Annotated in this window: 52 protein-coding genes (2 of these 52 cut by a window edge); 35 read left to right on the plus strand and 17 right to left on the minus strand. The window is 66.0% G+C overall.

Annotation, left to right across the window (positions count from 1 at the left end):
• On the minus strand, nt 1-1,583 hold the 5' portion of the coding sequence (locus tag ACFC4D_RS32275) for a hypothetical protein (RefSeq protein ID WP_376068820.1). Its footprint begins 715 nt before the window's first position; 1,583 of the gene's 2,298 nt are visible here — the first part of the coding sequence; its start codon is at nt 1,581-1,583; its stop codon lies beyond the left edge, outside the window.
• Nucleotides 1,580-2,686 carry an ABC transporter substrate-binding protein gene (locus ACFC4D_RS32280; RefSeq protein ID WP_376068822.1) on the minus strand — a complete coding sequence of 369 codons (1,107 nt, stop codon included), beginning with the start codon at nt 2,684-2,686 and terminating at the stop codon, nt 1,580-1,582. The genes ACFC4D_RS32275 and ACFC4D_RS32280 overlap by 4 nt, the downstream gene beginning before the upstream one ends.
• A gap of 51 nt (nt 2,687-2,737) precedes the next feature.
• Here ACFC4D_RS32280 and ACFC4D_RS32285 point away from each other — a divergent pair, with 51 nt between their 5' ends.
• Nucleotides 2,738-3,640 (plus strand): LysR family transcriptional regulator, encoded by a 903-nt coding sequence (locus tag ACFC4D_RS32285; RefSeq protein ID WP_376068824.1) that lies wholly within the window; start codon nt 2,738-2,740, stop codon nt 3,638-3,640.
• A gap of 228 nt (nt 3,641-3,868) precedes the next feature.
• On the plus strand, nt 3,869-4,747 hold the full coding sequence (locus ACFC4D_RS32290; RefSeq protein ID WP_376068826.1) for a DMT family transporter: 879 nt from the start codon (nt 3,869-3,871) through the stop codon (nt 4,745-4,747).
• Nucleotides 4,748-4,799: 52 nt separating this feature from the next.
• Here the strand turns inward: ACFC4D_RS32290 and ACFC4D_RS32295 are convergent, their stop codons facing one another.
• Complete coding sequence (locus tag ACFC4D_RS32295) at nt 4,800-5,024, minus strand: hypothetical protein (protein WP_364631935.1); 225 nt, start codon at nt 5,022-5,024, stop codon at nt 4,800-4,802.
• Between the two features lie 332 nt (nt 5,025-5,356).
• Between ACFC4D_RS32295 and ACFC4D_RS32300 the strand changes: the two genes are divergently transcribed.
• From ACFC4D_RS32300 to ACFC4D_RS32310, 3 genes are all read left to right on the plus strand, one after another.
• Nucleotides 5,357-6,286: a hypothetical protein gene (locus ACFC4D_RS32300; protein ID WP_376068828.1), complete on the plus strand. Its 930-nt coding sequence runs from the start codon at nt 5,357-5,359 to the stop codon at nt 6,284-6,286.
• Entirely contained in the window at nt 6,283-6,909 is a 627-nt protein-coding gene (locus tag ACFC4D_RS32305; RefSeq protein WP_376068830.1) for a class F sortase, read from the plus strand. Before ACFC4D_RS32300 ends, ACFC4D_RS32305 begins: the two co-directional genes overlap by 4 nt.
• 248 nt (nt 6,910-7,157) lie before the next feature.
• Nucleotides 7,158-7,430, plus strand: a complete 273-nt coding sequence (locus ACFC4D_RS32310) for a three-helix bundle dimerization domain-containing protein (protein ID WP_364631943.1) — start codon at nt 7,158-7,160, stop codon at nt 7,428-7,430.
• Between the two features lie 89 nt (nt 7,431-7,519).
• Here ACFC4D_RS32310 and ACFC4D_RS32315 read toward each other — a convergent pair whose 3' ends face one another.
• A complete protein-coding gene (locus tag ACFC4D_RS32315; RefSeq protein ID WP_364631945.1) occupies nt 7,520-7,840 on the minus strand; it encodes a hypothetical protein in 321 nt (106 codons plus the stop codon).
• Between the two features lie 68 nt (nt 7,841-7,908).
• Between ACFC4D_RS32315 and ACFC4D_RS32320 the strand changes: the two genes are divergently transcribed.
• A complete protein-coding gene (locus ACFC4D_RS32320; RefSeq protein WP_376068832.1) occupies nt 7,909-8,721 on the plus strand; it encodes an alpha/beta fold hydrolase in 813 nt (270 codons plus the stop codon).
• 73 nt (nt 8,722-8,794) lie between these two features.
• Here ACFC4D_RS32320 and ACFC4D_RS32325 read toward each other — a convergent pair whose 3' ends face one another.
• Entirely contained in the window at nt 8,795-9,178 is a 384-nt protein-coding gene (locus ACFC4D_RS32325) for a hypothetical protein (RefSeq protein ID WP_376068834.1), read from the minus strand.
• 258 nt (nt 9,179-9,436) lie between these two features.
• Between ACFC4D_RS32325 and ACFC4D_RS32330 the strand changes: the two genes are divergently transcribed.
• A complete protein-coding gene (locus ACFC4D_RS32330; RefSeq protein WP_375953856.1) occupies nt 9,437-10,990 on the plus strand; it encodes an acyl-CoA carboxylase subunit beta in 1,554 nt (517 codons plus the stop codon).
• An 8-nt stretch (nt 10,991-10,998) separates the two neighbouring features.
• Nucleotides 10,999-11,781 (plus strand): DUF5984 family protein, encoded by a 783-nt coding sequence (locus ACFC4D_RS32335; protein WP_376068836.1) that lies wholly within the window; start codon nt 10,999-11,001, stop codon nt 11,779-11,781.
• Here the strand turns inward: ACFC4D_RS32335 and ACFC4D_RS32340 are convergent.
• On the minus strand, nt 11,772-12,488 hold the full coding sequence (locus ACFC4D_RS32340; protein ID WP_376068838.1) for a hypothetical protein: 717 nt from the start codon (nt 12,486-12,488) through the stop codon (nt 11,772-11,774). The two genes, ACFC4D_RS32335 and ACFC4D_RS32340, sit on opposite strands and share 10 nt — an antisense overlap.
• Before the next feature lie 263 nt (nt 12,489-12,751).
• Here ACFC4D_RS32340 and ACFC4D_RS32345 point away from each other — a divergent pair, with 263 nt between their 5' ends.
• Both ACFC4D_RS32345 and ACFC4D_RS32350 read left to right on the plus strand, forming a co-directional pair.
• Nucleotides 12,752-15,853, plus strand: a complete 3,102-nt coding sequence (locus ACFC4D_RS32345; protein ID WP_376068840.1) for an amino acid adenylation domain-containing protein — start codon at nt 12,752-12,754, stop codon at nt 15,851-15,853.
• Complete coding sequence (locus ACFC4D_RS32350; protein WP_376068842.1) at nt 15,850-16,530, plus strand: formyltransferase family protein; 681 nt, start codon at nt 15,850-15,852, stop codon at nt 16,528-16,530. The genes ACFC4D_RS32345 and ACFC4D_RS32350 overlap by 4 nt, the downstream gene beginning before the upstream one ends.
• 1 nt (nt 16,531) lies before the next feature.
• Here ACFC4D_RS32350 and ACFC4D_RS32355 read toward each other — a convergent pair whose 3' ends face one another.
• Nucleotides 16,532-17,563 (minus strand): AraC family transcriptional regulator, encoded by a 1,032-nt coding sequence (locus tag ACFC4D_RS32355; protein WP_376068844.1) that lies wholly within the window; start codon nt 17,561-17,563, stop codon nt 16,532-16,534.
• 147 nt (nt 17,564-17,710) lie between these two features.
• On the opposite strand from ACFC4D_RS32355, the gene ACFC4D_RS32360 reads away from it, so the two are divergent.
• The 3 genes from ACFC4D_RS32360 to ACFC4D_RS32370 are packed head-to-tail and all read left to right on the plus strand — an operon-like array spanning nt 17,711 to nt 22,493.
• A complete protein-coding gene (locus tag ACFC4D_RS32360) occupies nt 17,711-19,306 on the plus strand; it encodes a GMC family oxidoreductase (protein WP_376068846.1) in 1,596 nt (531 codons plus the stop codon).
• Nucleotides 19,303-20,808 carry an aldehyde dehydrogenase family protein gene (locus tag ACFC4D_RS32365; RefSeq protein WP_376068848.1) on the plus strand — a complete coding sequence of 502 codons (1,506 nt, stop codon included), beginning with the start codon at nt 19,303-19,305 and terminating at the stop codon, nt 20,806-20,808. The genes ACFC4D_RS32360 and ACFC4D_RS32365 overlap by 4 nt, the downstream gene beginning before the upstream one ends.
• 47 nt (nt 20,809-20,855) lie before the next feature.
• On the plus strand, nt 20,856-22,493 hold the full coding sequence (locus ACFC4D_RS32370) for a long-chain fatty acid--CoA ligase (RefSeq protein ID WP_376068849.1): 1,638 nt from the start codon (nt 20,856-20,858) through the stop codon (nt 22,491-22,493).
• Nucleotides 22,494-22,516: 23 nt separating this feature from the next.
• On the opposite strand, the gene ACFC4D_RS32375 is transcribed toward ACFC4D_RS32370, so the two are convergent.
• Genes ACFC4D_RS32375 through ACFC4D_RS32385 form a run of 3 tightly spaced genes read right to left on the minus strand, consistent with a single transcriptional unit; the run spans nt 22,517 to nt 26,389 of the window.
• Complete coding sequence (locus ACFC4D_RS32375; RefSeq protein WP_376068851.1) at nt 22,517-24,154, minus strand: AMP-binding protein; 1,638 nt, start codon at nt 24,152-24,154, stop codon at nt 22,517-22,519.
• The gene (locus ACFC4D_RS32380) at nt 24,144-25,085 is read right to left on the minus strand and encodes an SDR family NAD(P)-dependent oxidoreductase (protein WP_376068853.1); all 942 of its coding nucleotides are present in this window, start codon (nt 25,083-25,085) and stop codon (nt 24,144-24,146) included. The genes ACFC4D_RS32375 and ACFC4D_RS32380 overlap by 11 nt, the downstream gene beginning before the upstream one ends.
• Entirely contained in the window at nt 25,082-26,389 is a 1,308-nt protein-coding gene (locus ACFC4D_RS32385; RefSeq protein WP_376068854.1) for a TetR/AcrR family transcriptional regulator, read from the minus strand. The genes ACFC4D_RS32380 and ACFC4D_RS32385 overlap by 4 nt, the downstream gene beginning before the upstream one ends.
• A 203-nt stretch (nt 26,390-26,592) precedes the next feature.
• Between ACFC4D_RS32385 and ACFC4D_RS32390 the strand changes: the two genes are divergently transcribed.
• From ACFC4D_RS32390 to ACFC4D_RS32400, 3 genes are all read left to right on the plus strand, one after another.
• Nucleotides 26,593-28,653, plus strand: coding sequence for an AMP-binding protein (locus tag ACFC4D_RS32390; RefSeq protein WP_375953835.1), 2,061 nt, complete (start codon nt 26,593-26,595; stop codon nt 28,651-28,653).
• Between the two features lie 97 nt (nt 28,654-28,750).
• Nucleotides 28,751-29,761 carry an SDR family NAD(P)-dependent oxidoreductase gene (locus ACFC4D_RS32395; RefSeq protein ID WP_375953833.1) on the plus strand — a complete coding sequence of 337 codons (1,011 nt, stop codon included), beginning with the start codon at nt 28,751-28,753 and terminating at the stop codon, nt 29,759-29,761.
• A gap of 323 nt (nt 29,762-30,084) precedes the next feature.
• Complete coding sequence (locus ACFC4D_RS32400) at nt 30,085-31,023, plus strand: DUF1254 domain-containing protein (RefSeq protein WP_376069126.1); 939 nt, start codon at nt 30,085-30,087, stop codon at nt 31,021-31,023.
• Nucleotides 31,024-31,032: 9 nt separating this feature from the next.
• Here the strand turns inward: ACFC4D_RS32400 and ACFC4D_RS32405 are convergent, their stop codons facing one another.
• From ACFC4D_RS32405 to ACFC4D_RS32420, 4 genes are all read right to left on the minus strand, one after another.
• Nucleotides 31,033-31,221 (minus strand): DUF397 domain-containing protein, encoded by a 189-nt coding sequence (locus ACFC4D_RS32405; protein WP_376068856.1) that lies wholly within the window; start codon nt 31,219-31,221, stop codon nt 31,033-31,035.
• Nucleotides 31,218-32,096 (minus strand): DUF5753 domain-containing protein, encoded by an 879-nt coding sequence (locus ACFC4D_RS32410; RefSeq protein WP_376068858.1) that lies wholly within the window; start codon nt 32,094-32,096, stop codon nt 31,218-31,220. Before ACFC4D_RS32410 ends, ACFC4D_RS32405 begins: the two co-directional genes overlap by 4 nt.
• 435 nt (nt 32,097-32,531) lie before the next feature.
• Nucleotides 32,532-34,436 carry a CocE/NonD family hydrolase gene (locus ACFC4D_RS32415; protein ID WP_376068859.1) on the minus strand — a complete coding sequence of 635 codons (1,905 nt, stop codon included), beginning with the start codon at nt 34,434-34,436 and terminating at the stop codon, nt 32,532-32,534.
• Nucleotides 34,437-34,555: 119 nt separating this feature from the next.
• Complete coding sequence (locus ACFC4D_RS32420) at nt 34,556-35,230, minus strand: TetR/AcrR family transcriptional regulator (protein ID WP_376068861.1); 675 nt, start codon at nt 35,228-35,230, stop codon at nt 34,556-34,558.
• Nucleotides 35,231-35,399: 169 nt separating this feature from the next.
• Here ACFC4D_RS32420 and ACFC4D_RS32425 point away from each other — a divergent pair, with 169 nt between their 5' ends.
• The 12 genes from ACFC4D_RS32425 to ACFC4D_RS32480 are packed head-to-tail and all read left to right on the plus strand — an operon-like array spanning nt 35,400 to nt 46,478.
• On the plus strand, nt 35,400-36,497 hold the full coding sequence (locus ACFC4D_RS32425; RefSeq protein WP_376068863.1) for an oxygenase MpaB family protein: 1,098 nt from the start codon (nt 35,400-35,402) through the stop codon (nt 36,495-36,497).
• A 13-nt stretch (nt 36,498-36,510) separates the two neighbouring features.
• Nucleotides 36,511-36,726: a hypothetical protein gene (locus ACFC4D_RS32430; protein WP_376068865.1), complete on the plus strand. Its 216-nt coding sequence runs from the start codon at nt 36,511-36,513 to the stop codon at nt 36,724-36,726.
• Entirely contained in the window at nt 36,723-37,568 is an 846-nt protein-coding gene (locus tag ACFC4D_RS32435; RefSeq protein WP_376068867.1) for an MlaE family ABC transporter permease, read from the plus strand. Before ACFC4D_RS32430 ends, ACFC4D_RS32435 begins: the two co-directional genes overlap by 4 nt.
• A 1-nt stretch (nt 37,569) precedes the next feature.
• The gene (locus ACFC4D_RS32440; protein WP_375953821.1) at nt 37,570-38,430 is read left to right on the plus strand and encodes an ABC transporter permease; all 861 of its coding nucleotides are present in this window, start codon (nt 37,570-37,572) and stop codon (nt 38,428-38,430) included.
• 8 nt (nt 38,431-38,438) lie between these two features.
• Entirely contained in the window at nt 38,439-39,698 is a 1,260-nt protein-coding gene (locus ACFC4D_RS32445) for an MlaD family protein (RefSeq protein WP_376068869.1), read from the plus strand.
• A 2-nt stretch (nt 39,699-39,700) separates the two neighbouring features.
• Nucleotides 39,701-40,726 (plus strand): MlaD family protein, encoded by a 1,026-nt coding sequence (locus ACFC4D_RS32450; RefSeq protein ID WP_375953817.1) that lies wholly within the window; start codon nt 39,701-39,703, stop codon nt 40,724-40,726.
• Nucleotides 40,726-41,769 (plus strand): MCE family protein, encoded by a 1,044-nt coding sequence (locus ACFC4D_RS32455; protein ID WP_376068871.1) that lies wholly within the window; start codon nt 40,726-40,728, stop codon nt 41,767-41,769. The genes ACFC4D_RS32450 and ACFC4D_RS32455 overlap by 1 nt, the downstream gene beginning before the upstream one ends.
• A complete protein-coding gene (locus ACFC4D_RS32460; protein WP_376068872.1) occupies nt 41,769-42,863 on the plus strand; it encodes an MCE family protein in 1,095 nt (364 codons plus the stop codon). Before ACFC4D_RS32455 ends, ACFC4D_RS32460 begins: the two co-directional genes overlap by 1 nt.
• Nucleotides 42,860-43,942 (plus strand): MCE family protein, encoded by a 1,083-nt coding sequence (locus tag ACFC4D_RS32465; RefSeq protein WP_376068873.1) that lies wholly within the window; start codon nt 42,860-42,862, stop codon nt 43,940-43,942. Before ACFC4D_RS32460 ends, ACFC4D_RS32465 begins: the two co-directional genes overlap by 4 nt.
• A complete protein-coding gene (locus ACFC4D_RS32470) occupies nt 43,939-45,204 on the plus strand; it encodes an MlaD family protein (protein ID WP_376068875.1) in 1,266 nt (421 codons plus the stop codon). The genes ACFC4D_RS32465 and ACFC4D_RS32470 overlap by 4 nt, the downstream gene beginning before the upstream one ends.
• 46 nt (nt 45,205-45,250) lie before the next feature.
• Nucleotides 45,251-45,874, plus strand: coding sequence for a hypothetical protein (locus ACFC4D_RS32475; RefSeq protein ID WP_376068877.1), 624 nt, complete (start codon nt 45,251-45,253; stop codon nt 45,872-45,874).
• Nucleotides 45,875-45,890: 16 nt separating this feature from the next.
• The gene (locus ACFC4D_RS32480) at nt 45,891-46,478 is read left to right on the plus strand and encodes an SRPBCC family protein (RefSeq protein ID WP_376068879.1); all 588 of its coding nucleotides are present in this window, start codon (nt 45,891-45,893) and stop codon (nt 46,476-46,478) included.
• Between the two features lie 18 nt (nt 46,479-46,496).
• Here the strand turns inward: ACFC4D_RS32480 and ACFC4D_RS32485 are convergent, their stop codons facing one another.
• Nucleotides 46,497-48,086, minus strand: coding sequence for an ADP-ribosyltransferase domain-containing protein (locus tag ACFC4D_RS32485; protein ID WP_376068881.1), 1,590 nt, complete (start codon nt 48,084-48,086; stop codon nt 46,497-46,499).
• Nucleotides 48,087-48,190: 104 nt separating this feature from the next.
• Between ACFC4D_RS32485 and ACFC4D_RS32490 the strand changes: the two genes are divergently transcribed.
• Both ACFC4D_RS32490 and ACFC4D_RS32495 read left to right on the plus strand, forming a co-directional pair.
• On the plus strand, nt 48,191-48,859 hold the full coding sequence (locus tag ACFC4D_RS32490; protein WP_376068883.1) for a macro domain-containing protein: 669 nt from the start codon (nt 48,191-48,193) through the stop codon (nt 48,857-48,859).
• A 68-nt stretch (nt 48,860-48,927) separates the two neighbouring features.
• Nucleotides 48,928-50,595, plus strand: a complete 1,668-nt coding sequence (locus ACFC4D_RS32495) for a bifunctional 3'-5' exonuclease/DNA polymerase (protein ID WP_376068885.1) — start codon at nt 48,928-48,930, stop codon at nt 50,593-50,595.
• 30 nt (nt 50,596-50,625) lie between these two features.
• On the opposite strand, the gene ACFC4D_RS32500 is transcribed toward ACFC4D_RS32495, so the two are convergent.
• Entirely contained in the window at nt 50,626-51,558 is a 933-nt protein-coding gene (locus tag ACFC4D_RS32500; RefSeq protein WP_376068887.1) for an SGNH/GDSL hydrolase family protein, read from the minus strand.
• Between the two features lie 539 nt (nt 51,559-52,097).
• On the opposite strand from ACFC4D_RS32500, the gene ACFC4D_RS32505 reads away from it, so the two are divergent.
• Nucleotides 52,098-52,586, plus strand: a complete 489-nt coding sequence (locus ACFC4D_RS32505; RefSeq protein WP_376068889.1) for a hypothetical protein — start codon at nt 52,098-52,100, stop codon at nt 52,584-52,586.
• Between the two features lie 35 nt (nt 52,587-52,621).
• Here the strand turns inward: ACFC4D_RS32505 and ACFC4D_RS32510 are convergent, their stop codons facing one another.
• The gene (locus ACFC4D_RS32510; protein ID WP_376068890.1) at nt 52,622-53,254 is read right to left on the minus strand and encodes a TetR/AcrR family transcriptional regulator; all 633 of its coding nucleotides are present in this window, start codon (nt 53,252-53,254) and stop codon (nt 52,622-52,624) included.
• A gap of 65 nt (nt 53,255-53,319) precedes the next feature.
• Between ACFC4D_RS32510 and ACFC4D_RS32515 the strand changes: the two genes are divergently transcribed.
• From ACFC4D_RS32515 to ACFC4D_RS32530, 4 genes are all read left to right on the plus strand, one after another.
• Complete coding sequence (locus tag ACFC4D_RS32515; protein WP_376068891.1) at nt 53,320-54,654, plus strand: alpha/beta hydrolase family protein; 1,335 nt, start codon at nt 53,320-53,322, stop codon at nt 54,652-54,654.
• An 8-nt stretch (nt 54,655-54,662) separates the two neighbouring features.
• Nucleotides 54,663-55,610, plus strand: a complete 948-nt coding sequence (locus tag ACFC4D_RS32520; protein WP_376068893.1) for a fumarylacetoacetate hydrolase family protein — start codon at nt 54,663-54,665, stop codon at nt 55,608-55,610.
• An 11-nt stretch (nt 55,611-55,621) separates the two neighbouring features.
• The gene (locus ACFC4D_RS32525) at nt 55,622-56,356 is read left to right on the plus strand and encodes an MBL fold metallo-hydrolase (RefSeq protein ID WP_375953789.1); all 735 of its coding nucleotides are present in this window, start codon (nt 55,622-55,624) and stop codon (nt 56,354-56,356) included.
• Nucleotides 56,357-56,429: 73 nt separating this feature from the next.
• On the plus strand, nt 56,430-57,245 hold the 5' portion of the coding sequence (locus ACFC4D_RS32530) for a DoxX family protein (RefSeq protein WP_375953787.1). Its footprint extends 519 nt past the window's final position; 816 of the gene's 1,335 nt are visible here — the first part of the coding sequence; it begins with the start codon at nt 56,430-56,432; the stop codon falls past the right edge of the window.

A 57,245-nucleotide genomic window follows, 5' to 3' on the forward strand; every position in this document is an offset into this window, starting at 1 on the left:
CGTGCCCGCAATGTCGTACCGACCGCGGCCCGGGTCAATTCGGGAGCCAGTACGCCGGTGAGTCCGCCGCGCCCGCCGAAGATATTGGCTCCCGGAGCCCCACCGCCCGGACGGCCGCGATGCTCATCGCTGTTGGCGCTGACGCCGACCCGCAGCCCCCGGCGCATCGCATCGCGCAGGAACCAGGAGCCCGTGCCCCAGGCCGAATGCACTTCGATGAGCCGTTCCAATTCGGGGTGATGCCAATCGAGAATCGCGCGGCGACCACCCAGGTGCGGCATCAGCAGATAGTCCTGTGGCCGTGCGGCATAGGCGTCGTAGAGTTCGGTGATGGGCCAGTGCTCCGGTGTGGGCGCGCGACTGGTCATCGAATCGTGCCATTCCAGGGATCTGGCCAGCGTCGTGTCCTCGCCCAGATAGATGACATTGTGATCGCCGCCCACCGCCGAATTGCCACACCATTCGACCCCGGGCAGGCATACGAAGCTGCCGTCGGCGCTGACCTCGCGGCACAGGGCCACCACCTCGCGCCACGCGTGATCGGTGACCTGAAAGTCATTGGCGGTGTAGCCGAGTACGTCCAGTCCGCCGATCTCGCGGCCGTAGGCGAAGTTGTAGGCGCTGTCCTGGGTGCCGACGGTGTCATCGGAGTGCACGTGCAGATCGGCGAAATAGGCGCGCTCACCCGGAAATTCGGCCACCACGTCAACCGTGTCGGTTTCGGTGAACCGCTGTCCGCCGGGAAGTGTCGCGGTTACGGCGAGATCGTATGCGCCGACCGTGACCGGGGGAAGTTCGAGAGTCGCGGCGGCCCAGCCATTCTCGGGAAGCGATATCGAGGCGGACCAATCCCCGGCTTGCGCTTCGATGCGAGCCGGGGCGTCCTTGCTGACGTTTCCCCAGACGTCCTCGAGATGCACCCGCAGCGGCGCGGGGGCACCGGCGCGCACCAGCCGGGGACCGGCGACGATCAGCCGCTCCGGCGGCCCGGCCGCGATATCCACGCGCAGATCTTCGACATGCCCCATCCGGGAGGTGCCCAGCACATCGGCGTACAGCCGGAAGGTGAACCCGTCCTCGACGAAGGTCTGCACCCGGGTGCCCGGCCCGCCGAAGCGCCGATCGCCGAGCCGGATGACGATCTCATCGCCCGGCCGCACGAAACCGTCCTCCAGGTGAATGAGCAGCGCCTTCTGATACGGCCGCTCACCGCCTTTCACGTCATAGCGGGTGTGCAGTCGGCGCACCGTGGCCAGGCTGTCCCCGGCCGCACCGCCGATATCGCTGCGGTGAGTGAGTTCGGCTGTGGCGTAATCTCTTTCACCCGGCTCGGTGGTTTGCAGATCCCAGTCCGAGTAGTACTTGAAGCAGAGCTTGAGCCATCCGCTGTCCGCGATGCCGGAGCTGCCAACGGTGTACCGCAGGACGAGTTCGGTGACCTCGCCCGCGACGAGAGTCTCGGTCGAGGTCTGCAGGGTGCCCAGAAACGGCAGTGCCGCAATGGCTTCGGTGACCTTCCGGCTGACGGCGGCATCACCGCAGTCGTGATACCGGGCTCCGGACTGTGCGCGCGGGGTGATCATTCGGCCACCGCCGACTTGCCTTCGGCCCGAAGCGCCGTATTGAGCGGACCCAGGTCCGCGAGCCCCGCGAGGTCACCGCTGGCCAGTACGCCCACCTCGGCTCCGCGCCGCGCGTACTCCTTGACCGTGCCCAGCAGTGGATCGACGGTGAACGTCATATCGGACCAGGCCGCGGCCAGATCCGCCGCGCCCAGCCGAGCGCCGTTGATCTTGGCGATGGCGTCATTGGCACGACGGCTCGCCTGTTCGGGATCGGCGTTCACCGCCGCGGTCTCCTTGACCAGGCCGCGCAGCAGCGCCGCGACCGCATCCGGGTGCGCCTTCATGAACGCCGACCTGACCAGCAAATTCGTCGTATTGAACTTCCCGTCCGGCCACAGCGTCCGCTCATTGACCAGCACATGCGCGCCCTTGCTCACCAGCAGCGCCGCGTACGGCTGCGGCACCCACGCGCCGTCGATCGCCCCGGCGGCATAGGCGGCCGCGGTCTGCGCATTGTCCTGCGGGACGATATGCACATCCCCGTCACCGGCCGTACCCGTCTGAAAACCGTTCTGCCGCAACCAGTACCGCAGTGCGATATCGGGAGCGCCGCCGAGCGCGGGATCGGCGATGGACTTGCCCTTCAGATCCGCCACGGTCTCGATGCCCGGGCGCACCACCAATTGCGCGCCGCCCGAGGTGGCCCCGGCGATGATGGCGACATTGCCCTTGGTCTTGAGGAAGGCGTTGACCGCGGGCGTGGCTCCGATGAATACCGCGTCCACCGCATCGGACAGGATCGCGGTGACGGCGGGCGGGCCCGAGGTGAATCGCGCCGCCTCCAGGGTCGCCGAACTCCCCAGCGCCTGCTGGAAGGTGCCGTCCTCGACTCCGAGGATCGCGGTGGCATGGGTGAGGTTCGGGAAGTAGCCGAGCCGGAGCGTGACCGGCCCCGCATCCTCGGAATCGGTGGTGCAACCGGCCAGCGTGGCCGCGAGGACCACCGCGAGGACCGCGAAACGTGAAGCGGGGCGGAACAATTCGATACTGCTTTCCTCGACGCCGCGATCGCGGCGGACTGTGCTGCTGTGGAGCACCGAGATTTCCACGGCCCGATTCATGCGTCAAAGACATAGAAACGCTAGGAGTTATCACTGTGATTGAATAATCGGGTGGAGCTCAGACAGCTGCGGTATTTCCTGGCCATCGCGCGCACCCGCAGTTTCAGCGCGGCCGCGGCCAGCGAGTTCGTCGTGCAGTCGGCGCTGAGTCAGCAGATCCGCAAGCTGGAGGATGAGCTCGACGTCAAACTGTTCGATCGCACCACGCGCTCGGTCCGGCTCACCCGCGAAGGCGAACATCTGCTCCCGCTGGCCGAGCGGGCGCTGGCCGGAATCGATCTGGTCGCCACCGAGGCCGCCGGACTGCGCGGGCTGATCAGCGGGCATATCGCGGTCGGCATGATGGAATGCCCGCCGCTCACCCTGGATATGGCGGTACTGCTCTGCAATTTCCACGCCCGCTATCCGGGCATCGAGGTGGCGCTGCGCAGCGGCGGCAGCGATCGGATGGTCGAACAGATCCACACCGCCGAACTCGATCTCGCCATTCTCGGTCTACCGCCGAAACCGTTGCCCGCCAAGCTGATCGCGCGGGAACTGCTCACCGAGGATCTGGTCGGCCTGATCACGGTGGACCATCCGCTCGCGGGTCCGGTGACCGCGCGGGCGCTGGCCCACACGCGTTTCATCGACTTCCCGCCGGGCTACGGCCTGCGCGAACAGGTCGATCAATGCTTCGCCGGGGCGGGTATCGACCGGCATGTCGCGTTCGAGGTCGTGCGGGTCGAGGAAATGATCCGATTCGCCGCGCTCGGTCTCGGCGTCGCGGTGCTGCCGCGCTCGATCGCGGTGGCGGCCGTGCGGCGACCGGACGGCCCGCGAATTCTGGAGATCACCGGTGCGGACCTGCGCCGCACCGTGGCGGTGGTGCACCGGCACGATGGTCCGAGTTCGCCTGCGGCACGGCGCTTTCTGGAATTCGTCACCGATATGCCGACGGCCGCCGGGAAATAGCGATTCGCGCGAACGCCCGGTTACCGCTAGGGTCGGCGGTGACAGCGTATAGGGTTCCGCGCGCACACCGCCTGAACGACAACACAATCAGGTGTGGGTGGACTGGACCGAGCTACGCCTCGGTGGACGGCAACCTGCCGGCCGCCGACATCTGAAGGGATAAAAGCCTGGAGGACTCCTATTGTGCTACCCGAAAACTCAGGTGGTACCGAGTAGAGAGTCCCGCCAATGGTTTTCGCTTCGTCCGTTCCCGCCAGTGCCGGCGTTCCGGTCGCCGTTCTCATTGCGGTGCTGGTGGCCGCGGTCCTGCACGCGGCCTGGAATGCCATCGCGCACTGGATTCCCGATAAGGCCGCCGCGCTGACGCTGGTGCCACTGGGCTGTGTGCTGTGTTCGATTCCCATGATTCTCTTTGCGGCAGCGCCTGATTCGCGCAGCTGGCCGTATCTGGCGGCGTCGTCGGTGCTGCACATCCTCTACAACGGACTGCTCATGCTGTCCTATCGTTTCGGCGATCTCAGCCAGACCTATCCCTTGGCGCGCGGTACTGCGCCCCTGGTGGTGGCGCTGGTCGCGGCCATCGCGCTGGGCGAGACGCCCGGCCCCGGGCAGCTCGCCGGGGTGCTGCTGATCTCGATGGGCCTCGGGTTCCTGGTCTTCTGGGGCCGCCGCGATAATCCGAGCCGCCCGGCCGCGATCGGCGCGGCCGTCACCACCGGTCTGGTGATCGCCGCGTACACGGTCGTGGACGGCACCGGAATCCGGTTGTCGCACAGCACACTCGGCTATATCGCCTGGCTCATGCTGCTCGGTGAGGTCACGATGCCGGTGCTGGTCTTCGCCTGGATCGGACCGAAGCTGTGGCCGCGCGTGCGGCCGGTATGGCATATCGGCCTGCTCGGCGGTGCGCTCAGCGTCGCGGCCTACGGACTGGTGCTGTGGGCGCAAACCCGCGGTGCGCTGGCCTCGATCGCGGCGATGCGGGAATCGAGCATCATCATCGCGGCGGTGATCGGCGCGGTCTGGTTCAAGGAGGGCTTCGGCAAGCCCCGAATCCTGGCCACCTGCGTCGTCGCCGCGGGTATCGCGGTCATGGTCCTGACCTGAGACGGCCGGTCCATCGGGAGGAGGATGGACCGGCCGTTCGGACTGCGCACGGCTAGTGGTGCTGCAGCCTCTCCTTCATCTCCTCGTTCATATCCTTGATCCCCGAGCGCGCCTGCTGGGCTTCACGCTTCATGCCGTCGCCCAGCCGGTCCATATCGCGCTTGGCATCATCGGCCATGCGGTCCATGCCGTCGGCCATGCGCTGGCCCTGGTCCTTCATGTCCTGCTTGACCTTGTTCGCCATCTGGCCGGGTTTTCGGCCTTTGCGGTCAGACATTCCAACCTCCGCGTCGGTAGGTTTCAGGTCCGAACTACGAGATGGGAGTGCGGGTGAGAACCCGCATCCGTCGAGTCTCCGAGCGCTGTCGAGCGTCCTTCGAAGTCTGCGAGGGTCGCCGACAACCGGATCCAGCCTGCTGCCGATGGGTCCGCGGTGTCAACCTTTCTGGCGAAAACAGGTCGCTCACCTCGGGGACTTGAACGGACGTCCGGTTTTATTTGCTCCCGTATTGCCCGAGCTTCGCAAATTCGCGGGTGATCGGGGTAACGGACAGACCGAAAGGTCCGAAGGAAGGGCATCGGGATACAACGTCTGGAAGTGAATTCATAATGTCGGCAAGGACATTCACGGTGGTGGCGGCCGCCGTAGCAGCAGTCGCGCTTTGCGCACCGTCGGTCGGCGCGGAACCTCCCACGACGACTCCGCCCGCCCCGGGCCTCGGGTTGGGTGTCGATCTCAATGGCGGTGGCAACGTCGGGGCGAACCCCGGCGGGAACGGTCCGGGGGCGAATGCGGGTCTCGGCCTCGGGGTCGACGTACAGGCCGGTGGCGGCGGTCTCGGCGTCACCATTGCGCCTAGCGTCGGTGCGAACGCCGGGGGAGGGGTGCAGGCCGGTGGCGGTGCCCAGGCGGGCGGCGGCGTCCAAGCCGGTGGAAATGCCGGTGGTGGCGTGCAGAGCGGCGGCGGTGTGCAGGTCGGCGGCGATGCCAATGGCGGCGTCCAAGGCGGCGGTGATGCCAACGGTGGTGTGCAGACCGGCGGTGGCGTTCAGGTCGGCGGTGACGCCAATGGTGGTGTGCAGACCGGTGGCGGCGTTCAGGTCGGCGGTGACGCCAACGGTGGTGTCCAGACCGGCGGTGGTGTGCAGGTCGGCGGCACCGGCAACGGTGGCGTGCAGACCGGAGGCGGTGTGCAGATCGGTGGCACCGCTGGCGGTGGCGTCCAAACCGGTGGCGGAGTTCAGGTCGGTGGCACTGCCGGTGGTGGTGTGCAGACCGGTGGGGGTGTGCAGGTCGGCGGGAACGCGGGCGGCGGTGTGCAGACCGGCGGACTCGGCGGCATCGATCTGATCGCCGTCGGCGCGGCGGCCGCGGGACCGGACACGGTGTACGGCATGGCGATTCCGGTCGGCGCGACCACCGGTATCCCCGGCGGCACGGCCGTCACCGATAAGACTCCGGCGGGCGGATATGTCATCCCCAAGGGCGCACCGGAGACCGGAGCGGGCGGTATGGCGTGCGTCGTGAGCGCGCGATGAGCCGAAATATCAAGGGCGCGGCGAGGATTCGGCGGACTCCACTCGCCGCCCTGATCGCCGCGCTTGCGGTTATCGCCGCACTGATCACCGGGTGCGGATCAACCGAGACTACCGCGGCCTCGACCACGACCGCCGCCACGCCCGCCAAAGTGCAGACGGCGGCATCGGTCACCCGGTCCACGCCGGTCTCGTTCGATATCCCCTCGATCAAGGCATCGGGTTCGCTGATCTCGTTGGGGCTCAACGCCGATGGCACGGTGCAGGTGCCCGCGGACTATCAGCAGGCGGGCTGGTATCAGCAGGGTCCCGCGCCCGGTGAGCAAGGTTCGGCGGTGATCCTCGGCCATGTCGACTCCTATAAGGGCGAAGGAGTCTTCTTCTCTCTCAAGAAGGTCAAAGCGGGCGACATGATCGATGTGAAGCGCGCGGACGGTAAGACCGCGCATTTCAAGGTCACCGATGTGCGCATGTATCTTAAATCCGAGTTTCCGGACCAGCTGGTTTATGGTCCGCGCGGCGGGGCTACCCTCCAAGTGGTCACCTGCGGAGGCGATTTCGATCAATCCGCCAAGAGTTACCAGTCCAACGTGGTGGTGTTCTCCTCACTCGATTCGGTCACCTAGCGATCGTTTTCGGCTGCAAGGTGCAAATGTACTTTCATTTGTCGTTTGCAGGTGTCGTTGTCGAGGACCTCTGGTGCCGACTAGCTGACGGGTTGTGCCACAAAGGGATTCGAGGGAGCAAAGTGCTCGCATCTCATGACAGTTTTGTGGGTGCGGCCCCGCGAGGCCGCTGTCCAGTCCGCCGCGCAACCTGATGAGGAAGTTGGCTGCCGGCGTACCCCGTTTGCGTATGGAGGCGAAACCAGAGCATGACGGCATCCGAAGAGGAGCGGCAGATCAGCGAGCTCGTCGCCCGGCTGGCCGCTAAATTCCCGCATTTGACGGCGCGGGTTGTCGGTGAGGAAGTGCGCGGAATACACCGCGACTTCGAAGGGCATCGGGTTCGGGAATTCATTCCGCTGTTGGTGGAGCGAATCGCCGAACGGCAGTTGAGCAAGCGAGTGTCGTACCGTTCGTCCGCGAATATCGGGGACCCGCTATGGAATCGGGCGCAACCCTTATGCCCGGTCTTCCGGTGGTGAATTCGCTCAGCGCGCAGCCGAGTTCGACACGCCGAAGCCGCAGGTCGGGAAACCTGCGGCTTTTTCTATCGGCGACTTTCTATCGGTGACTACTGAAGTCGCTTGGGTTCGATAGCCGCGGGGAGTCCGCGCAACTGCGCGAAATCCGGACTCTCCTCCCAGCAATCCATGAGCAGCCGCGGCGTGGTGTGGTGTTTGACGTGGTCGCTGTGCACTGTCGACCCGAAGATGGTCAGGCTCGTGATGGCGGTGGCGGCGCAAATGCCGCCCGCGATCAACGCCCAGCCAGCGTATCCACTTGCGGCAGCGGCCAAAGCCATTGCGCAGGTGCCGAATGAGACGAGTATCGAGGTGTAACCGAACCAGGCGGCGAAACTGTTCCGTCTGACCCAGCCTGGGTTATGGGGCATCCACCCAGCATACCGACATATGTGATCTACGGCACTCCGAGTTTTCCGGGGGCGATTACGATACTTCGATGACCGGCAGATACATCCACACCGCACTCGGCCGGATCTATGTCGACATATCCGGTGCGGGCGAGCCGATACTGCTGCTGCCCAGCCTGCTCACCGACCACACCCTCTTCGCCGCGCAGATACGCCATTTCGGCGATCGGTACACCACGATCGCGGTGGACCCGCCCGGTCAGGGCAGCAGCGAACACCTTGAACGCCAATTCTCCTTCGAGGAGAGCGCCCGCAGCTATCTGCAGATCCTCGATGAACTGGGATTCGCGCGCGCCCACATAGTCGGAAACTCCTGGGGCGCAATGATCGGCGGCACCCTGGCCGCGACCCACCCCGACCGCGTGGCCTGCGCCATCCTCATCAACGGCACCGCCTCCCCGGCACCTGCCTGGGACCGCCGGAAGCTGGCTCTCTCCGCTCAGCTGAGCCGCCGCCTCGGCCGCATGGCCTTCCCTCGAATCCTGGTCGTCCCCCGCTTCCTCGGCGCGACGACCAGACGCACCCGGCCGGAACTGGTCGACGATTTCCTGACCATCCTGGCCCGCAACGATCCCCGCTCCGCGAGCCTGGCGGTCGAGAGCATCGTGGTGAATCGCCCCGACCAGCACGCCCTCTTCACCCGAATCCAATCCCCGGTCCTCATCATCACCGGCGATGAGGACATCAGCTTCCCGGTTCCCGAGGTCCGTCGCATGGCCCGCGCCATCCCCGGCTCGGAATTCGCCGTCCTCGACCACGTGGGCCATCTCGCGGCCTACGAAGCCCCCGATGTGGTCAACCGTCTCATCGCCGACTTCCTCGCCCGTCACCCATCCGCATGAAAACTCAACGGGTGGAATTGATTACAGCTGAAGCGGTCGGTCCACCGTCGGGGATGGACCGACCGGATTCGAGCTAGGAGGCGCTGCCGGACAGCAGGCCCGACAGCAGCCCGCCGCCGAGGCCGGAGGAGCCGGTGGAGGTTTGCAGGGTCCAGGTGCCGCAGCCGGTGGTGAAGAAGGCGATATCGGTGGACTGGATGGTGACGGTGGCCGAACCGTTCACCGCCCCACCGGTTTCCAGCACGGCGGTGGCGCTGGGGGTCAGAGCCGAGAGCCGGGCCCAGGCGCAGGTGGAGAGCGCGGTGCTGGTGGTGTAGGTGCCCGCCTGGATATCGGTGCCGACGGTGAAGATGGAATCGGTGCCCATGCTGGTGCCGACCGCGCTCGCGGTTCCGGTGGAGCTCAGTACGGCGGTGGCGGCGAGCGCGAGCCCGGTCGCCCAGAGTGACTTACGCATAAAGGAGTGTCCTCAATCGTCTGAAATGAATGCGTTTCGCAGGCTATGAGCCGCCGGTTCCGCTCGGGACCGGATCCAGGAACCTCACAGGAACATCGCGGCTGGAATCGGCCGGGCGAGGTTCGGGGTGCGCGAGTAGCCCGATGTGAGCTCGCCGTGACTGTGATTCATCCCGTATATCTGGTTCTGCTCCCCGAACGGTCTTGGTACCGCTTAACGTCGCGGGGGCAGAACTGAGTTGGGAAGGTGGCAGTAGGCGTGATCGGTACGCAGGCGAAGCTCGATGAACTGGCCAAGATTTTGGAGATCGCCGCGGAACCCGCGGGCGAGGCCGGGGTCGCCAAGCGGGAGAAGAAGGGCATTCCGAGTGTGCGGCAGCGGGTCGACATGCTGCTCGATCGCGGGACGTTCATCGAGACCGGTGCGCTGGCTCGACAGCCGGGACAGGCGGACGCGCTCTATGGTGACGGCCTGGTCACCGGTCGCGGGTTGATCGGGGGACGCCCGGTGGTGGTGATTTCTCATGATCAGACCGTGTACGGCGGGTCCGTGGGCGTCACCTCGGCGCAGAAGTTCATGCGGGCGCTGCAATTCGCGTTCGACAACGCGTGCCCGGTGGTGACGATCAATGATTCCGGTGGTGCGCGCATTCAGGACGCGGTGGGTTCCATCGCCTCGTTCGGTGATATCTCGCGGGTCCTGGAGAAGCTGTCCGGATATGTGCCGCAGGTGTCGATCATTCTCGGCAAGTGCGCGGCCGGATCGGTGTACGGGCCGATCAATACCGATGTGCTTATCGGGACCAAGGATTCGTACATGTTCGTCACCGGGCCGGATGTGATCAAGGCCGTCAATGGTGAGGATGTCACTGCCGAGGAGCTCGGCGGCGCGGAGGTGCAGGCCAAGCGCGGCACGCTGCATCACGTGGCCGAGACCGAGCAGGAGGCGTACGACTGGGCGCGCAATTACCTGAGCTACTTCCCGACCAGCTGCGTCGAAACGCCGCCGATCGTGAATCCCGGTCTGGAGCCGGAGATTACGGCCTCGGATCTGGAACTCGACCGGATCATCCCGGACTCCGACCGCTCCGGCTACGACATGCACGAGATCCTGCTGCGCCTGTTCGACGACGGTGAATTCCACGAGGTCCGCGCCGCGTTCGCGCCCAACCTGATTACCGGATTCGCCCGCGTGGACGGCTATCCCGTCGGCGTGATCGCCAATCAGCCGCTGGTGCTGGGTGGTTCGATCGATGCCGCCTGCTCGGACAAGTCGACCTATTTCATCCGTCTCTGCGACGCCTTCAATATCCCGCTCGTCTTCGTCGCCGACACCCCCGGCGTCCTCCCCGGCCTGTCCGAGGAAGCCGCGGGCGTGATCATCCGCGGCGGCCGCGTCCCCCGCGCCATCATCGAAGCGACCGTCCCGATCATCAACCTGGTGGTCCGCAAGTCCTACGGCGGCGCCTACGGCATGATGGCCGCCCGCCAGGTCGGCGCGGACTTCAGCTTCGCCTGGCCCACCGCCCGAATCGCGGTCATCGGCGCCGAAAGCGCGGTCGACCTCCTCGGCAAACGCCAACTGGCCGCCATCCCCGAGGAACACCGAGCCGCCGCCCGCGACTTCATGGTCAACCAGTACAACGAAACCGTCGCCACCCCTTGGATCGCGGCCGAACGCGGCTACATCGACGCGGTAATCGAACCCTCCCGCACCCGCCTCGAAATCCGCCACGCCCTCCGCCTCCTCCGCGACAAACAACCCCTCAAGCCCGAATTCAACCCCCGCAAACACGCCATCTATCCCATGTAATGCCGGGTATGCGATTCCGCTTCGAGCTGACACCGCTCGAGGAGGTTCACCCCTGGGGCTCGGTGACCCCGAACCTGCACTGGTTCGGGCTCACCGACGGTCTCTACTGCCTCGATGTAGGTGGCGTCGAACTGCTGCGCTACACCGATCGAACGATGGATTGGCTGACAACCCAACGGGATCGGCCGCCACTGCCGTGGGTGGACTACTATGTGGTCCGTCTGTGGGAGGACATGCTGGCCGTGCTGCCGTACATCCTCGAGCCCGTCCCGGACGATCTGGTGGACTACATGATCACCGGATCCATGGTGCCAGTCGATCTCGACGATTCGATTCTGGACAACCCCGCGGTCGACGCGGCGTGGGACGCGTCCGGCGAACGCAGGGTCGATACGTCCTACCTGCGCTTCGGTCCGACGCTCTCGTGGTGTCGCACGCTCGATCCGGTGGACACCGTCACCGTGGGTTGGCACACCACCGCAGACCCCGACGGTGAAATCGCTTTCACCGCACCGCTATCGGGCAGGGTGTCGGTGCCAACGACTGAGTTCATCGATGCCGTAACGGATTTCGACCGCAGGCTGTTCGAATCCATGCGGGTGCGCGTGGATCGATTGGCCGAGACCGGCCCGCCCGACGGGATAGAACTCGATATCCCGCACCTGATTCGGGAGCATGAGGATCGTCGCACCTGGTTGGCGCGGGCCTTGGCACGGCAGGTTGGCACCGATTGGGAGGCGGTCCGGGCGGGCGTGGCGATTCTGGTGCAACCGGGAGTCGGTCAGAAGTAGACGCCGGGGACGCAGTAGCCGGTGACGTATTGGCGGTCGCCGTAGCGTACGGCGGATGGATTCCATTGTGCGCCAAGGGATTCTACGAAGGAGTGGACTGCGTCCAGGTCGGTGCGGTCGGCGATCAGGATGAGGTTGTCGTCTTCGGTGACGGAGCCGCCGCCGAGGGTGTCGCGGGCTGTCGGGTCGGCGAGGAGGGCGTCGTGCAGTCGGGTTCGGTCGATGCCTGGGATTTGGACGATGAATCCGTCTGCGCGGGGGTCGTCGGCGGGCAGGTATTCGATGCCGAGGACGGCTTCCTGGTGGTAGCGCACTCGCAGGTCGTCGGCGATCCAGCACAGGTTGTCGCGGCCGGTGCAGGCCAGTTCGAAACGGCGGGCCGGTTCGTAGGTGATCTGCTGGGATTGGTCGGACCAGAACACGCCGTCGATGGGTTCGGAGTGCACGGTGAGCCCTAGTTCCATGGCGGCGGTGAGGTTGGTTTCCAGTTCGAACTGGGTGAGTGGATCGTTCAGGCGTGGATCGGCCGGATCGGTGATGGTGGCGGTATTCCAGGTGCCGAACAATTCGGCGGTCGGCTGCAAGGGGTTCCCGGGCGCGCACGAGGCCGGGCCGTAGGCGTCGGCCGCGCCCGCGCCGACCGAGATCAGGGTGGCGCCGAAGGTGACGGCGGCAGCCAGGGTGGCGGCGACTCGATTGGCGATCATGAGGCCGCTCCTCCTCTCCAGCGGGTCGAGATTCGACGGATCCGGGACGAGATGAGATCAATCGAAGTCTATTGCGCCGGATCCGGCGGTATTCGGAAACGCACAAGTCCGGCACCGCGCCCTACCTGGACCGTTGACCGGTGAGAGCAAGCACACACATTGCCTGCCGTTTGCCCACTTAGACTGGCTGCGAGTTCCGATCGATGATGATCGCCTGTGGCACCGCGCTTTTCGCGCGTGAATCGTTTGAGGAGTGGATCCAGTTGAGCAGCGCCTTCCGACGCCGCATCTCGCCCACCGAACGGATGTATCTATCCGCCAGGGAGGTCCACCCACACTTTCTGATCCAGGTGATCGTCGAGGGCACGGGAGCACTGGACCCGGACAAGCTGCGGGACGCGGTTCAGGTCGCATCGCTGGCACATCCCGGCTCACGCCTGGAGCGCTCGGGCCGCGATTGGGTCGCCCGAGCCGATACGCCCCGGGTCAAGGTGATCGCGAACACCACCGTCGACTACGACCGGCTCACCGAGGACGACATCCTCAACGGCCCGATCTCACGGCCCGATTACGTATCCGAAGCGCCGAACTGTGAAGTCGTGCTGCTCACCGCCGACCCGGTCACGGTGATCTTCCGCGGTTTCCACGGCGTCATGGATGCCAAGGGCCTGCAAATGTGGGCCGCGGATGTCTTCCGGGTACTGCGCGATGAGACGCCCGAGGGCGCGGACGATCCCACGACCGATCTGGAATTCGCACTGCGCCTGGGTATTCCGGGATCACCCGCGCCGATGCGAGTGCGCTTCCGCTCGCCGATCGGGCACGGTGCCGCGGTGGCGGGCCGCCCCTTCCTGCTGCGCCATCGGAACGTGCCCGGCACCACCACCGCGATAGCGGCGCGGGTCGGTGAAATCGTCGCCCGGGCAACGGGTTCCACCGCCCGCCTGATGATCCCGGTCGACCTGCGCAGACATGACGCCGAACTGCGCTCGACCGCGAACCTCACCCTGCCGCTGTTCCTGGACACCGAGCCGGGGGAGAGCTGGCGGGAGATCAACGGCCGCATGCTGGCCGGACTGATGCGCCGCGATGAACTCAATCAAATGAAAAACCCGGGCCTGGAACAGATTCCGGTTCCCGTGGCCAAGGCTGCCGTACGCACCATCGACGCGATCGGCAGGCGTACGGGCCGAAACCTGTGCTCGGCCATCGTCTCGCACGCGGGCAAGGTCGCGCTCGCCGATTTCGCCGGACCGGATTTCACCCCCACCGGCGTGGTGGCGATTCCCGCGCACACCGGCCTGGCCCCGATCAGCTTCGCGATCGTGGAATCCGAGCATTCCACCGGCATCACGGTCTCCTGCCGCAACGGCCACGGCGTCGCCGAACGCCTGGAGACCCTGCTGGACTCCATCGCGGCCGCCCTCACCGAACCCGAACAGCCGGTCCAGCAGGCCGACGCGGCCCTTCAGGCCGATGTGGACGGGTCCGAATCGGAATCCGTCGAGCAGGCGACCACGCTGGTGGAATTGCTTCGCGCGCAGATCGCGGCGCGGCCTGCGGCGCTCGCGGTGACCGGGCCGGACGGTTCGCTCACATACGCGCAGTTGGGGGCGCGCTCGGCCGATATCGCGGATGTGCTTCGTGAGCGCGGGGTCGGGCGGGGCGATATCGTCGCCATTCTCGCGGGGCGCACGCTGGAGGGAATGGCCGGGCAGTGGGGCATTCTGGAGGCCGGTGCGGCGTTCCTGCCGCTGGATCCCAAGCATCCGCGCGAGCGCATCATTCAGACCCTGCGTGATTCCGGTGCGGGCGTATGCCTGGTCGAACGCCGGTACGCCGATATCGTCGGTGACGCCGTTCCGGCCCTGGTGCTCGAGAACCTGCCCGAAAGCGGTTCCGAGCCACTCGATATCGGCGTCGAACCCGGCGACGTCGCGTACGTGACCTACACCTCCGGCTCGACCGGCCGCCCCAAGGGCGTGCGCGTCACGCACGACGGTGTCATGCACTATCTGCGCGCGGCGCTGGACTGGTATCGGCTCACGCCCGATACCCGGTACGCGCACTATCACACCCCCGCGGCCGATATGGCGGCTATGGCGATGGTGTCCCCGGTCATCGCGGGCGGCACGGTACTGCTGGTGCCGGGCGATATCAACCACCTCACCCTGTCGGACATGCTCGGCGAGAACGGCGCGAACACACTGTTCTTCACGCCCAGCCTGGCGGAAGTCGCACTGCGCCAAGATATTCGACCCGCCGCCTTCAATACTGTCGTCCTCGGCGGGGAACAGCTGAGCCACGACCTGGCCCGCCGGGTGCGCGAATTCTTCGGCCCCGAGGTGAGACTGGTCAACAGTTATGGCCCGACCGAGGTCAGCCTGGTCTGTGTCTCACACCTCCTCACCGATACGAGGTCGCCCGGCGCGACTTCCGCCCCGATCGGCTTCCCCGCTCCCGGCACCACCGTGCACCTGCTCGATCCCGAGGGCGAGCCGGTGCCGGACGGTACGGCGGGCGAATTGTATTTGGGCGGACCGCAAGTCGCCGCCGGATATCTGGACCGCCCCGAACTGACCGCCGAACGCTTCGTCACCGTGCACGGCGAACGCACCTACCGCACCGGCGATCTGGTGCGCCGCCTGGCGGACGGCGCGCTCGAATTCGTCGGCCGGGTCGACCACCAGGTCAAGATTCGCGGCAACCGCGTGGAACCGGATGAGATCCGCTGCGTGCTGGAATCGCATCCGGATATCGCCGCCGCGGCCGTAATCAGCCGCCGCCGTGCGGAACACAGCGATCACGTCCTGGAAGCCTTTGTGGTGCCGACCTCGCAAGCCCCTGCCGATCAGGCGCTGCGTGACTTCCTGGCGGATCGCCTGCCGGTGTACATGATCCCCAGCGGCTTCCATCACATCGCCGAACTCCCGCTCACCAGCAACGGTAAGACCGACCGCGCCGCGCTCGCGGACCTCCTCGCGGGTGAGTCCGAATCGAGTCGAAATACGCTGCCCGGCAACCTTTCCGACTTCGAGGACGGTAACGGCGCGGGCGCATCCACGCCCGCTGCCGGTGACGACGTGGATGACTCCGAGAGTGATCTCCAGGAACAGATCGCCGAGATCTGGGCTCGTGTCCTGCGATGCGATTCCGCTGCCCTCGGACCCGATTCCGACTTCTTCGCCCTGGGCGGCGATTCACTCGCCACCGTCGAGATGCTCGCCCAGGTCTCCAAGCGAATTGTCGGCCGGGACGCCGAACAGGCGTTCGTGGCCCAGGTCGAGGGCCTCATCACCCATCTGACCCTGAACCGGGTATGCGAGGCCGTGGCCGTTGCCGCGGGTACAGGAGCATTCGAATGATCTTCATCGGCAGCGGTTCGCTACTGTGGCGAGCCGTCGATTTCGCCACCACCGCAGGGCATTCCGTCGATCTCGTGGTGGTGCCCGCCGGTCAGCAGACGTCGGCCGGGGCCAGGCAGGTCCCGGTGCTCGCCACCGCCGATGTGAACGCCGCCGCCGATGAGCTGGCGAGCGCCTGCACGGACGGCATCGTATTCTCCGTCAACAACGCCACCATCCTGCGGGAGCCCCTGCTGGACAAGGGTTTCCGCGTCTACAACATCCACAATGGCCTGCTGCCCCGCCATCGCGGCCTGCCCGAGGCCGCGATCGCGCACGCGATCCTCAACGGCGATAACGCCTACGGCGCGACCCTGCATGAAATCGACGCCGGGGTCGACACCGGTGCGGTGCTGGATGTCGAACAGTTTCCGATCACACCGGCGGACGGCTTCCAGGACATCATGTTGCAGGGCCTGCGCGCCTGCACGGTGCTGTTCGAACGCAATCTGGAAGCCATTGTCGCGCACCGCATCACCCCGATCCCGCAGCCGACCGAGAACAGCGGCTACTACGGTCGCAAGGCCCTCGACAGCCTCCGCGATCTGACCGATCACCCCGATTTCCCCAGGGCCACCGACCTGGGCATCTTCTCGGCGTTCTACCCGGAACTGGCCGCCGCCAGCCGCACCGCCTGACCTATATCGAAGTCTCGTGTTGCGCCTTACGCCAGCGCAGTGGTGACTGCCCGGTCCAGCGCGCGAAAGCGCGGGTGAAGCTGGCGGATTCGGAGTACCCCAGCCGATCGGCGATGGTGGCGGTCGGCAGCGTGGTGGCGGACAGCAACTCACACGCGAGCGTGCAGCGCACCTCATCGACCAGCGACCGATACGAATGCCCCTCCGCCGCCAATTGCCGCCGCAGCGTCCGAGTCGAAATATGCAGCGCCGTCGCCACTTCGGATTCGGTGAGCAGTCCGCGCGGCGGGGTGAGCACCACCTCGCGGACCTGACCCGCCGTGCCGATCCGGGCGCGGCGCGCGATCGCCAGTTCCCGGCACTGCTGGGTGGTGAGGTCGGCGGTATAGGGATCGGACTGTGGCAGCGGCGCGTCGACGGTCCGCACATCGAAGACGGCCGCATAGTCGTCGGCACCGTATTGCGTTGTGTCGGAGATGAGTTCGGTGGTCGGGTGCGCATTCGCGAAGTCCTGCCCGGAGTAGGGCAGCCGGATCGCGTGCAGCCGTGCGCCCGCCGCGGTGATATCGCTGTACAGCGTGGCGATGATGCCGATATCGCGTTCGGCCACGAACCGGGCCAGCACCGGATCGGTCACCTCCGGCTCGATCACCAGGGCGAGTTCCCCAGCACTCTCGACCGCGGTGATCCGGCTGAACGAATACGACAGATCCAGGAACCGCAGCCCGACATCGATGGCATCGCGCACGGATCGGCTCGCGATGAGCGCATACCCCCAGATACCGTGCGCGGTGGCGTGATACCGCAGCCCGGCGGCCAGGCCGAAGCCGGTGGTATCGGGTACCGCCCGCAGCACATTGGTGATGATGGCGATTTCCTGCGCCCCGGTGACGAGCGCGCCCGGGCGGCGCAGTTCGGCGGGCGCGACCCCGGTGCCGCGCAGGCATGTCGCTTCCGAGACGCCGTGCTCGGCGGCCAGCCGGGTGATGAGCAGCGCGCTGGTGGGTGCCCGTAATGCGGTCAGCACGCTCATGGTCGGCTCCGCCCGGCGATTGTCACTGGCCAAAAATATCAAAAAACCGGCCCGCGCGGACGTGGGAATCACCACCCTCGCCGCCTTACCCTCGGGCTGAGCGGACCGTGACGGCGGTCACGGGAGCGGTGAGGATACGAGGCGAATTTGAGCGAGCACACCAGCTTCGACTACGTGATCGTCGGAGCGGGCAGCGCCGGTGCGGTGGTGGCCGCGCGGCTGTCGGAGGATCCATCGATATCGGTACTGCTGCTGGAGGCGGGCGGTGCGGCCGATGCCGACGAGATCGCCATTCCCGCGGCCTTCCCGCAGCTGTTCAAGACCAAATGGGATTGGAACTACGAGACCACCGAACAGAAGCATATGGCCGGGCGGCGCGCGTTCTGGCCGCGCATGAAGGCGCTCGGCGGCTGCTCGTCCATGAACGCCATGATCTACATTCGCGGCAATCGCGCCGACTTCGATTCCTGGCGTGACGATTTCGGGGCCGAGGGCTGGGGTTACGACGATGTGCTGCCGTATTTCGTTCGCGCGGAGACCAATACGCGACTGCGCGACCGATTCCACGGCGCGACGGGTCCCTTGCACGTCGAGGATCGCCGCTACACCCATGAGCTGACCGACGGCTGGATAGATGCCGCCACCGGGCACGGATTGGCCCGCAACGCCGATTTCAACGGCGCGACCCAGGAGGGCGCGGGCCACTATCAGGTGACCTGTAGGAACGGCAGGCGCTGGTCGACCGCCGACGGCTATCTGACGCCCGCGCTGGAGCGGCCCAACCTGACCGTCCGCACCCACGCCTTCGTCACCAGGGTGATCCTGGACGGTACCCGCGCGATCGGCGTGGCCTATCGCCATCGTGGCCAGGAACAGACCGCGCACGCGGCCGCCGAGGTGGTGCTGTCCGGCGGCGCGATCAATTCACCTCAGCTGCTGATGCTTTCGGGCATCGGCCCGGCCGCGCATCTGCGTGAACACGGCATCGATCCGGTGGTCGATCTGCCCGGCGTCGGCGAGAACCTGCACGACCATCCGGTGACACCGCTCATCTGGCGCACCAGGGGCACCTCGGATCTGACCGACTTCTCCAACCCCGCGCGGCTGGCGCAGTGGAAGCTGGCCGGGCGCGGTCCGCTGTCCTCGAACGTCGGTGAGGGCGGGGCCTTCTTCGCCTCGCGCGACGGTCTGGCCGCACCCGATATCCAGGTCATCGTCGCGCCGACCGGCTTCTACGACAATGGATTCCGCGAACCCGCGGGCCAGATGTTCACCGCCGGGGTGACCCTGGTGAATGTCGGCAGCCGGGGCCGGGTCCGCCTGCGTTCCGCCGATCCGGCGTGGAAGCCGGAAATGGATCCCGGCTACTTCGAGGATCCGGCCGATCTGGCCGCCTCGGTGGCGGGTGCGCGCCGGGTGTTCGAGATCGTGCGCGAACGCCCCCTCGCGCGCTTCCTGGGCGAACCATTCCTGCCCGATCGCGTCGACGGACTCTCCGATGAGCTGCTGGCCGACCATATTCGCGCCTGGACGCAGACGCTGTATCACCCGGTCGCCACCTGCTCGATGGGCACCGGCGACAACGCGGTCGTGGACCCGCAATTGCGGGTGTACGGCATCGACGGGCTGCGGGTGGCCGACGCCTCGGTCATGCCGGTCGTACCGCGCGGTAATACCAACGCCCCCACGGTCATGGTGGGCGAGAAGGCATCCGATCTGATTCGGGACGGCCGCACCTCATGACGCGGGCCGAAGATACGCAGGGAGCCATCGTGACGGCAACGGTCACAAAGACATTCGACTCACTGAACCCGGCGACGGGTGATCTGGTCGGCACCCATCCGGTATTCGACGCCGAGCAGGTGAACGATACGGTGGCCCGCGCCCGCGAGGCCGCAAGCTGGTGGGCGGGACTGAGTTTCGCCGAACGCGCCGAGCGGCTGAAGATCTGGCGCGGCATCATCGCCCGCCGGATGGCGCAGCTCGCCGAGATCTCGCACGCCGAGACCGGTAAGCCCACCGCCGACGCCCAGCTCGAAATCGTGATGATGCTCGACCATCTGGCCTGGGCGGCGGGCAATGCCCGAAAGGTATTGGGCCGCAAGAAGGTTTCCACCGGGCTCATGGCTCCCGACCTGGGTGCGTCGGTGGAGTACCTGCCGCTGGGCGTGATCGGCGTGATCGGGCCGTGGAACTTCCCGGTCTTCACCCCGATGGGTTCCATCGCCTACGCGCTCGCGGCGGGCAACGCGGTGGTGTTCAAGCCGAGTGAATTCACCCCGGGCGTCGGCGTCTGGCTGGTGGACGCGTTCGCGCAGGCGGTGCCCGAGCATCCCGTGCTCCAGGTGGTGACCGGACTCGGCGAAACCGGTGCGGCACTGTGTAGCTCGGGCGTGGACAAGATCGCCTTCACCGGCTCGACCGCCACCGGTAAGAAGGTCATGCGCGCCTGCGCGGACACGCTGACCCCGGTGCTGATCGAGGCCGGTGGCAAGGATGTGCTGCTGGTCGACGCGGACGCCGATCTCGACGCGGCGGCCGAGGCGGCGGTCTGGGGCGGGCTCTCCAATGCGGGACAGGCATGCATCGGCACCGAACGGGTCTACGTGCACGAGCGGGTGTACGACGAATTCGTCGGCAAGCTGGGCGATCTGGTGACGAACCTGCGCGCGGGCGATGACCCGGAGGCGCAGCTCGGCCCCATGACCATGCCGTCCCAGCCGAAGGTGGTGGCGGACCATATCGCCGATGCGCTGAGCAAAGGCGCGCGAGCGCTCGTCGGCGGAATCGCCGCCGTCGGTGAGCGATTGGTGCAGCCCACCGTCCTGGTGGATGTGCCCGAGGACTCCATCGCCATGACGGAGGAGACGTTCGGGCCGACGCTGGCGGTCAACAAGGTTCGCGATATGGATGAGGCGATCGAGCGGGCGAACGATTCGCGCTACGGACTCGGTGCCGCCGTATTCTCCAAGGGTCGCGGTCAGGAGTTGGCGCGGCGCATCCGATCCGGCATGACCGGCGTGAATCTGGTCTATCTGTTCGCCGCGCTGCCCGAACTGCCGTTCGGTGGTGTCGGTGATTCCGGTTTCGGCCGCATCCACGGCCCGGATGGGCTGCGCGAGTTCACCTACGCGAAATCCATTGCGCACCGCCGCTTCCCGGCGCTGTTGCCGCTGACCACGTTCGCGCGCACCGCCAAGATCGACAAGCTGATGGCCACCCTGACCGTGCTGCGGCACGGCTGATCATCGTCATACCGGCCTCGAAATCCATTGATAGGAATCAGAGTTCAATGTTGAGCACAATGCAGGACGAGCAGCTGTCGCTGGCGACACTGCTGAAGTACGCGTCCACCTTCCAGGGTGAGAGCACGATTTCGACCTGGACCGGTGACGGGGTCCGTACCCAGACTTTCTCCGAGATCGGCGCGGATGCGGCCCGTCTTGCCAATGCCTTGCGTGACCTGGGCATCGGTGAGGGTGATCGGGTCGGGACCTTCATGTGGAACAACAATGAGCACATGGTCGTGTACGTGGCGGTGCCGGCGATGGGTGCGGTGCTGCACGCGTTGAACATTCGTTTGTTCCCGGAGCAGTTGGTGTATGTGGCCAATCATGCCGAGGATCAGGTGGTGATCGTCGATGGCACGCTGGTGCCGATGTTCGCGCAGTATCTGCCGAATCTGAAGACGGTGCGGCATGTGATCGTGGCCAACGGGGACGCCTCCAGCTTGACTGCGCCCGAGGGTGTGCAGGTGCATTCGTATGCGGAACTGCTTGCCGCGCAACCTGATACCTATGATTACCCGGTCGTGGACGAGCGGTCGGCGGCGGGGATGTGTTACACCTCGGGCACCACCGGTGACCCCAAGGGTGTCGTCTACTCCCACCGGTCGAATTTCCTGCACGCGATGCAGGTCTGCGCCCCCAACGGCATGGGTTTCAGCGAAGCCGACACGGTGCTGGCGATTGTGCCGCTGTTCCACGCGAACGCGTGGGGTCTGCCGTACGCGGCGATGATGTCGGGCGCGAACCTGCTGATGCCCGACCGCTTCCTGCAACCGGGTCCGCTGCTGGAGATGATGGCTGCGATCAAGCCGACCTTCGCCGCGGCTGTCCCGACCATCTGGGGTGGTGTGCTGGCGGGTTTGCAGGCCGCGCCGCAGGACATCTCCCACCTCCGCACCTGCGTGGTGGGCGGTGCGGCCCTGCCGCCCTCGATGATGCACGCCTTCGAGGACAAGTACGGCGTCAAGCTCCTGCACGCCTGGGGCATGACCGAGACCTCCCCGCTCGGCTCGGTCTCGCACCCGCCCAGCACCTCTGAGGGCGATGAGCGCTGGGCCTATCGCTACACCCAGGGACGTTTCCCGGCCGGTGTCCAGGCGCGCCTGGTCTCCGATGACGGCGACATCATCCCCAATGACGGAGAATCGCTGGGCGAGTTGGAAGTTCGCGGTCCCTGGATCACCGGCTCGTACTACTCCCCGGACGGCGACACCATCGATCCGGACAAGTTCCACGATGGCTGGCTGCGCACCGGGGATGTCGGCAAGATCAGCCCCAACGGCTTCCTGACCCTGGTGGACCGTTCCAAGGATGTCATCAAGTCCGGTGGCGAATGGATCTCCTCGGTGGATCTGGAGAACGCCGTCGTCGGTCACGCCTCGGTCGCCGAGGCCGCCGTCATCGGCATCCCGGATCCCAAGTGGGATGAACGTCCCCTGGTCGCGGTCGTACTGGCCGCCGGATCGCAGGCCGAACCCGAGGAGCTGCGCGACTTTTTGGCCGATAAGTTCGCCAAATGGCAGCTGCCCGAGTACTGGACCTTCATCGACGAGGTGCCCAAGACCTCGGTCGGCAAATTCGACAAGAAGCGCCTGCGCGGCCAGTACGCCGACGGCGCGCTGACGGTCACGAAACTGGGCTGATACCGGCCGCGCGGATCGGCAGCCTAACCGGCCATATGACCGGTCTGGCTGTCGAGCAGGCGGCGCAATACCTTTCCGCTCGGATTGCGCGGAATCTGCTCCAGCACAATGAATTCCTTGGGAACCTTATAGCGCTCGAGCCGTCCGCGAATATAGGTCTTGAGCTCCTCGGCGGCCGGAACGGCGTGTTCAGGCGCGGGCACCAGATAGGCGCGCAGCACCTGCCCGAATTCCGCATCGGGAACGCCGATTACGACGATATCGGCGATGGCGGGATGGTCGGCGAGGACATCCTCCACCTCTTTGGGATAGATGTTCTCGCCACCGGAGACGATCATGTCGTCATCGCGGCCGTCGATGTAGAGGCGGCCGCCGGTGTCGAAATGACCCATATCGCCGGTGTTCACATGGCCGTCGATGATCTCCTTGGCCGGTGCGGGCGACTTCCCGTCGGAGACGTAACCGTGGTAGCCGAGTCCGCCGCGGACGAAGATCGTGCCGGTCTCACCGATGGTGGCCCGGGTGCGATCCGCGCGCAGAATCCGCACGGACACACCGATGGCGGGGCGTCCGGCGGTCTTGGGGGAGTGCGCCAGATCCGCCGCCGTGGCCAGTGAGACCACGCCCGCCTCGGTGGAACCGTAGCCATTGACCAGGATCGGGCCGAACGCCGCCAGGAACTGGCCGATCGTGGCGGGGGAGATCGGTGCGGCCCCGGTCACGGCCAAACGCAGTGAACCGGTGCGGAATTCACTCCGCCGCTGCTCGGGAACGGCCATCAATCGCTGAATCATCACCGGTACGCCGACGAATACCGCGGCCCGGTGCCGGTCGATATCGGCCAGTGCGGCCTCTGGATCGAACCGCCTGCGAATGATCATGGTCGAACCGAGCGCCAGTCCACCGAGTGCGATGGCGAGGCCGAAGCCGTGGAAGAACGGCGGTGCGAGCACCATTGCCTCGCCATTGCGAAAACGGGTGGCCGCCATGGCGGTAGCGACCATCTCGGCGATGGCGCGCCGGCTGATCGGGCGGGAGACGCCCTTGGCGAGGCCGCCGGTGCCGGAGGTGAGCAGGGTGATCTTGACCGGCTGGCGCACCGGCGGTGGGGTCGGATGTGATTGCCGGGCAAGCGAGTCCAGCGATGTGCCGGTCTCGGAATCCTGCCAGGCGATCACTCGGACGCCGCCGAAACCCGATGCGGTGACATCCGCGTCGTACTCCTGATCGTGTACCAAGACATCGGGCCGATGCCGCTCCAGGATCTGCCGCAACTGCGCCTCGGGCAGATCGGTATTGAGGAAGACCAGTTCGCATCCGAGCTGCGCGCCCGCCACGGCAGCCTCGAGGAATCCGCGATGATTGCGGCACAGCACCGCAAGCGATTTCGCCCCCGGCGCGAGCGAATGCAAGGCGGCGGAGATCTTTTCGGTGCGCCGCTGCAATTGTCCGTAGGTGATCGAACCGCGCTCGTCGATCACCGCGACGCGGTCCGGGTATCGCGCCGCCGACATCGCCATCACCGTCGCGATCGACGGCCCGTACTGCCGGAATCCCCGGCCGATGCGGATCAGCGCACCCGGCCCGATCGGCCGTACCGCACCCGAAGTCAGCAGGGGCACAACGGCATCCCACCACTGAAAGGTCATATTACGAGCCATCACGGGCTCCGTTCTCGATGCTGCGCAGCGACGCCTTGGTATCGCCGAGGAACCGGTAGAGGAAGGTGGTGGAGATTTCCAGCGGTGTGCGCAGCAGCGGTACCAGCACCGAGAGCGGCCACACCACATTCGGGGCCAGCGTGCGCGGTTTGCGCACGATCGCGCGGGCGATGATGTATCCGGCATCGCGAGCCGAATGGCCCGGGATCGCCGACACCCAGCCGCTGGGCGCGCTCATCCGGGTGAACATGGCCCCGGCGTAGAAGCTGGTCAGCGTGACGCCGTCGGGCCTGGCCTCCATGGCGACCGACCGCATCCAGATATCGAACGCGGCCTTGGTGGACAGGTAGAAACTCCATTTGGGCGCGACCGGGAACACGACCGCCGCCGTCGAGACATTGACGATGTGCCCGGAACCCCGCTCGCGCATACCGGGCAGCAGGGCCAGGGTGAGCCGCATCGGCCCGATGTAGTTGGCCGCGGTGGTGCTGTTGAGATCCTTGGGCCGGTCATAGGACAGATGAATCGAGCGGCGCAGTGATTTGCCCGCGTTGTGCACCAGATAGTCGACCCGGCCGAACTGTGTGAGCACCTGTTCGGCAAAGGTTTCCACCGATTGCTCCGATGCCAGATCCAGCGGGATGGCGACCGCGTTTCCGCCCGCCTCCTTGATCTCGCGGACGATGAGATCGAGTTGTTCGGCCGAGCGCGCACCCAGCACCACGGTCGCACCGGCGGCGGCCAGAATGCGCGCGGTGGCCTCGCCGACGCCGAACGACGCACCGGTGATCACGGCGATCTTGTCCGTGACCTCCGCGCGCAGCCGGGCCTGATTTCGGTAGGGACGCGGCCCGATCAGCCAGATGACGGACCTGCCGATGGGTCCGGCGGCCAGCCAATTGTTGGGTCCGGCGTCGAGAGAGTTGCTCACTCGTTGTACTCCGTTGTCTCGGTGGGCAAGTGGGAACGGTCGAGGAGCGCGCTGATGGCGCGCGAGGACAGCGGGGTGCCGGGTGCGAGGGTCAGTACCGTCTGCCCGGTGGCGAACAGGTTGGCCACCAGCAGTTCTCGCACCTGGACCCGGCTCAATTCGCGGTGTTGCAGCCAGTCGGTCACCACACCTTCGACGAAGGCGAGCCAGCCGATGACGGCGCTGCGCGCCAAAGCCGTTGTCGCACCGCCGCTCAGCTCCTGCATGAGCCCGTCCACCAGGCGGTCGATATGGCGCTGCTGGATGGCGCGCAATTCCGCATCGGGGACCCGGGTCGACAGTGCCAGGGGCGAACCCTCGAATTCGGCGGCGGTATCGAGGTACAGGTCCAGGCCCCGGATGAGCCGCGATACCGCGGGTCCGCGCAGGGCTTGCAGCCGATCCCAGAAATCGCCGTAGACGGTTTCGGCGGCGGCGAGGTAGAGGCCGCGCTTACCGCCGAAGTGGTAGGTGATCAAGCCGATCGCGACACCGGCGCGCTGCGCGATCTCGGTGGTGGACACCTCGTCGAAGCGTTTGGCGCGGAAGACGGTAATCGCGGCTCCGAGCAGTGCGGCTCGGGAGGCTTCGCTGCGAGTCGAGGCCGACCTCTGTTTTGAATGATTTTCAACCGCGTCGGCTGCGTTGGCCGGAGGTTGAACATCTTTCAATACATCGAACCCGGCGGTGGCCAGCAGGCTCGGCAGCAACAGCGCCATGATCCGATCGGCCGTGACCGAGCTGTCGATCAGGCGCTGCGCGCTCAACCCCACGCCCAGGCTGAACACGGTTTTCGCGGCATCGCGGAACCTGTCCGGCGCGTTCGATCCGGCCATATCGGCGAAGAGCGCGGCAATGGCGTCCTGGAGTGTGGCCACATTGGCGGTCAGTTGATCGCGCAATCCGGGATCGCCCTGCGCCACCAGCGCCAATTCCAGTTCGAGCCGATTGCGGCCGGTATCCCGCACATTCGCGCCCGCCCAATCCAGTGCCGCCGCAAGCCGATCCGCGGTCGCCCCGCCGCGTTCGCGCAGTGTCGCGAGATCGGCCATGGCCTCGACGTGGATCAGCTCCACGACCTCCAGGCAGAGCTCGTTCTTATTGCGGAAGTTCGAGTACACAGCGCCTTTGGAGTATCCGGCGACTTCGGCGACATGAGCCAGCGAGGTGTTCGACAGACCGTCCGCGATGAACAGATCGCGCGCGGTGCGAACCAGGTCGGCGCGGGTGCGCGCCTGGCTTTCCGGTCGTGACATGCGTGCCATGCGAATCAAAATACCACTGGTATCTGAGTACTGTCACTCCCGAATTTCCGGCCCGGACCGGGTGTGTCGGTGCACAACGGATTCCGCGGGGCCTTTGTGATTCGACGGAGTTTTCGCGATTCCGGCATTTCGGACCGGTTGGATCGCTAGAACGGGAGGGCCGGATACCTGAAGAGTTCCGGCGGACGGGGAGTGGCACACCGGTGATAACCGACGACTTCGATATTTCCGTGGATATCGTCGCCCCTCGGCATGCGCTGTGGTCGCTGCTCGTCGATCCGCACGCCTATCCGCGCATCCTGCCCGGCATCGGCGCGTGCGAACCGCTCGGCTCGATCGACGGCGATCGGATCGTCAGCTTCCGCATCGGCGATCCGCGCATGGGCATCGGGGTGATCGAAGTGCGGGTGATCGCCGGACGTTGGTGTGAGGCACTGGAATTGCGTTCGGAGCGGCTCGGCAGCGTCGTGCGGGTGCAGCTGGTCGGCGATGCCGAGCGCACCCGGGTCACGGTCAGCTGTTTCGGAATCCGCCGGATCCATCCGGTGCTCGGGCAATTGACCGAAGCGACCGTGCGGCGCTGGATTCGGACCGGACTGGAGCGGGCCGCGGATATCAATCGGGGTGTGCGCAATTCGGTCGCGGTCAATGCCGAGGATTCCCCCGCGCGCAGACAACTGGGCGTGGCATGGCATATGTTGCAGCGCGGGGTGGTCGCGCCCAAGCGCCCCGATCTCGCGATGCGACAGCTGTCCGGACTGGTGCGCTGGGGCTTCAATCTGGCGGGGGGATATGCGGCGGGAGCGGCGGTCACCCCGGATCGGGTGGCGGTAGTGGATGCGCGCGGCAGCCACACCTTCGCCGAGATAAACAGTCGTACAACGAATCTGGCGGCCGCGATGGCGGCATTGGGGCTCCGGTTTGGCGATGCGATCGGATTGCTGGCACGCAATCACGCCGGGATGGTCGAGACCATGGTCGCGGCCGGGAAGATCGGCGTGGACGTGGTGCTGTTGAACGCGGGCCTGTCGGCGCGACGGCTGGAGGAGATCGTGCAGCGCGATCGTCTCACCAAATTGTTCGTGGACGCGGATCTGGAACCGCTGGTGGACTTTCTGCACCGGGGCATTCAGCGTGTCACCACGGCGGGGGAGCCGCCGGTGGCGGGGCGGCTCACCGTCCCGGATCTGATCGCGGTGGCGGCGGAGGGTTTTCGCCGCCCACCGCAGCCCGGACGGCTGGTGGTGCTGACCTCGGGCACATCGGGTGCGCCCAAGGGTGCGCGCCGTCCGCACGCCCGGGGCTTCGGCGCGCTGGCGGCGCTGCTGTCCCGAATTCCCTTCGGTATGAACGAGATCATGCTGATCCCGGCTCCGCTGTTCCACACCTGGGGGCTGGGCGGGCTGCAATTGGCGGCCGCGCTGCGCGCGACAGTGGTGCTGCCGGAACAGTTCTCGGCCGAACAGCTGCTGGAGCTGATCGCCCGGCATCGGATCACCAGCGTGCTGGTGGTGCCGACCATGGTGCAGCGACTGTTGGACGTGCCCACCGCGGTGCGGGCCCGCTATGACCTGTCCAGCCTGCGCGTGGTGGCCAGTTGCGGTGCGCCGCTGGCAGGTTCGACGGTATTGCGATTCCTGGACGCGTTCGGTGATGTGCTCTACAACGTGTACGGGTCCACGGAGGTGTCCTGGGCGACCATCGCCACACCCGAGGATCTGCGCGTTTCCCCGATGACCGCCGGTCGGCCGCCGTTCGGCACGAAAGTCGCTGTGCTGGGCCACGATCGCAAACCGGTGCCGGTGGGTGTCACCGGCCGGATCTTCGTCGCCAATCAGATGCTGTTCGAAGGTTATGTGAATGCCGTTCCGCCCGAACAGAATGGCGGGCTGCTCGATACCGGCGATCTGGGCTACCTCGACGCCACCGGCCGCCTGTTCATCGCGGGCCGCGACGATGAGATGATTGTCTCAGGTGGTGAGAATGTCTTCCCGCGCCCGGTGGAGGAGGCGCTGGCGCTGCTGCCGCAGGTGCGCGAGGTCGCCGTGGCGGGGGTGCCGGATGTGGAGTTCGGTCAACGCCTGGTCGCGTTCGTGGTGAAACATGAAGGGGCGGAGCTGGATCCGGAGTCGGTCCGGCGGCACATCCGGTATCTCCTTGGCCGCGTCTCGGTGCCGCGCGAGGTCGAGTTCGTGCCGGACTTACCACGTGGTGAGACGGGCAAAATTCTCAAAAACCTGTTGACCGGCAGCTATACCGACTGAGCCGTCCGCCCGACACTGCCTGGCAAGCCTGCCGCCCGATGATCGAATACGATCCCCGCACAGGGAATTTGAGGTTTGAGAAGTACGAGGTAGTGCGTTGAACAGCGTTAAAAAGGCCATTGCGGGACTCCAGAACGAACTAGTCCGGCAGGTGGTCAATGTCTTGACCGTGCCGCGACCGCTACCGCGGCCGTTCGGCCCCACCCTGCACGATCGGGTGGCGGGCAAGACGGTTCTCATCACCGGTGCGTCCAGCGGTATCGGGCGTGCGCTGGCGTTGCGGGTCGCGGACGAGGGTGCCATCGTCGTCGTGACCGCCCGCCGCACAAGCGAATTGGATCAGCTCGTCGCCGAGATCCGGACCCGGGGCGGGCAGGCGTACGCCGTCACCTCGGATCTGTCCACCGAGGAGGGGGTGAACAAGTTCGCCGATGAGGTGCTCGTCCAGTTCGGCGCCCCCGATATCCTGGTCAACAACGCCGGCCGTTCCATCTGGCGTTCGATCGCCAGTTCCGAACACCGCCTGCACGATTTCGAGCGCACCATGCGCATCAACTATTTCGGACCGGTCGGTCTTATGTTGCGGTTGTTGCCGGAGATGCGCCGCCGCGGTTCCGGCCATATCGTGTCGAGCTCCACCCTCGGCGTCATCACCAACGTCCCCCGCTTCTCCGCCTATCTCGGCTCCAAGGCCGCCCTGGAAGCGGTCATGCGCGTGGCCGCCGTCGAATGTCACTCCGACGGAATCGCTTTCAGTGACGTCCGCCTGCCGCTGGTCGCGACCGAACTGAGCGCGCCGCTCGGGTTCACCGGCTACACCGCCCTGTCGGCCGAGGCTGCCGTGGAAATGCTGGTGAACGCGATCGTGCGCCGCCCGATCACCCTGGAGAATCCGCACGGCTCGCTTTCCCTGCTCTTCAACACGATGTTCCCGGGTCTCGCGCGCCAGGGCCTGCGCCAGCTCCACCGCATGCTCCCCGACCCCGGCCCCGGCAACCCCCAGCCGCCCGTGCGGCACGAAGGCCTGCCCGTCAGCCGTCCGACCGGCAAGGCCCCGACGCCCGCGCCCGCCGAGGTCGCCACCTCGTCAGTCCCGCTGGGCGACTGACCTTCTCGGCACGTCCGACTACTCGGCGTCGCCGGTCATCCATGTGATCGGCGACGAGGGCCCGGGCCCTTCGATGTGTCGGCACCGAATCGCATCATGGTAGCTATATATTTGCTGAAGGGAGGTTCGGGGGTCGACGGTCGACAAGGAGTTGATGCGTGAAAACTCTTCGGTTGTGGGCGATTCTGATTGTTGCCGTGGTGAGTTGCGCTCCGCTGTCGGGGTGCGGGAAGGACTCCGCTGATACCGACAAAAGCGCCACCACGAGCGGGGGTGCGAAGAGTTCGGCGGCGGCGGAGTATCCGCTGGGGCAGCCGGTACAGGTGACGGCGGACAACTTCGTCCGGGCGGAAACCGATCGGGAGTTCGCCATGTCCGTGGCGGAGGGCGGGTTCGGGGCGTTCCATCACATCCGGGAGCCGATGCCGATCGATCATCAGGTGGTGGTGCGCGCCAATCGGGACACGCTGTACTCCTCGCGGGTCTTCGATCTCGACGCCGGACCGGTGACCATCACGCTGCCGGACGCGGGTAAGCGGTTCATGTCCTTGCAGATCATCACCGAGGACGAGTACACGCCCGAGGTGGTGTACAAGGCCGGGAGCTACACCTTCGATCGGGACAAGATCGGGACGCGGTACTTCATGGCCGCGATCCGCACCTTCGTGGATCCGAACAATCCGCAGGATATCGCCGCGGTGCATGCCCTACAGGACAGCATCAAGGCCGAACAGGCGGGGAATGGGACCTTCGAGGTTCCGCAGTGGGACAAAGCGAGTCAGGACAATGTCCGGAACGCGCTGCTCACCCTCGCCGCGACCCTGCCCGATACCAAGAACTCGTTCGGTCCTGAGGGGCAGGTCGACGAGGTGCGGCATCTGATCACCGCCGCATCGGCGTGGGGTGGCAATCCCGAAAAGGATGCGCTGTACCTCAATGTTGTTCCGCCGCAGAACGATGGCGAGGTGAAGTACGCGCTGCACGTGAAAGATGTTCCGGTGGACGGCTTCTGGTCGGTCAGCCTGTACAACGCGCAGGGATACTACGAGGCGAATCCGTTCAACGCCTATTCGGTGAACAACACCACCGCGAAGGCCAACCCGGACGGCTCGATCGATATCCGGTTCGGCGGCTGCGACGGGCAGATCCCGAACTGCCTGCCGACCATGCCGGGCTGGAACTACATGGTTCGTCTCTACCGCCCGCAGCCCCAAATCCTCGACGGCACTTGGAAATTCCCCGACGCCACGATCGTGCCGTAGCGCTCCGAATTAGGATTTCCAGGCATCCCCGGTGAGGAAGCTCTCCCACTGCTCGGCGGTGAACCAGAGTTCGGGGCCACCGGGGTTCTTGGAATCGCGTACGCCGGTTCGAGTTTCGCCGTGATAGACCTCCACGCACTGTTTCCCGGCGTCGGACCTGCTCGACTTGTACCACTCGCCTCGCATCGGCTTTTTCACGCCGCATACTCCTTCGCTACGGTCAACACCAAATCTCTGGTGGCTACTTGCGTCAACGCTACAGTTCGCAAGCTCGCCACCGCCTTTCGATATTGGCCGACCTCCTCGTTGTGCTCGTGAAAGGTGCTGCCGATCGCGCCTTCCGCATACACGATCTGTGGCAGTGATAATCCACTCGCGCCCTTCGGGAACCGCAGTAGCGTGAATGTCTGCATGGTCATGCCGAGGTGGGGGCCACTCGAGAACGGGATGACGTGCAGGTCCACATTCTCCCGTTCACCTACTTCGCCCAGCCAGCGCAATTGCGCGGCCATTACCGCAGGACTCGCCGGTTTGTGTCGCAGGGCTGCCTCGGACAGGAAAGCGATCAGTCTGAAGTTGTTGTCGTTCAGTCGGACCTGGCGTTTGCGGGTGAGCTCGAGGAGGCGTTCGACATCGACGGGCGATAGATCCGGCTCGCTGATATGGGTGATCGCGCGACGATAGTCGGGGAGCTGAAGCAGACCTGGGACAAGGGTCGGCTGATAGGCGACGATCTCATCCGCAGCACCCTCCAGTCGAAGGAATTTCTCGAAGTTCGGGGCGACCTGATCGCTGTACGCCTTCCAGAACCCTTTCGAATTCCCTTGCGCCCTAGCGGTTTTATCCTGCTCCTGGACTTCTGCCCATAGCCGGAGCGCCTGGGCTCTCGCTTCCGGATCGGCCGCGTAGAAATCGAGCAGGCCGTTGATGTGGAGTGTCACCAGCTTGGTCGGAGACCCTTGCTCGAGGCGGTCGATCACTTGCCGAGTTGTCTCCACGTGCAACGCTGCCGACGTCATCGAGGGTCTCGGCGATCGCAAACGCAGCTCATGCATGAAGTTGCCGAAGTCCATGCGAGAGACGGTAAGTCCGGCCATTTCGTTAGCCTCGCTATTCGGGGATCGCCCGTGGCGGACATGCCCGTGGCGGACGTCCAGCATATTTCATGCATAGTCCGCCATGGGCATTACGCGAGAAGTCAATTGGATGTCTACTTGATCCATAGCGCGCATCCGTATCGGAATCTGCGAAGGGGATCGAAATGCGCTGGGACACATGGGCTCTGCTGGCGATTACCGGATTGTGCCTGGCCGTGATCGGCTGGGCGGCGTGGGGTTTCCATCGGGAGCGTGGTGATGCCCGGTCTCTCAGATTGCGGCTCTCGACAGGGGGATGCCTCTACATCCCTGTCGCGAGCGGGCAGCGCGGGGGATGGCGGCATCGGGGACGGCATCGCGCGTTCGGCGTGGGCGGAACAGTCGCATTGGGTGCGATGCGCGCATTGCCGCTCAGCGGTCACCGACTGCCAGGAAGGTGAGGTGGCTGGGGTGGTCGGCGTCCAGGATGATGCTCTGGCCGTTGATCTTTCGCTTCAGGGCGGGGCGGAGCCAGTGGCGGCCGGGGGCGTTGGCGGCGATGGCGACGCGGAGGCGGTGACCGGCGCGCAGGACCGCCGAGGTGGGGTTGATCTCGATATCGAGGTCGAAGGGTTCGCCGGGGATGACCGGCAGGACCGTATCGGCGCGCAGGGTGTGCAGGGGGAAGATCAATTCGCCGTCGATGTAGGTGCTGCGTTCGGTATCGATCGCGCGCAATGAGGACAGCAGGCAGCCGCGGGTGAGGGTGGCCGACGCACCATCGGGCTCGACATCGGTGACGGTGACGGACCAGAAGGCGTCGGTACCACCGGCTTCCACCCGCAGCCGGAGGTTGAGCGGCCCGGACAGCGTCAGATCGGCGTCCAGCGGTGCGGTGGTGAAGGTGACCGCATCGGCTTCCGCGCCCCGGTCGTCCGAGCCCGCGCGGGCGCTCAACAGGGTGGTCACGCCCATGGACATGAGCGCGACATTGTTGGAGGTCCAACTCGCCTTGGCCGTCGGCAGCGGCAGCCGGGTGAGGTCTTCGGGCGGGGTATCGCGCAGTGCCGCATCGGTATTCGCGTGCGCGGCGGAACCGCTGACCTCGGGAGTGAGGTAGAGCCGCCGCACCTGTGCGGCAGGATCGGGAAACGCCGGCTGCGCGACCCAGCCGCCACCGCCCTGGCGGCGCACCGTGACCGGCCCGTACCCGTCGATCCCGTTCTCGATTCCCTTACACCACCTGTCGAACCAGGCGCATTGCAATTCGTCGAGCGATTGCGGACTGTCGGGTTCACCGAATCCGCTACCCACGGTGAGGTGATAGCCATCATCGACGACCACCTGTTTGCGCCCGTCCGACAGCGCCAGCCGATCGAACATCCGGAAATTGGAGCGGTTGTAGACATCGTGCCAAGCGCCGTGAATCCAGGTGGCGCAGGTGATTTCCTCGAATCGGGCCAGTCGCTCATCCCAGTGTTCATTGAGGTATCCGTCCGGATGATCCTCCTCGCGCGCGATCCGCGCGGCATGCCCGAGCCCGCCCGGCTCACGCACCCGATCCCGAAGATACGCCCCGAGCACGCGATTCCGGATCATTCCGCGCGGTGACGGCAGGAACTTCGCCGCATTGACCGCCGCGAGCCACGCTCCCATCCCCAATGTGATTGCGCCCCCGGTCAATCCCAGCTCACGCGGCGCATCCTCCCCGGCGACGATGGCGAAGATCGCATCGAGCCCTTCGGGCCGCAATCCCGCCGCGATGAGCGCCGCGATCCCGCCGTAGGAAATGCCCGTCAGCGCGAGATGTCCATCGCACCAGGGCTGTTGGCGCACCCACTCGAGGGTCTCGATATAGTCCCGCTGCTCGCGGGGGCTGAAGAAATCCCATCCACCCGTCGACGATCCGGTACCGCGCACATCGACGATCAGTTGAATGTATCCGCGCGACACCAGCGTTCGATTGGTCGCCCACACATCGATCGCGCCCCCGGCGGGCGTATGCGTCAGATCTCGCCGGGTGAACCGCCGCCGATCCGATCCGGCGCCCCGCTCACTCCGGCGCTGCGCCCATCCCGCGATCCGCCCCGCGAACCGATTCCCCATGCGGTTGTACGGCGTGAAGTTCACGACCACCGGAAACGCCTGCGGCACAGGCGTGGACCGGTCATATCCCGGCCGCACCAGATCGGCGCACAGCACCACCCCGTCCGACATGGGAATGGTCACGGTGGTGTCGGTATGCACGGCCGCGAACCGCGCGGGCCCGATATCGAAGCGCGCATCCGGTGGCAGCGGTACGACACCGGAACTGGCGGAGACAGCGGACCTGGACATGAACAGCCTCCAAAACGTCGTCTTGGCAACGACCATAAGGCTGACTAGACACCCTCGTCCAGGATTCGGGAAAGATTGTCTGAGACGATCTTTCGCAATCGGGCCAGCGCCGCCCCGCGTCAGCCCTTCGGCAGGGTGTTCGCGAGGGCGCGCACGGTGGATTCCAGCCGCTCCGGCGGAAAGCGTTCCGGATCGGACAGCACCAGTCGCCCCAGCACCTCGATGAACCCGAGCAGCACATGCCCGACCAGCTCGGTATCGGCATCGCTTGGGCCGCCGCGCAATTCGATGCCGAGTTCGAGCAGTTCGACGCAGCGTTCCACCAGTCGATCCCGCGCCGCGGCGAGCAGTCCCCGGTAATCGGTGGGCGCGTCGTCCGGCGGCATCAGAATCAGTCGCCATCGCACGGGATCGGTGCGAACGGCGGCCAGGAACGCCATCACCGCCGACAGATACTCGTCATCGGGGTTGGAATTGCGCAGATCCTTCGGCATGGCATCGAAGATCTGCGTCATGCCCTGACTGTGCTCGCGGTGCAGCAGCGCCCCGACCAGTTCCGGAGCCGTCGGAAACACCGCGTACAGCACGGGTTTCGCGACACCGGCGGTTTTGGCCACCGCCTGCATGGTGAGTCCGGACAGCCCGTCCTCGCCGACCACTGTCAATGCCGCATCGAGAAGTTGCTCGCGCCGCTGGTGCAATGGCAGCCGCGGACCATTGCGCCGCCTGGGCCGCGGCTCCGCGCGCTCCGGCGATATCTGCCAGACGCCGACGGACTTCTTCTCGATGCTCACCCAGCCATGATCCCTCAGTGCGGTGGCCCGCCGACATGCACCCCGAGCCGGACTGACCGCATCGCTACGGTCGCGTAGAAATTGGCGAGTCCTGCCGTTGACGGGCGTTTCCCTGCGTGAATACCCTTTCTACGCAAGCGTAGTAGTGAAAACTACGCAGAAGTAGAAAATGGGTGGGACAGCTATGCCACTGATCGAATCCCTGCGCTCCTGGCTCGCACTGCCGGAGGTGGAACCGGCGCAGGACTACGGATTCTTCGGACCCGATTCCATCGCCTGGAAGGTGTGGAGCTATCCGAGCAGCCTGACCATCGGCTTCCAGCGCGCCGTCGTCATCGAGGAACTCGACCCCGCGCTGGTCGCGTCCGTGGACGCCACGGCCGCCATCTACGATCGCCCGCGCACCCGCTACGACCGCACCCTGCGCTATTTCGCGATGGTCATGTTCGCCGACAGTCGCTCCACCGCCAAGGCCGCCGATGTCCTGGTCAAGATCCACTCCAAGGGCGTGGGCACCTGCCCGGTCACCGGACAGCGCTATGACGCCAATGATCCCAAGTCGCAGTTGTGGATTCACCTGACCGCCTGGCATTCGCTGCTCATCGCCTATGAGAAGTACGGCCCCGGCCGCTTAAGCCCGGAGGAGGAGGGCCGGTACTGGGAGGAGTGCGCGCGGGCGGCCGAACTCCAGACCTGCGATCCGGCGGATGTGCCGCGCACCCGAGAGGGGATTCAGGATTACTTCGAACAGATGCGACCGCAACTGCTCGGCTCGGAGATCGCGAAAAAGGCGATGCGGCATCTGCTGCGCGCCGATGTCATGCTGCCGCCCATGCCGCCGCTGCTGCGGCCCGCGTTCTATATCGTCTCGGCCTTCCTGCGCCGGGGAACGCTGGCCACCATGCCGCGCTGGATGCGGAAGATGGCCGGGCTGCCGACCAATCCGCTGCTGGATCTGCTCATCGTCCCCCTGCTGAGCTCGGCGTTCACGGTGGTGAGTCTCAATGCGCGACTGGAGATCCTGCTGCTGCGCCTGATCTCGCCGATGACGGTCGCCGTCGCCGCCCCCGTACTGCTGCGCATTCCGCCGGTGCACGAGGAGACCATGACGCCACGAGAAGCGCAGCGCCGCTACGGCTATGACATCCCGTCGCAGGCGCACCTGGCACTGCGCGAGAAGCAGGCGAATCGAATCTTCGGCAGCGGACTGCCGCCGGGCGATGAGGGCATCATCGAATCGCAGCCCATTCTCGGCAATATCGCCTGATCGCGGGCGCATCATGTTGAGAGAACTGCTGAACTACCGCATCAGCTTGCGCCAAATCATGTATCTGGCAATAGCATTCGGCGTTCCCTACCTCGCGATCGGACTGGTGTGGCTGGGCCTGCACCACGATCATCTGAACGAGCTGCACGGCCTCGATCTCGTGTTCTCGGCGATCGGCGAGGTCATCGCCTGGCCACCGCTGCTGATCTCGAATATCGAGCTGCGATGACCGTCGGCGCCCAGCACAGCGCGCGCATGCGCGTGCTGACCTCCGGCCTCGACTACTGGCGCGACCATCCGCGGCGCTCGGTGGAAACGGCCGGCAGGCAGGTGCTGATGACCGGACGAGCGACCGCGGAGCTGTTCGGCTCGCTCGTCCGGCGGCGATTCCCCGTGCAGGAGTTCATCAGACAGTGCGCGTTCATGGCGAGCGTATCGGCGACGCCGACACTGCTGGTGGCGATCCCGATCGCCGTGGTGGTCTCCATCCAGGTGGGATCGCTGGTCAGTCAGGTCGGCGCGACCACCTTCATCGGCGCGGTGAACGGCCTCGGCATCATCCGCCAGGGCGCGCCGCTGGTCACTTCGCTGATGATCGCGGGCGCGGTCGGCTCGGCCATCTGCGCCGATCTGGGCTCGCGCACCATCCGCGAGGAGATCGACGCCATGCGGGTGATGGGCGTTGATCCCATCCGGCGGCTGGTCGCACCCCGCCTGGCGGCGGCCGTGGTGGTCAGCACGCTGCTGTGCGGTCTGGTGGTATTCGTGGGCTTCGCAACGGGTTACGCGTTCAACGTCTACATCCAGGCGGGTACGCCCGGGGCCTACATCAGCACCTTCGCCTCCTTCGCGGTGGCGAGCGATCTGATCATCGCCATGGTCAAGGCGATGATCTTCGGCGCACTGGCGGCGATCATCGCCTGCGACACCGGATTACACACCCGGGGCGGCCCGGCCGGGGTCGCCGACGCGGTGAACTCGGCGGTGGTCAACTCCGCGATCGTGCTGTTCGCCAGCAATATCATCGTCACCCAGCTCTACAACACGCTGTTTCCGACGAAGGTCATCTGAAATGGCGAATTATGTTCCGCCGGTGCTGCGCCCGATCCATCGGCTGCGCGCGGTCGCCGCGGCTCCGGCGGCGGTACCGGTGCGCCTGGGCCATCAGGGGCTGGTGTTCTTCCAGGCCATCGCCGCGATTCCGTTCGCGCTCAAGCAGTATCGCAAGGAGTTGCTGCGCCTGATCACCGATGTGAGCTTCGGCAATGGCGCACTGGTCGTCGGCGGCGGGGTGATCGGCGTGGTGGCGATCCTGTGCGGATTCGGCGGGATCACCGTCGGCATGGAATCGCATACCGCGCTGAACCTGCTCAGCATGAGCCCGCTCACCGGTGCGATCTCCGGTTTCGCGACCACTCGTGAATTGGCCCCGCTGCTGGCCACTTTGGCGTTCGGGGCACAGGCCGGATGCCGATTCACCGCACAGCTCGGGTCGATGCGCATCTCCGAGGAGATCGATGCGCTAGAGTCCATCGCCATCCGGCCGCTGCCGTATCTGATCAGCACCCGCATGGTCGCCGCGGTGGTGGCGATCGTGCCGCTGTACACCGTCGGACTCGCGATCGCCTATCTGAGTACGCGATTCACGGTGATCTTCCTGGGCGGCACCACGCTCGGCACCTATGACCATTACTTCCACCAGTTCCTGAATCCGGTGGATCTGCTCTATTCGATCCTCAAAGTCGTCGTGTTCACACTGATCTCGACATTCGTGCAGTGCTACTACGGCTTCGTCGCCGCCGGGGGACCGGAGGGCGTTGGCGTGGCCGCCGGACGGGCCATTCGCGCCTCGATCATCGTCATCGTCTTCGTGAATCTGGTCCTGTCCCTGTCGATTTGGGGCATCGATCCCGGCATCCGGATCTCCGGATAGGAGTTTTCGTGTACATCGATCCCAGTGGCAGGGGTCTGTCCGCATCCTGGCTGGCCCTGATCGGCCTGCTCATCGCGGCGGTCACCACGGCCACCGTCTACCTGCTCGGACTGCGCTATACCGGGGCATTCGCCGACACGGTGGATGTGACCGCGCGGCTGACCAGCACCGGTGACGGACTACCGCAGCGAGCGGACGTCAAATTCCGCGGCATGCTGGTCGGCCAGGTCGGCAGCTCCGGCATCGCCGCCGCCGGGGAGCGTCAGGATGTGGTGCTGCGCATCAAACCAGAACTGGCGCAGTCCATTCCGTCCACGGTGACGGCCCGTGTGGTGCCGAACAACCTCTTCGGGGTGACCGCGGTCGAACTGATCGACAACGGCCCGTCCGGGCAGGGTTTGCGCACCGGTGCGACCATCGTGCAGGACACGAGCACCGTCACCACACAATTGCAGGCCACCCTGACCACGCTGCGCACCGTGCTCGACGCCATCGATCCGATCAAACTCGCCCATGTGCTCGGTTCGCTCGCCGACGCCCTCGATCCCGCCTATCGCATGCCGGGCTCCACCATCGAACGGCTGGACACCTGGACCACCGAGGTGCGCGCGATCCCGGGCGTCGGTGATCTCTTGGGCGATCTGGGCGCGGCGGCGTCGGCGCTGAATCGGTCCGCGCCGCAATTGATCGACACGCTCACCGAATCGGTGACCGTGGCGCGCACCCTGAATGATCACCGTGCGGGTCTGGTGGCCCTGCTGACCTCCGCGAGCGGGGCGGTGGACGCGACCAACGACCTGTTCGCCCGCAATCCGGGCGCGGGCCCGGAGCTGGTAGGCGGACTCGATCAGACCTTCGGCGCGCTCGCCCGCGATCCGGACGCCATCGCCGCCTCGGTTGCGGATCTCAATGCGGCACTGGGCAAATTGTCGACTGTCTTCAACTGGGGACCCAACAAACTGATGAGCTGGGTGATGGACTTGAGCGTTACCCCGTTCCAGCAGTACACCGCGCGAGACTGTCCCCGCTATGGCGAGTTGGCGGGTCCGCGCTGCACCGCCGCGGCGGCCCCGGGCTCCGGATCGCCGCTGCCCTCGGGATCGACCCAACCCGCATCGTCGCGGACCGGCGGATTGCAAGGCGCGGAAGCCATTTCGGCATTGACCGGCGGCAATCCCACTGCCGCCCAGCTCATGCTGCTCGGCCCGATCCTCACCGGCGGCACGCTCACGGTGACCGATTCGACCCCGCGACCCGGAGGGCGCTGACCATGCTGAAGCTTCGCACCGCGGTGCTGGGGCTGGCCCTGTTCACGGGGCTGGCGCTGGTGGCCACCTACACCATCTTCTCCACCCTGCAACGCGGGGTGAGCGGCGATACCGCAAGCTACACGGCGACATTCGGCAATGTGCTCGGCCTGCGCGCAGGCGATGACGTGCGCATGGCCGGGGTCCGGGTGGGCCGGGTCGACACCGTCGAACTCGATGCCGATCGCCGCGCCCGCGTGGTGATCCGGGTGCAGGCCCGGCAGCATCTCACCACCACGACCAAGGCGCTGATCCGGTATCAGAATCTGATCGGGCAGCGCTATATCGCGCTCGCCCCGGGAACCGGTGCGGCACAGCCCCTACCGCCGGGTGGCTCGATTCCCTACGAGCGCACCGAATCCTCCTTCGATGTCTCGACCGTGCTCGCCGGATTCCAGCCGCTGTTCAGCACCCTGCAACCGGAACAGGTGAATTCGCTGTCCAACACCCTGGTGCAGGCGCTCCAGGGTGACGGAGTCTCGTTGAGCGCCTTGGTGACCCAGGCCGCCGCGCTCGCGAGCACCTTCCGGGACCGCGACGAGATCCTCGGCCAGGTGATCACCAATCTGGGCGGCGTGGTGGAGGGCCTGGCCCATCGCGGAGACGAATTGGCCACGCTCATCACGCAATCGCGCACGCTGCTGTCCGATCTCTACGCGCAGGGCGAGACGCTCAAAGGCGCGGTCGATCAGGCCGCCGGTTCCACCACCCGGCTCGCACAGCTCATCGAGCAGATCAAACCGGGCCTGGCGCAGGCCCAGCAGTCCGCCACCGCCGGGGTGAATCTATTGCTGTCCAACGGTTCCCGGCTCGATATCACCGCCGCCGAACTGCCGTACCTGCTGGCCGGACTGGCCCGGATCAGCGGTAACGGCACCTATATCGGTTCCTACATCTGCAGTCTGGATGTCTCGCTCTGGGGCGTGCTCTTCCCGCCCGGAGTCATCAGCCAGATCGGCGGCACTGCGCATTCGGAGGTATGCCGGTAATGAAATCAGCGAATGTCCGCACCCGCCTGAAATCGCTCTGGTACCTGGTACCCGGCTATTCGCGGAACCGCGAATGGTGGCTCGGCCTGGCCGCCGGTGCGGTGATCCTGCTCCTGCTACTGGGGTCGAGTGTGCTGACCCGGGCCGGCATCGGACGCCACACCGTCACAGCGGAATTCGCCCAGGCCGCCGGATTGCGGACGGGCGACAGCGTCGATATCGCCGGAATCGAGGTCGGCTCGGTCGAATCCGCGCGAGTGGCCGGTGATCGGGTCGTGGTCGGATTATCGATCAAGAGTGATATCCGGCTCGGCGACGACGCCAAGGCCGCGATCAAGATGTCCACCATTCTCGGCCGCATGCACGTGGAATTGGACGCGGGCAGGACTTCCGGCCCGACGACCGAGCGCATACCGCTGGAACGGACCCAGGTGCCGTACAACCTGGCCAAGGTCGTGAACGATCCCGACTACACGCATTCGTTCGAACATCTCGAACGCGTCGACCCGAATGCGCTGCGGGCCTCCCTCGATGCGGTCGCCCGGCAGATGGGCGATTCCCCGCAGCTCACCGCGCAGGCGCTGGACTCGGTCGGCGTACTGGCCAAGGTGATCAGCGATCGCGGTGACGAGGTGGGCAAACTGCTGCGCAATATCGACTCGGTCTCGCAATTGGTATCGGACAACCGGAGTGCGGTTCTGCTGCTGCTCACCCGCGGTCAGGCCGTCGGTGACGCTGTCGCCGCCCGGCAGACCCTGATCACCCAGCTGCTGGACAATATCGCGACCATTTCGAAGAACCTGCGAGATATGGGAATCGAGAACAACGGTGGGCTCGCCCCATTGATCCGGGATCTGAACACCATGTCGGACGGTTTGCAGAAGAACAAGGACAACCTTGACAAACTCTTCCAGATCATGCCGGTGACACTGCGGCAGTTCAACAACAGCCTCGGCAATGGACCGTACGGCGAGCTGTATCTGCCCTGGGTGTTCCCGGACAATCTGCTGTGCGCGACCGCAGCGGTACAGGGGTGCCACTGATGCGCACTGCACCGATTCGTCTCGCGATCATCACCCTCGTCCTGCTGTTCGCCGCGGGCTGCTCCGGGCTGCCGCACGGCGTGACCTCACTGCCGGATCGGTTGCTGGGTAAGGAGAAATCCCTCACCGCCGATTTCGAGAACACGGCGGGCCTGTACGTCGGCAATGAGGTGTCGGTGCTCGGGCTGCCCGTCGGCCGGGTGACCGAACTGCTTCCCAAGGGTCGCTACGTCGAAGTCCATATGGTCGTCGACGGCGATGTGGAACTGCCCGCGGAAGTCATCGCCGCACTGGTGTCTCCGCAGCTCATCACCAACCGGCATATCGAACTGACCCCCGCCTACACCGGTGGGCCGCGGCTGTCGGACGGCGGGCATATTCCATTGCCCCGCACCAGAACTCCGGTGGAACTCGACCGCATTCTGCGATCGTTCGACGATATCGGAAAAGCGCTGGCGGGCAGCAATACCGATGGGCCGATGGCCAGCCGGGTGCTGTTCCCACTGCTGGACGGCAATGGCGATCGTATTCGCCAGACCCTCGACGCGCTCTCGGGGGCGTTCCAGGTGACGCTGGCCAACAAGGATCAGATCTCCAATGCCATCGTCCGGCTCAGCGAGATCACCCAGACCATCGCCGACAATGATTCCACCGTCCGCGATTTCAGCGCCCGGCTCACCCAATTGGTGACCCTCATGCGCGATCAAGCCCCGGGCCTGGGCGCGGTGCTCACCCAGATCAATGATTTCGTGGCCAATATCAGCGCGGTGGTGGGGGAGAACCGGCAACCGCTCACCGACGCGCTGTCGCGACTGACCGGCATCACCGCGCAAATGCGCGACCACGCCCGCGATCTCACCGAAATCGTCGATGTCGGACCGCTGTTCTTCACCAATCTCGGCAATGCGGTGAGCCCGGAGGCCAATGCGGTGCGATTACATCTGCTCACCGATAAGACCCTGCTCGACAATGAACTGCTGGCACTGTTCTGCGAACGGTTGCAGATGCGGTCCGACGGCTGCCGCACGGGCAAACTCCGCGACTTCGGACCGGATTTCGGGCTGACGGCCGCACTGCTGGGACTGCTCCGATGAGCCGCCGGATTCGCCGCCTGGCCGCCGCGAGCCTGCTCACGCTGTCGATGACCGGATGTGCGGTCACCGTCGACTCCATGCCGCTGCCCAAACCCGGTGTGGGCGGGCCGACCTATCGGGTGCGCGCCATCTTCGACAATGCGCTGAATCTGCCCGAGCGCGCGCGGGTGAAGATCGGCGGCAGCGATATCGGCATCGTCACCCATATCGACACCGCCAACTTCCTGGCGACAGTGGAACTGGAAATCCGGGAGGACATACCGCTACCCCGGGACGTGCGCGCCGAATTGCGGCAGCCCACGCCGCTCGGGGATATCTATGTCGCGGTGACGCTTCCGCAGCAGCGCGCAGGTACACCACTGCTGCACGACGGCGATGTCATCGACCGTGAGCACACCTCGGCGGGCGCATCGGTGGAGCAGCTGATGATGTCACTGTCGATGCTGCTCAATGGCGGTGCGCTGGAACAGGTCGCGCGCATCACCAGCGATGCCGACTCCATGGTGGCGGGGCGCGGTCCGCAACTGTCGCATCTCATCACCGAGATCACCGCGACCCTGACCGCCTTGAACCAGCGCACCGATCAACTCGACAGCGTGCTGCACGGGATGGACGCGCTCGGCACCACGCTCAATCAGCGCAAGGCCGAACTCGGGCAGGCCGCGGACAGTTTCCCGCCGCTGATCTCCATCATCACCGAGAACAACCGGGCCATTACCGATCTCACCGCGAAGGTGACCGGAACCCTTGGCGCACTGGGGGATTTCACCGCCACCAGCAGCGCGGAAACGGTCAGCCTGTTCCACAGCGTGCAGCAACTCATGGACGGGTTCAGTGCGATGGGGGACAACCTCGCCGGTGCGCTGGACCGGCTGCACGCCCTGCAACCCTCGGTACTGGCCTCCACGAAGGGCACCAATCTGGCTGTGGCGGCGACGGTTTCGTACCTGAGCATCGGGGCGCTCACCGATCCGAACGGCAGCAGACTGCCCGACGGCACCGATCCGGGGGCGTTCCTCGGCAGTCTCGCCGATGTGCTGACCCGGGTGATCAACCGGTTGCAGGGTGGTGCGCGATGAAGCGGCAAGGTCCCGAGGACGATCGTCCTGAACTTCTCGCTCTGGTCTGGTGGGTGATCGCCTTGGTTCTGGAGGCGGTCGCGGAACTGCTCTTGGACGCGGCCGATTGGGCTCGGCGGCATATCTCCGGGTTGGCCGCGGTGGGCCTGGTGATCACGCTGCTGGTCGGCGGTGGCTACCTGCTGATCGATGTGGTGCGCATCGATCCGCTGCGCGAGACCATGACGGTGCGGGTGGAGCTGACCTCCTCGGGCGGCTTGCTGCCGCACTCCGATGTCACCTTCCGGGGTGTGCGGGTCGGCACCGTCCGATCGGCCGAGTTGTCCGAACACGGTGTCATCGCGATCGCCGAAATCGATGCGGACCAGCATATTCCGGTGGGCGGCACGGTCGTGGTGGCGCGGCTGTCCGCGGCCGGAGAGCAGTATCTGGACTTCCGGCCCGATAGTGACGGGCCGCCGTATCTGGCCGACGGAGCGGTCATCTCGACGGATCGCACCGGCACACCGGTGACGATCAACGAATTCCTCACCGATACGGCGGGATTCATCGGCGGGCTGAACCCCGATCGGCTGAATGTGATTGTCGCCGAACTGGATAAGGCTCTGGCCGGTGGACCGGATCGGCTGCGCACGGTGCTCAGCGGGATCAGCCAGGCCATGAACGGCTTGACCGGGCTGCTGCCGCAAACCCGCAATCTCATCGAGAAGCTCGAGGTGATCGCCGAGACCACCAGCCACGCGCAACCCGATCTCGGCACCCTCGTCGGCGGGGCGGGAGTGCTGTTCGGGCAGTTCACCGCCGCCGATCAGGAGGTGCGCCGATTACTCGAACTGGGTCCCGGACAACTGGCCACGCTCGGCGGGGTGGTGGCCGAGACCACGGACCCGGTGACGAATCTGGTCACCAATCTGTCCGCGATCACCAGGGCCGCGCGGCTGCGGACACCCGCACTGTCGGCACTGTTCCCGGCGCTGCGATCCGGCACCGCGATGCTGGGTATCCCGGTGCACGACAACGCCTTCCACACCATGGTGGACATCTGGCCGCGACCCACCTGCGAATACGCGACCATCCCGGTATCGCCGGTCAAGGTCAGCGACGGCGCGATCCGGCTCTACAACTACTGCGTCACCGACGATCCGGCGCAGCAGATCCGCGGTTCGGCCAACGCGCCCCGCCCCGGCGGCCCGGACAACACCTCCGGACCGCCACCCGGGGTCACCGGCAATGAACTATCGGTCCCCTTGCCCGCCAACTGATTACGGCAGCACCGCCATCGATACCCGGCAGAGAGATGTGATATCCGTGAACGACACCCACGACGTGATCGACGAGGTGGCCGACCCCGCGGCGGACGAGATCGACGCGGCCCCGCGCAGTGCGGCGGTGGCCGATGAGCCGTCGGCCGAGGCTCGCGGAACTCGCCGATCGACCCGTCGCACAGTACTTTTCGCTGCGGCGGCGGTGGCCATCACCGGTGCGGCGATCGCCCATGATGTCTACACCTCGGTGCGGAGCCGGCACGCCGAAGACCTCGTCGAAGCCCGCGAGGCAGCCCGCAAGACCGCCTGCGGGTACGGCCCGGTTCTGGCCAACTACGACGTCGAACATCTCGACTCCTACTTCGCGGCGGTTCTGGATCACGCCACCGGCGACTGGAAGCGGGAATTCGACTCCACCAGTAAGGATTTGCGGGACGTCCTGGTGCAGGGCCAGGTGAAATCCAAATCCGGCACCGTCGACTGCGCGATCTCGGCCAGCGATGCGAGCACCGCCGCGGCGGTCGTCGTCATCGATCAATCCGTCACCAGCGTCGGCACCCAGGGCCAGCCGCGCCGAGGGCAACTCGCGATCACCCTGTCCCTGGTCAAATCGGGCGATCGCTGGCTGGTCGACAAGGTGTCCTCCCCGCTGCTTCGCACCCAATGACAGGAGATAGCACGTCATGACTCAGGTACTCATCGTGCTGGCGGCGGTGCTGGTCGCCGTGGGCGCAATGCTGGCCGTCATCATCCCGACCGCGCTACTGCGCCGGGCCCGGCGTCTCATCGAATCCGATGTTCCGCCCGTCGACGAGCGAACACTCGCCGAATTCGCGGCGCAGCGCCCGACATTCACGATGACGGTCACCAATCATCTCGCCGCCCCGCCGGACAAAGTGTGGCCCGTCCTGGAGAACAACGCATTCTCCTGGATCCCGATGATCAACGGCGTCAGCTACGCGGACACCGACCGCGCCCCGGGCACTGTCCGCAAACTCGACCTGCTGTTCTTCGCGGCCGCCGAACAGGTCACCCACCGCAGCCCCGGCTCTCGCCTCAGCGTGACCGGAATCCACACCTCGATTCCCGTCGCGGTGAAGTCCTACACCGTCGACTATCAACTCCGCGAAACCGACGACGGCGGCACCGACCTGGAATGGACAATCGCGGGCCGCCCCGCCCTGTTCGCCTTCCTCCCGCTGTCCTGGACGGCGGTCTTCATCCGTCCGTTCGCCCGAATCATCATGGCTCAGTTGCAGAGTCGCCTCTGAACCGCGCACCGCCGACCGTCAGGACACCAGGGGCTGCGCTGTCGATTCGGTCAACTGCACGATGCACAGGCCGCCGCGTTGCGCCTGGACGCCGGTCACCTCCAATTGGGTTCCCGGCAGCAGGATGAATTCCTCCTCCTCGGTGAACGCGGAGAAATCGCGAATGCTCACCGCCCGGGCGGGTCGCACCTCGAAGAGCGTTCGCTTACCCCGGCTGCCCAGGAATGCCCGCGCCACACTGGATTCGGAGGTGCAGGAGGATACGCCCCACCAGGTCACGGTGCGGTTCAGCGGATATTGCGCGCGCAGATCCAGTGAGACTCCGCGCCACAGCGGTTCGGTGCGGGTGGGCAGCGCAGACACGGCCGCGAACAGGAGGCGCAGATAGGGCAGATAGGGGATCAACTGGGCACGGTCCGGGGTGCGCAACACCCGGTTGATCTCCCGGTAGAACGCGGACTCGCAGGTGTAGAGATGCAGTGCCGCAATCGCATCGGCGGACAGGGCGGCGCGCGACCGGTCCGCCCGCAGCTTGCCGAACTCGTCCGAGCGCACGGCATGCCGATCCAGACCGGCAAGCAGGGTGGCCACCGGTGCGATGGCATCGCGGAAGCTTTGCAGCGGGGTGTCGAAGACGCCGGTGATGGCGGGCAGGACCAGGCCCTCGTCCTTGACGCTCGCCAGGCGTTCCAGATAGAGCTGATGCAATTCCATGGTGGAGGCGATGAACGCGCCCATGCGGTCGGCGGTATCCCGGTCCGTTCCAGCGGTTTCCGCCTCACCGGTATTCCATCCGGCACTCGGCAGCCAATCGATCGGGTCCGCGCCGGTGGCGGCCAGCGCCGCGTTGACCATGGCGAAATGGTCTCCGTCGCAGAAGATATCGCCCTGCGCGGCGGGATTGGCGTGGTCCACATGCCGGACATCGACTCCCGGGTATTTCTTCTGCAGTTGCAGCACAATCTTTTTCAGACTGCGCGCGTGCGTACCCCACCACGCGAACACCACACCCCGATCGGCCTCATCCGCCTCCTGTTTGGCGCGCAGGATCTCCTCGATGATCCGCTCGGCCACCGGACGCCAGAACGCGGTGTGCTGATCGGTGGCCAGCGCCCCGTCACTGCTGGCGGTCAATGCCGCATTGAGCAGCAGCACACCCTGGGTGAGCATGGCCTGGAACCATTCCGGCGGCTGCACGGTGTCCTGTTCGCGCAGCAGGGCGCGGATATCGGCGATCGGGGTCTTCTTGGGAATGCCGTACTTCCACATGGCCGCCGCTTTGATGATGCAGCGAATGCTGATCACCCGGCCGAACTGACTATCCTTCCAATCGTGAAAGGCGTTGTCGAACATGGCGATTCCGGTGGCGCTCTCGGGCCTCGGATACGGGTTCTGGCCGAACACCACCACCTTCCACTTATGCGGCGGATGCGGTTTGAGCGCCTGAAAAGTCAACTCGCGCACCGGAACGACACTCGGACCCCGGCCGGGGCCGATGAAGGTGGCCGCATTCGGCTGCGCCTCGATCACCGGTCGCAGCACCGGCAGCCACGGCTCACCGCCGCCATTGAAGAGATCGGTCAGGGACAGCGGGTCATTCGTGCTCACGCCCGGCACTATATGTCATGAAAATCGCTCTGGCAGAAAGCATGTCGGTGGGTGCGGGTAACGTCCCGGGCAGTGCAGGACCGCATCTCACCGGGAGTGTTTTCATGAGTTCGAATCGGGTGCAATCGCCGCTGCGGGTGGTATTGGCCGATATCAATCCGCAGGTTGTCCAGGCGTGGCTGGCGGCGTTCGCCGACCATCCCGAGATCGAGATCCACAAGGGTTCGATCCTGGACGAGCGGGTCGACGCCTGGGTCACCCCGACCAATGCGCGCGGCCTGATGGACGGCGGCGTCGACGCGGCCATCAAACGGCATCTCGGGGCGGGCATCCAGGTGCGGGTGCAGCGCGCGATCCGGGACGGCTTCGCGGGCAGGCTGCCGGTCGGCAGCGCGGTCTGCGTGTCCTCGGGAGCGATCAATCCGAAGTTCCTGATCTCGACCCCGACCATGCGGGAGTCGGCCGAGGATGTCAGCGAGACACTCAATGTGGCGCTCGCCTGCGCGGCGGCCTTCCAGGCGATCCACCGCCAGAATCGGGACGCGCCGGGCAGCATCTCCTCGGTTGCGCTGGTCGGTATGGGGGCCAATACCGGTCAGGTGCCCGCGCGGGTGTGCGCCAACCTGATGTGGACCGGATACACCCTGTTCAACGACCACACCTTCGATGATTACGACGAATTGCGCGCGACCGTCCTGGCCCAGCTGGACGATATCGAGAACGCGCCGGCCGATAAGCCGGTCCGCATCAAGCGCCCCGCGACCAGGCGCTGAGCTGATTCGACACCGCCCGCGCTCGTGGCTGCCCGAACTTGTCTGTGCCCGATGCGAGACTCTGGGACATGCGATGGGCGTTGGGGGCGACGAGCGAGGGCGGTGCGCTGCTGTGTCCGCTGGAGCAGGACGGAAGTCCCGCTGGGCCGGTGTTGCGCGAGCCCGCTCTCGCCGCGGCGGTGCGGGACCGTCCCGAGGTGGAGCGGTGGGTGTGGCGCTCGACCGCCGAGATCTACCGGCAGCTGCTCGACGCGGGGGTGCGGGTCGAGCGCTGCTATGACGTGGAAGCGGCCGAAGCGCTGCTGATCGGTCATGAGCACGGGCAATCCGGGCAGCCGCGTTCGCTGGCGGCGGCGTGGGCGCGACTGCATAAACAGCCGGTTCCGCCGGACGCGCCGCTGCGAGCCGCCGATGAGCAGCCGTCACTGTTCGACTCCGGCCCGGTACCGCTGCCGCCCGGCACCGACGAATTCACCGCGCTGCTGGAGGTTTACGCGCAGCAGGTGGCCCGCACCGCGAAGGCCGAATTCCCCGACCGCATGCGCCTGCTGCTGGCGGCCGAATCGGCGGCCATGCTGGTCGCCGCCGAAATGTCCCGCGCCGGAATTCCCTGGCGCGCGGACGTGCACCGGGACCTGCTGGATAGTCTGCTGGGGGAACGCATTTCGGGTGATGCCGAACCGCGGCGCATGGTCGAGTTGGCCGAGCAGGTCTCCCGAGCGTTCGGCGAAGGCGTGCGAGTACGCCCCGATCTGCCCCAGGACATCATCAAAGCCTTCGCCCGCGTGGGTATTCCGCTCTCCTCCACCCGCAAATGGGAACTCCAGGAGGTGGATCACCCGGCCATCGCACCGCTGCTCGCCTATAAATCGCTCTATCGGCTCTACACCGCGCACGGCTGGTCCTGGCTCGATCAATGGGTTCGCGACGGCCGCTTCCGCCCCGAATACCTGCCCGGCGGCACCGTATCCGGCCGCTGGACCGCCAATGGCGGTGGGGCGCTACAGATCCCGAAAATCATTCGCAAGGCGATCCGCGCCGACCCGGGCTGGCGTCTGGTGGTCGCCGATGCCGACCAGATGGAACCGCGTGTGCTGGCCGCCATCTCGCGCGATCCGGGTCTGATGGAAGTGGCGGGCCGGGGCGAGGACCTCTACGCCGATCTGGCCGCCCGCTCGTTCAACGGCGACCGCGCCAAGGCCAAAATCGCGCTGCTGGGCGCGATTTACGGCCAGACCTCCGGCGATGCGCTCGTGCATATGGCCGAACTACGTCGTCGCTATCCGGCCGCTGTCGCCTATGTCGACGATGCCGCCACCGCCGGGGAACAGGGCCGCCTGGTGCGCACCTGGCTGGGCCGCACCTGCCCGCCCGCCTCGGCGCAGCCCGAGTCCGATGATGATCCGGGCCTGTCCACCCGATACGGTCCGAATCCGAAAGCCCGTGCCCGAGGCCGCTTCACCCGCAACTTCGTGGTCCAGGGCAGCGCGGCCGACTGGACCCTGCTGCTGCTGGCGGCCCTGCGGTCCGAGCTGACCCGGACCGCGCCCGCGGCGGAACTTGTTTTCTTCCAGCACGATGAGGTGATCGTGCACTGTCCGGCCGAAGATGCCGACATCGCCGCCGCCGCGATCTCGGCGGCGGCCGACACCGCTGCGCGATTGGCTTTCGGCTCGACCCCGGTCCGCTTCCCGTTCACCACCGCGATCGTCGAATGCTATCACGACGCCAAATAGGGTCGAGCCCGCCGGATGCGAGCCGGATCGCTACGAGGTTGTGCGCCGGATTTTTTCGAGGACGGCGGCGGTTTGGGCGGTGGCACCCAATGCGTTCGGATGCAGCGGATACGCCACGCCGGGGGCATTGTGCGGCGACGAGAAGGCGATGCCCTCCACATAGCGCGTCGCCGCGGGCTGGCAGACATCGTGACCGGTGCTGGGCGTGTAGGTATCGACGAACTCGATACCGGCGGCCTTGGCCACGCGCGCGAGCGTGGCGTTCATGAGGGCGAATTTATCTCGGAGATAGGCGATGTCGACATCGGCCGCGGGTAGGTCGGGGCGACAGCCCTTACCCGAGACGGGGAGTGCGTTGAGATAGTCGACCAGCAGGATGCGCGCCTTCGGGGCGCGCTCGCGAATACCGGCGATGGTCGCCTGCACCAGCGGTGCGGTGGCTTCGATCTTGGCGGTCACCCGATCGTCGGCGGCGGGAGTCGTCGCGCAGGCGGGAGTTTCCTTGGCCGCCCCGCCCGCGGCAGCGGCGGCGGGCACCGGTTGCAGGCAGCTCATGGCCAAGGCGGGAAACCCGATATCGTTTCCGCCGATGCCGAGAGTAACCAAATCGGTTGTGGGGGATAGCTTCTCGAATTGAGGCGGATTGACCCCGCCCAGCGGGAGTTGCTGGTCCACGGTCATATCGGCGGTGGTCGCCGAGGCGCAGCTGGCATCGCGGAATACCTTGACGCCCAGGGCCGCGGCCACCTGATGCGGATAGTTCGAGGTGGATTGGACGCAATCGGCGGGAACGTCCGTCATCGCGGGCGGAAGGGTGGTGAAGACCGCCGCGGTCCAGGAATCGCCCAGTGCCACATATTCGTGATAGGCGGGCGAATCCGCCTGTGCCGGAATCGATATCAGGGATGCGGCCAGTACGCCCAGGGTCAACGGGACGAGTCGTGCAGGTTGGACCGTTTTCACTGCGGAAGAACCTCCGAACTGGTCAGTTGGACAGCTTCGAGGGAGGTGGAGCAGATGATCGACGGCCATACTCGCGTACATATCGGGCATTCCGGCGACGACACGGTACGACCGCCGGTGAATTCTTACTGGACTATCAACTTTGCGGTTTCGGTATGCGGAGCGTCACGATTCCGCGGTCCGCGCTATCCGATCTGATCGCTTCGTGCCCGCGTGCCGTGATTCCGGATCAGCCGTGGTCCAAAGGCCGGGAAATCCGGCTGAACGTTTCCGGCGTCGCGGGCGGTACATTCGGAAGGGCCGTTCGCGTATGGATCCCGTCGCCCATTGGGCTCGGGGCGGGACGAAGAGTGTAGCGGTGCTGAGGGAGAATACGAACGTGAGTTACACGAACAGGAAGAATTTCAGCGACCAGGCCGAGCCAGCGGTGGTGGCGGCAAGCGCCGCCGCGACTCCTGTCGGCGGCTAGTTCGATGTCCGAGCAGGAAGGACCGGGACGGGGATCCGTACCCGGACCAGGCACGAACAGGTTCGAAGCGGTGGAACGGCTGCGCCGGAAGCTGGAGAGTCTCAAGGCCGCCGAGACCGCCACGCCCGATGCGGAAGACGATGCGTCCGGGGTCACCCGGCTGCCGCGCCGCCCGCGGCGCATGCATGAGGAACCCGGTGCGCGCCCGGATCAGATCTGGCGTCCGGATGGCGGCACCATCTACGATCCAGCGCCGACCCGGCCCGTACTGCGCTCGGAATTGCAGCGGGAGACAGGGTGGTGGCCGGTCGATCCGGGCCGGATGCCGCAGACCGCGCCGCAGGATGATTCGGGTGCCGCCGGATCGGACGCGAACATTATCGATCTCGACGCTCTGCGGCGTAAACGCGCCGGTGACGCGCCCGCCGCCGGTATCCGGCGGATCGCGCGGCCGCGCCGAATCGGACAGTCGGGGGAGCCGACCGCGGCGGAGGACAAGGCGGAAGGTCGCGACGGCGACCCTGATTCGCCGCCGGATCCGCCGGTGCGGCGACGCTGAGCCACTACCCGAGCATGGTTACCACTCGAGCATGGTTACTGCCCGAGCGTGCGAATCACGCGGGTGACGAGGTGATCGACGAATTCGGCGTCCATCGGCTCACGGGTGAGGAAGTGCCGGAAGTGAATCGGCGCGATGAGCGATTCCAAGGCCGTGCGTGCATCGGTGCCGACCGGTAGTTCACCCCGGGTCACCGCACGGGTGATCATTGCCCGATTCGCTTCATAGCGGGTGTCCCAGAACATTTTTCGCGCCGCGGCGAGGTCCGCGGAATCGGTGGCGAAGGCGAGTGCGCGCGCCAGCCCGTTCCCCAGTGGCGTGTCGAAATAGGCGATGAGCGCGCGGGCGAACGCGGTGAGGTCGCCGCGCAGTTCACCGGTGTCGGGTAGCGGCAGGGTGCGTTCGCTCGCGGTGAGCATGATGTCCAGGATCAAGTTCTCGCGCGTACCCCAGCGGCGATAGATGGAACTGTCCCGCACCCCCGCGCGCCGACTGATATCGGGAATCCCCACCTTGTCGACGCCGTGTTCGGCGACGGCTTCGAGGACCGCGCGCTGCACGGCCTCGGTGACCTTCGCCGCGCGTCCGCCCGGTCGGCGCTGACGTGCGATGTTCTCGGCTTCGGACATGCCCGGAATTCTAAAGCAGAACTTCTTGCTTTTGCTCATTCGAGCTGTCTACTCTCGCTAAAGCGGAACATTCCGCTATTACGCTTGCGGCGAGAGGTACAACGATGACGTTGTCGGAGATCGGTGAACGAGTTCGAATCACCGCGCACGCGATGACCCACACCACCGAACGGGCGGCCCACCGCAGGGGCGTCGCGCCGTTCCTGCCCCGATTGTTCGCGGACCGGTTCACCCATCTCGGCGGGTTTCGGGCGCAGGAGTTCGCCCGCCAACTGGCCGGATGCCGATCCTTCGACGATGCGCGATGGGCCGGGTATTGGGAGGGCTTCGCGGGTGAGCAGCTGGCGCGAGCCGACGCCGCACTCGCCCGACTCGGCGCGCCGTCCACCGGGCAGTTGCTCGATCCGGACGCGGCTGTTGATCTGCCCGCCCTCGGCGCGCTGCTCGCCCCGGCGGTCACGATCCTGGCCGATCGTGGCGCGGTGGCCGATCCCGATGCGGTGCAACGGTTTTGCGTCGCGCAACCCGAGGCGGCCTATGCCGCGATCGCGATCGACGGGTTGATCAAGGCGCTGGTCTACGAATTCGTCGCCGCCTGGCCGGGCTGGAGTCCGCGCCGGCTGCTCGCCTATGAGCGCTCACATCGCCTGGGTGAACAGCTCGTCCTCGCGCTGGCCCCGGCAATGGGCCTGACCGCCGAAGTGGTGCGCATACCGATCGACGGCGATGAGGTGCGCGGAATCCTATTGCTGCCCGTCGGTTCCGATCGCGTACCGACCGTACTGGTCACCAATGGGCTGGAGGGCACAATCGCCGAGGTGCTGCTGCCGCTGCTCGCCCAGCGTGCGGCGGGGCTGGGCATATTCGTGATGGAGATGCCCGGCACGTATTCCTATCGCGTCCGGCTCTCGGACGCGGCCGAGCGCGCGTACTCCACGGTCATCGACCACCTATCCGCCGACGCGCGGATCGATGCCGATCGAATCGGCATGATGGGCTTCAGTTTCGGGGGCTACTGGTCCACCCGCATGGCGGCGGTCGACCCGCGGCTGCGGGTGGCGGTATCCAACGGCCCGCTCAGCCATCGCAGTTTCGGCGCACTGAATTCCATCGGGATGCCCGAGATCATGATCTCGACGTTGAATTCCACCCTGGGCACGCGCGGTACCCTCGAACTGACTCGCGAGCTCGCGAAACTCTCACTGGCGCAGCTGTATCGGCGCATCGACATCCCGCTGCTGGTGATCAACGGCGCGCAAGACACGCTGGCCAGTACACAGGATTCGATCGATATCGCCATCGGTGCACCGAACGCGCAATTGGTGCTCTACGCCGATGACGACCACTGCGCCATGGGCAATGCCGAGCACTGGTCGGCGCTGTCGGCGACCTTCCTGCGCGACCACTTGACCGCCCCGATCGCCGTCGAGGTCGCATGATGGGCGGTATGACGACGACTCCGCCGCCGCGCATCCGCCGCGTTCTCAACCGTGCCGACCATCGCATCGACACCCAGATCGATACCGGTGACGGATGGCGCGGCGTCGATGAAAACGACAGCGCCGGTGGGATTTCCGTGATTCCGCCCGCATTCAGCGCCGAATTCGAGATCGCCCGCTACGACCTGCTCGGCCTGCCCGACGGTGCGACCGTACTGCCGGTGTGCCCGGCGTCGTTCCGCGATTTCATGGTCTTCGAAAAGCATGCCGTCGATGCCGCACGCGGTATGGCCGCACGATTCCTGCCCGCCGCGCACCGCATCGCCACGGCGTACGAGACGGTGACCCGTCGCACCTTCCCGCCGTTCCGCCCGAACGCGCTGTGGTACCGCGAGCCGATCTACTACATGTCCAATGCGCTGACCATCGTTCCCTCCGGAACGCCCGTCGCCCCGCCTTCCTACAGTCGCGCACTGGATTTCGAGCTCGAACTCGGCGTCGTCCTGGGTGCCCCGCTGCGTGATGCCACCGTCGACCAGGCGGCCGCCGCCATCGCCGCCGTGGTGGTGGTCAATGACTTCTCCGCCCGCGACGTCCAATTGGCGGAGATGCGTTCGGGTTTCGGGCCGCAGCGTTCCAAGCATTTCGCGACGTCCATATCGTCGACGGCCGTCGCGGGAGCGGCGCTCGCCGATCGCCTGGATCAGCTCACGGCCACGGTGAGCATCAATGGAAATGTCATCTCGCACACCGGAACTCACACCATGAAGTACTCGATGGCCGAGGCGATCGCCCACGTCTCGCGCGGCGAACAGCTCTTCCCGGGTGAACTGCTGTGCAGTGGTACTCTCCCCGGCGGCAGTGGTATGGAACTGGGGCGCTGGCTCGCCCCAGGCGATGAGCTGCGGCTGGAAATCGACGGCATCGGCGTCATCGAACACCGAATCCCCAACTGAGCGAGGCGTTTGTGAAGATCGACCAGATTTCTGATTCCGTCTACGTGGTGGCCGGAACCAACGTCAACTGGGCCCTGGTCACCGACGGCTCCGGCGTCACCGTCATCGACGCGGGCTACCCCGCCGACGCGGCCGACCTGCAGGACTCGGTCCGCCAGATCGGCCATCAACTCTCCGATATCGCCGCCGTGCTGCTCACCCACGCCCACCTCGATCACATCGGCGGCATCCCCGCGCTCGTCGAGCAGGTGGGGATGCCCGTCTACACCGGCCCCGAAGAAGTACGCCACGCCAAACGCGAATACCTCCAGCAGATCACCCCGGTGGAAATGGTGAAACGCCTCGGCTCCGCCCGCGGCCGCCGCTGGGTCACGCACACCGTCCGAGCCTGCTTCGGCCATATCAACATGTCCGTCCCCTCGGCCACCACCGCCGACGCCGCCACCCTCGCGGCCCTCCCCGGCGGCCTCGTCGCCGTGCCCACCCCCGGCCACACCGATGGCCACACCGCCTACCTGCTGCCTTCCGAAGGCGTCCTGTTCTCCGGCGACACCCTCGTCACCGGCCACCCCCTCCTGCCGAATACCGGACTCCAACTCCTCCCGGGCTTCTTCAACCACAACGAGTCCGGCACCCGCGCCAGCGCCCTGCTACTGGCCGATCAGCCCGCCAAGATCCTGGTCCCCGGCCACGGCCTCCCCACGACCTTCGACCCCGAGGAAGTCCGGCGCGCTTTCGAGTCTTAAGCGAACTCACCGGCCTCCTTTAAGGACCCACCCCTACGGTCGATCCGCAGCGTTCAGACGTGGGGGAGGGTCCATGGACACCGATGTGGTCAGTGCGCCCGAGGAACGCTGGCATCCGCTGACCCGTATCGGGTTTCGGTTCGGATGCTGTTATTTCGGGTTGTTCGGGCTGGCGGGTGTGCTCGGGTTGATGCCGGTGCTGTTGGCGGGCATGGGAATTGACGCTGGGTGGGCGTCGGTGGTGAGCGTGCTGCGGTGGGTGCGGCCGCCGATCGAGTGGACCGCCGCGCATGTGCTCGGGTTGCGGGTGGTCGGCACGCAGGTGGGGAGTGACAGCGCGTTCCAGTGGGCCGCTTTGTTTCTCATGGTGGTGGTCGCGGGGGTGGGGACCGCGGTGTGGTCGGTGCTGGATCGGCGCAGGGGGCGGTATCCGAAGTTGTTCGCGTGGTCGCGGGTGTATCTGCGGCTGGTGCTGGCGCTGGCGATGTTCTATTTCGGGATGGCGAAGGCGATTCCGACGCAGATGCCGTTCGTATTGAATCGGCTGGTCGAGCCGTACGGGAACTTCAGCCCGGAGGGTGTGCTGTGGTCGCAGGTCAGCGTGTCGCAGCCGTATGAGATCGCGCTCGGCGCGGCCGAATTGCTGGCGGGGTTGTTATTGCTGGTGCCGCGCGCCACGGCGGCGGGGGCGCTGTTGTGCGCGGTGGATATGACGCAGGTGTTCCTGCTGAATATGACCTATGACATTCGGCTCAAGACCGTGTCATCGCAATTCCTGCTGTTGAGTCTGTTTCTGCTCGCGCCCTATGCGCGGCGCCTGTTCGCGGTGCTGTTCACCGACCGGGTTCCGCCCGCGATCCGGCCGGTCCCGCTGTTCGAATCGTTGCGG

This window comes from Nocardia sp. NPDC056000, from assembly GCF_042269265.1.
Taxonomy (GTDB): Bacteria; Actinomycetota; Actinomycetes; order Mycobacteriales; family Mycobacteriaceae; genus Nocardia.

What these genes read in the sequence shown, in the direction of transcription:
- ACFC4D_RS32280 (WP_376068822.1), bottom strand. Translation starts at nt 2,686, where the DNA reads ATGAATCGGGCCGTGGAAATCTCGGTGCTCCACAGCAGCACAGTCCGC.
- ACFC4D_RS32290 (WP_376068826.1), top strand. Translation starts at nt 3,869, where the DNA reads ATGGTTTTCGCTTCGTCCGTTCCCGCCAGTGCCGGCGTTCCGGTCGCC.
- ACFC4D_RS32295 (WP_364631935.1), bottom strand. Translation starts at nt 5,024, where the DNA reads ATGTCTGACCGCAAAGGCCGAAAACCCGGCCAGATGGCGAACAAGGTC.
- ACFC4D_RS32300 (WP_376068828.1), top strand. Translation starts at nt 5,357, where the DNA reads ATGTCGGCAAGGACATTCACGGTGGTGGCGGCCGCCGTAGCAGCAGTC.
- ACFC4D_RS32305 (WP_376068830.1), top strand. Translation starts at nt 6,283, where the DNA reads ATGAGCCGAAATATCAAGGGCGCGGCGAGGATTCGGCGGACTCCACTC.
- ACFC4D_RS32310 (WP_364631943.1), top strand. Translation starts at nt 7,158, where the DNA reads ATGACGGCATCCGAAGAGGAGCGGCAGATCAGCGAGCTCGTCGCCCGG.
- ACFC4D_RS32315 (WP_364631945.1), bottom strand. Translation starts at nt 7,840, where the DNA reads ATGCCCCATAACCCAGGCTGGGTCAGACGGAACAGTTTCGCCGCCTGG.
- ACFC4D_RS32320 (WP_376068832.1), top strand. Translation starts at nt 7,909, where the DNA reads ATGACCGGCAGATACATCCACACCGCACTCGGCCGGATCTATGTCGAC.
- ACFC4D_RS32325 (WP_376068834.1), bottom strand. Translation starts at nt 9,178, where the DNA reads ATGCGTAAGTCACTCTGGGCGACCGGGCTCGCGCTCGCCGCCACCGCC.
- ACFC4D_RS32335 (WP_376068836.1), top strand. Translation starts at nt 10,999, where the DNA reads ATGCGATTCCGCTTCGAGCTGACACCGCTCGAGGAGGTTCACCCCTGG.
- ACFC4D_RS32340 (WP_376068838.1), bottom strand. Translation starts at nt 12,488, where the DNA reads ATGATCGCCAATCGAGTCGCCGCCACCCTGGCTGCCGCCGTCACCTTC.
- ACFC4D_RS32350 (WP_376068842.1), top strand. Translation starts at nt 15,850, where the DNA reads ATGATCTTCATCGGCAGCGGTTCGCTACTGTGGCGAGCCGTCGATTTC.
- ACFC4D_RS32355 (WP_376068844.1), bottom strand. Translation starts at nt 17,563, where the DNA reads ATGAGCGTGCTGACCGCATTACGGGCACCCACCAGCGCGCTGCTCATC.
- ACFC4D_RS32365 (WP_376068848.1), top strand. Translation starts at nt 19,303, where the DNA reads ATGACGCGGGCCGAAGATACGCAGGGAGCCATCGTGACGGCAACGGTC.
- ACFC4D_RS32370 (WP_376068849.1), top strand. Translation starts at nt 20,856, where the DNA reads ATGTTGAGCACAATGCAGGACGAGCAGCTGTCGCTGGCGACACTGCTG.
- ACFC4D_RS32375 (WP_376068851.1), bottom strand. Translation starts at nt 24,154, where the DNA reads ATGGCTCGTAATATGACCTTTCAGTGGTGGGATGCCGTTGTGCCCCTG.
- ACFC4D_RS32385 (WP_376068854.1), bottom strand. Translation starts at nt 26,389, where the DNA reads ATGGCACGCATGTCACGACCGGAAAGCCAGGCGCGCACCCGCGCCGAC.
- ACFC4D_RS32410 (WP_376068858.1), bottom strand. Translation starts at nt 32,096, where the DNA reads ATGGACTTCGGCAACTTCATGCATGAGCTGCGTTTGCGATCGCCGAGA.
- ACFC4D_RS32415 (WP_376068859.1), bottom strand. Translation starts at nt 34,436, where the DNA reads ATGTCCAGGTCCGCTGTCTCCGCCAGTTCCGGTGTCGTACCGCTGCCA.
- ACFC4D_RS32425 (WP_376068863.1), top strand. Translation starts at nt 35,400, where the DNA reads ATGGGTGGGACAGCTATGCCACTGATCGAATCCCTGCGCTCCTGGCTC.
- ACFC4D_RS32430 (WP_376068865.1), top strand. Translation starts at nt 36,511, where the DNA reads ATGTTGAGAGAACTGCTGAACTACCGCATCAGCTTGCGCCAAATCATG.
- ACFC4D_RS32435 (WP_376068867.1), top strand. Translation starts at nt 36,723, where the DNA reads ATGACCGTCGGCGCCCAGCACAGCGCGCGCATGCGCGTGCTGACCTCC.
- ACFC4D_RS32440 (WP_375953821.1), top strand. Translation starts at nt 37,570, where the DNA reads ATGGCGAATTATGTTCCGCCGGTGCTGCGCCCGATCCATCGGCTGCGC.
- ACFC4D_RS32450 (WP_375953817.1), top strand. Translation starts at nt 39,701, where the DNA reads ATGCTGAAGCTTCGCACCGCGGTGCTGGGGCTGGCCCTGTTCACGGGG.
- ACFC4D_RS32455 (WP_376068871.1), top strand. Translation starts at nt 40,726, where the DNA reads ATGAAATCAGCGAATGTCCGCACCCGCCTGAAATCGCTCTGGTACCTG.
- ACFC4D_RS32460 (WP_376068872.1), top strand. Translation starts at nt 41,769, where the DNA reads ATGCGCACTGCACCGATTCGTCTCGCGATCATCACCCTCGTCCTGCTG.
- ACFC4D_RS32465 (WP_376068873.1), top strand. Translation starts at nt 42,860, where the DNA reads ATGAGCCGCCGGATTCGCCGCCTGGCCGCCGCGAGCCTGCTCACGCTG.
- ACFC4D_RS32470 (WP_376068875.1), top strand. Translation starts at nt 43,939, where the DNA reads ATGAAGCGGCAAGGTCCCGAGGACGATCGTCCTGAACTTCTCGCTCTG.
- ACFC4D_RS32480 (WP_376068879.1), top strand. Translation starts at nt 45,891, where the DNA reads ATGACTCAGGTACTCATCGTGCTGGCGGCGGTGCTGGTCGCCGTGGGC.
- ACFC4D_RS32490 (WP_376068883.1), top strand. Translation starts at nt 48,191, where the DNA reads ATGAGTTCGAATCGGGTGCAATCGCCGCTGCGGGTGGTATTGGCCGAT.
- ACFC4D_RS32495 (WP_376068885.1), top strand. Translation starts at nt 48,928, where the DNA reads ATGCGATGGGCGTTGGGGGCGACGAGCGAGGGCGGTGCGCTGCTGTGT.
- ACFC4D_RS32510 (WP_376068890.1), bottom strand. Translation starts at nt 53,254, where the DNA reads ATGAGCAAAAGCAAGAAGTTCTGCTTTAGAATTCCGGGCATGTCCGAA.
- ACFC4D_RS32515 (WP_376068891.1), top strand. Translation starts at nt 53,320, where the DNA reads ATGACGTTGTCGGAGATCGGTGAACGAGTTCGAATCACCGCGCACGCG.
- ACFC4D_RS32520 (WP_376068893.1), top strand. Translation starts at nt 54,663, where the DNA reads ATGACGACGACTCCGCCGCCGCGCATCCGCCGCGTTCTCAACCGTGCC.